Source organism: Candidatus Photodesmus anomalopis (assembly GCF_000731785.2).
Lineage (GTDB): Bacteria > Pseudomonadota > Gammaproteobacteria > Enterobacterales > Vibrionaceae > Vibrio > Vibrio anomalopis.
Genome location: NZ_JGVJ01000010.1, coordinates 346028 through 403698, shown reverse-complemented (window position 1 = coordinate 403698; position 57671 = coordinate 346028). Strand labels below are relative to the sequence as shown.

The window sequence follows — 57671 nt, the reverse complement described above, 5'->3', positions numbered from 1 at the left end:
ATTTCATCCTATTAACAACAGTTTTATCAAGAGTGGTATTTGTAGCAATAACTCCATCAATATTGTTTTTTATTAATGATTGGCAAATTTTACTAATTTCATGAGGATTAAGATCTGGTGAAATTTTAATAGTTAAAGGTACGTACTTTGCATGTTTTTTTAGTAATTCTTTCTGCTTAATCTTCAAAACAGTAAGTAGATTATTTAAAGATTCACCATATTGAAGAGAACGAAGTTTTTCTGTATTAGGAGATGATATATTAATTGTAATATAATCGGCATATTCATATACTTTTTCCATGCAAATTAAGTAATCTTTTTCTGATTTTTCGATTGGTGTGCCTTCATTTTTTCCAATATTAACTCCAAGTACAAAAGAAAATTTAGCAGATTTAATATTTTCTACAAGATGATCGACACCAAGGTTATTAAATCCCATTCTATTTATCATCCCTTGGGCCTCAATGAGTCTAAATAGACGGGGTTTATCATTGCCAAATTGTGGTCTCGGAGTAACAGTTCCTACTTCAACAAATCCAAATCCCATTGCATCCAGAGCTTCTAAACATTCTCCATTTTTATCAAATCCTGCAGCTAAACCAACAGGATTTCTAAAATTTAATCCCATACATTTAATAGGACGATGAGGTAGGCGTTGACGATAAATCCAGTCAAGTGGGGTACCACCAAAATACTTAAGGATTTGAATAATTAGATTATGTGTTTTTTCAGGATCAAAAAGAAACATTAAATCTCTAACTATACGATTCATCATATCTCCAAAACAATATATTAAAAATATGTAACATATTTATTTAATTTTTAGTACAAATTAAATTTAATAGCATTAATTCTCTTAGCGCGACGGAAAATTTAGCAAATTCATGTACCGAACCTACTTTAAATTCGTTTAAAACATTTTTCCAACGATTTAAAGAAAGTTTATTAGTTTCCAGCCATTTATCTAAAGTTCTTATTGCATCAAAATTTTCAATCTCAGATTTACATTTACAACTTAATACTTGTCGAGTTAACTGTCGTTGTTGCCAATTTAAGTCTTCACGAAATGCTGCTTTAGCTAGATCTTGCCAATTATTATCAACCGCTTGATTATTTATTTGTTTTAAAAACCAATGCAATGAAAGTTTATTGCCTAGGTAATAGTATAATTTAGCAGTTTGCTGAATATCCGTCCCTTTTTGTCTAGCAATTGTTGATATGTCAAGTACAGAATATAAACTAGATAAACGAGCGATATAATTAGCCAGTTTCTCAGAAATCCCTTTCTCTATCCAAAGTTTTGCCGTGATATTATGTTCATCAACCTCATGAGCTACAAGTATCTTGTCAAGATTTTTAGTAATTATTTGAATATCAACTTGGTATAGCGAAATTATTTCTTTTACTGATTTTTCCCCTCCTGCATGATTTCTTAATAACCAACGAGATAAACCGCGCAATGTCCTCCTTATGTAGGATATAATATCGTATTGAGTTTTAGTATTTGCAATATTATCTAACTGTCGTATTTCTTTTAATGCTAGACCTAAGTTATATATTTCTCTTGCAGCAACGTATGAATTAGTTATATCAGCAATATTTGCTCCGGTTTCTTCTTGAAGACGTGTTACAAAATTATACCCCATTTCATTAACCATCTGATTAGCAAGAACAGTTGAAATTATCTCTGAACGAAGTGGATGTTTCTTTAGACATGAAGAATATTTGTATCCTAACTTCATTGGAAAGTAAATTAATAATTTTTCGGAGTGAAATTGATCATTGATAATATTTTTATGCACTAGTTTATTCTTTAGAATCATTTTGCTATATGCAATTAAAATAGATAATTCTGGTTTTGTTAAAGACATTCCTTGTTTTGCTCGTTCTAGCAAAGTTTCATCATCAGGAATATTTTCTAAAGTTCGATCTAAATATCCCGATCTTTCCATAACATGAATAAACCTAATTTGTTCTTTTATTGATGAAATACCTTGATACTCAGTGACTGAAATTGATTCTGATTGACAATAAGCATCATTTAACACAATTTTATTTACTTCACTTTCCATAGAAGATAGAATATTGTTTCTTTGTTTTATGGTAAGATCACCATTTTGCATAAGAGAATTCAATAGAATTTTAATATTTACTTCATTATCTGAGCAAGCTACACCACTTACATTATCAACAAAATCAGTATTTACTTGACCGCCAAGAAGTGCATATTCAATTCGTCCAAGTTGAGTCATGCCCAAATTGCCACCTTCAGCAACAACTTTAGCTTTTAAGTTACAGGCATCAATACGTAACATATCATTAGAATGATCTCCTACATCTATATGTTTTTCGTTAGATGCTTTAACATACGTTCCTACTCCACCATTCCAAAGAAGATCTGCCTTCATAGATAGAATTGATTTAATCAGCTCATTAGATGACATAGAAATCTTTTTAGTACTTAACATGTTTTGCATTTCTTTTGTTAAAAAGATAGATTTAGAACACCTTGAGAAAATTCCACCACCTTTAGAAAGTATATTAGGATTATAATCTTTCCAACTAGAATTAGAAATATTGAATAAACGATTTCGTTCTTTCCAGCTAGCATTCGGTTCTGGATTAGGGTCTATAAATATATCCGTATGATTGAATGCAGCTTGTAAAAGAATATTTTTAGATAGAAGCATGCCATTACCAAACACATCGCCTCCCATATCACCTATACCTATAGCAGTAAAGTATTTAGTTTGATAATTTATACCAATTTCTCGAAAATGACGTTTAACTGATTCCCAGACCCCTTTAGCTGTGATTCCAATAGATTTATGGTCGTAACCATTAGAACCACCAGATGCAAATGCATCACCAAGCCAAAAATTGTATTGTTTTGATAAAGAATTAGCTAAATCAGAAAAACTTGAAGTTCCTTTATCAGCTGCTACTACTAAGTATGGATCATCTGAATCATAACAAACTACATTTTTTGGAGTTACTGTTTTTCCTTCAATAATGTTATCAGTAATATCTAGCAATGCTTTAATAAAACGTTTATAGCAATGTTGAGCTTCTTTAAAAATCTCATTGCTAGATAATAACATATGTTGTTTTTTACAAATAAAACCACCTTTTGCTCCAACAGGAACAATCACAGTATTTTTAACTTGTTGAGCTTTTAGTAACCCAAGTATTTCTGTACGAAAATCCTCTTGGCGATCTGACCAACGTACTCCTCCACGCGCAATTTTCCCTCCACGCAAATGTACACCTTCCATATCTGATGCATAAACAAAAATTTCAAATTCAGGAATTGGTTTTGGAATATCAGCAATTTTATTTGGTTTGATTTTTAATGACAACCAAGCTTTAGATTTATTATATTCATCTTTTTGGTAATAGTTTGTACGAAGCGTAGCAAGGATTATTTCTATATATCGCCGAATAATTCGATCATCATCTAAATTATCTATATGCCTAAGATGTTTTTTGAGATCTTTGAGAAGGTATTCTGGATTGCTATTTAATTTTGGATCAAATCTCATTATAAAAAGGTTTATTAGATTTTTGGCTACTTCAGGATAATGATTCAATGTATCTTCAATGTATTGAAGACTAAATGGAAAGCCAACTTGACGCATGTAAGAGGCGTAAGCACGTAAAATAGAAATTTCTCTTACAGATAAAGAAGCATTTAAAATTAATCTGTTAAAACCATCATTTTCTGAATTACCAGATAAAATTTCAGAAAAAGCTTGTTGAAAACGTTCTTTAGCTGAGTGGAAGTCTATAATGTTTTCGCTGTTATGTAACATTAAAAAATCTAAAATCCAATATTTTTTTCTTCCTATTTTTCTTCCTAATTTAGAAACTTCATAAGGAGACTCTCTAATTACCCTTAAATTTAAATTTTCTAGCATAGGCATTACATCAGATAAGTGAATTAGATGGTTTTGATGATATAATTTTAAACGTACTATTTTTGACTCTGCCCTTATCTCCTGTGGTCTATAAAGAAGCATTTCAAATTTATTTTTATCATTTAGTTTTTCTAAATGTTCTATATCTATTACTGCAGAACCTGGCATTACACTTTCTTTGTATGAACGAGGAAAGATTTTCATATATTTTTTAGAAAGTGATAGTCCTTTACTTTCTCCAAAATTCATTATAATAGCCTTTGATAGTCTATCATCCCAAGTGGAAGATACTTCAATTAGATTTTGTTCTATTTTTTTAATATCTAAGTTTATATTATTATTATCAACACGAATAATATAATGAGTTCTAGCTAAAGATCTTTCTGAGAAATACGTTGTAAATTCAACTTCTTTTGTAGAATTAAAATATTCTTGAAAAATACATTGCATCTGTCGACGTAGCTCTGTATTATACCGTTCCTTAGTAATATATACCATGCAACTGAAAAACCGACCAAATGGGTCTTTACGGATAAAAAGACGCAGTAAATCGCGTTCTTTCATATGTAAAACACCCATAGCTATTTCTAATAATTCGTTTTCTTTTGCTTGAAGTAGTTCATCGCGAGGATAATTTTCTAAAATATTATGTAATGCTTTATATGAATATGAAGCTTTACGGTGACCACTAGATTTAAGAATGCGAATAACTTTTTGCTTAACAAGAGGAATATTATTAATACTTTGATTATAAACAGCAGAAGTATAAAGGCCAGTAAATCGATGTTCACCTATCACTTTTCCTTTATCATTAAATTTTTTTATACCAATATAATCGGTATATGCTGGACGGTGAATTTGAGATTGTGAACTTCCTTTTGTTAAAATTAGAAAAAATGGTTGTTTAGCTTTAAGATAAGCTGAATCGGGAAAATCAGTTAATTTTACCCCTCTAATATATCGTTCATATGTAAATAGACCTAATCCTTTTTCATCAGTTGGTTTTAGTTCAGTCTCATCATCAATAGTTGCAAGATCATATTCTTTGTAACCCATAAAAGTAAAATTATCGTCACCTAACCAATGTAAAAACTGTACTACATCATCATAGTATATATCTTTAATGGGGAAAGTATTTTTTTTAATTTCAATTTCATTGATTATTTGTTTTAATTTTTTAAGCATTAACGCCCAGTCTTTTACAATTAAATTGACGTCTTTTAGTATTCTATGTAATTCATTTTTAAGTAATATGATTTTTTCATCATCATTTAGACGATTGATTTCTATATGAAATAAGGATTGAAACCGACCATATCCTTCATTTATATCAACAATGTCCCCTTTTTCATCTTTTTTAAGTTGAATTGGTCCATGAAGCATAAGGTAAGCAGATAAATCTAAACGATTTAGGGTCATTTTAATTGAATCAAATAAAAATGGAGCATCTGGCATAACCATTTCAATAATAGTATGTATAGATTGCCACCCTTGTCTGTTTACTGTCGGATTAAAGACTTTTACTGAAATTTTCTCTGTTTTATTTTCATTAATATGATTCCATAAACTAATAATAGCTCCATATAAATCATATTCATTTCGATCTATCAAATCATCTTGAGCAATATTATTAAGTAGATGCTGGGCTAATTTTATTACTAAATTTTGGGTAATAGAAGGCAATTTCGTTCTAATAATCTTATATATTTTTTTAAGTAAAGTCGGAGTTAAAGTTTTACTATACATCATAATTAAAACTCCATAATCTATGTTTGAAATTTTATTCTAAAATAGCCTAAAAGTAAGCCAAGTTTCAATGGAGATATTTATTTAGATAAGTTTATTTCAAAAAATAATAAAAATGTAAAAAAAAGAACTTTTATATTTTTAGATTAAATATTTATCTTGAAGTAAGATTTATTGTTTATCTGATTGCATAATTAGATATTCAATGCTAATCATTAGTGTTATTTTATTATTGTAGTTGCTTTATTTTTAATATTAGACTATTTCATTAATTAAACTGTCTAAGGACATCTGTTAAAAATTCTAGTCGGACATATTTCATTTAATTAAATATAGTGTTTTTGTTTCTCAATGTTCCAAACAAGTAATACTATTAGCTATTATTGGCTAATAAAACAGGTAAAAAAATATAAATCTAAGCTTTTTTTTGCTAATGGTATTGCTATTCTCGCTGCATTAGTTAGTGTCCCAATTCCTTTATTAATGCCCCTTATGGTTGATGAGGTATTATTAGAAAAACCTGGATCCGGTTTAGCTCTAATGAATCACTTGTTACCAGAGAAAATGCAAACTTCAGTTGGTTATATATTGTTAACTTTAATATTAATCATCTTAATGCGCACTTTAAGTCAAGGATTGAATATTCTTCAAGGTAAGCAGTTTACTTTTGTTTCTAAAACAATTACCTATAAAATGCGTGTTAAGATGATTGACAAGTTAGGTAAGATTAGTATTAAACAATATGAAACTCAAGGTAGTGGTGGAATTAATGCTCATTTAATTGTAGATATTGAAACAATTGATGAATTTATAGGTAGTACATTAAGTAAATTTATGATTAGTTTATTAACAGTATTAGGTACTGCACTGGTTCTATTATGGTTAGAATGGAGATTAGGATTATTTATTCTGTTAACTAATCCAATTGTTATTTATTTTTCTGGAAAATTAGGTAATAGAGTTAAACTACTTAAGCAACAGGAAAATTCTTCATTTGAAAAATTTCAGAATCGTTTAATAGAAATATTAGATAGTATTTATCAACTTAGAGCTGATAATAAAGAAAAAAAATTTTTAGAACAATTGAAAATTCAAGCAAATCAAATTTGTTTAAATTCCGATAAATATGCTTGGCAATCTGAGGCTGCTGGTAGGCTTTCATTTTTACTATTTTTACTTGGATTTGAAATATTTAGAAGTGTAGCAATGTTGATGGTTTTATTTAGCGATTTAACTATTGGTCAAGTGTTTGCTGTATTTGGTTATTTATGGTTTATGTTAGGTCCTGTACAAGAATTATTAGGTATTCAATTCTCTTGGTATAGTGCAAAAGCAGCTTTAATTCGTATAAATAAACTTCTAATATTAGAGGAAGAATATCGTCCAAAAAGTAAAATCAATCCATTTGAGTACAAAGATAGCATAGAAGTTAACATCAGTAATATTTGTTTTCATTATCATAAAGAAAATCAAATATTAAATAATTTAAGTTTAATTATTCCATCAGGTAAAAAAGTTGCCTTGGTTGGAATTAGTGGTAGCGGTAAATCTACTTTAATTCAATTATTACTTGGTATGAATTCTCAAAATTCAGGAACTATTCGATTTAATGGTAAATTAGCTAATGAAATAGGTTTTAAGCTTATTCGAGAAAATATTTCTGTTGTTTTACAACATCCAATACTTTTTAATGATTCATTGAGAAATAATGTATCATTTGGAAATCAATATGAAGATGCATTAATTTGGAATGCATTAGAAATTGCACAGATGGATGATTTTATATTAAAGCTAAGTAGTGGTTTAGATACTCAAATTGGTCGTAATGGAGTTCGGTTATCAGGAGGACAACGTCAACGTTTAGCAATAGCCCGTATGATTTTGAGTAATCCCAAGTTAGTTATTTTGGATGAAGCCACTTCAGCATTAGATACTGCAACTGAATTAGCAGTGCATAATGCATTAACTAAATTTTTAAACGGTAGAACAACTATTATAGTTGCGCATAGATTATCGGCAGTAAAAAAAGCCGATGTAATATATGTACTTGATAATGGTAGAATTACTCAAATGGGCAACCATGATGAATTAATTAAACAAAAAGGTTTATATCAAACTTTGTATGGGGAATATCTCTCTTCTAATTTTTAATGAAAATAACACTATCGTAAACATTAAATAGAAATGGTCATATTTCTTTTGTGTTTATTAAAATTTTATACATCAATATATTTAAATATATTCACTAACTTGTCAAAAATAGATAGATATTTAGATTATTTATTATTTCAATAATAGTTTTAATATATCAATTTCCTGGCATTTTAGTTCAGAATTAAATATCAATTGATTCCTTTAACTAAAGTTAATACTTTTAGTATTTAATTATAAAACTATTAAACCTATGTCATTGAAAGCTAAAGCACTAGACATAATGCCAACATGCGCTGAATTAGCAAAATCACTTCCTATTACTAATGATATTGAAAAAAGGATAACTCAATTTCGTAAACAAGCAGAAAAAATACTCACTGGCCAAGATAAAAGGCTATTAGTTATTGTTGGCCCTTGTTCAGTACATGATACTAAAGCTTCTTTTGAATATGCTAAGCAGTTATCTGTACTTCAAGAAAAATATAAAAAACAATTATTTATTATAATGCGTACGTATTTTGAAAAACCAAGAACTTTTATTGGTTGGAAAGGATTGATTACTGATCCAAATTTAGATGGATCATATGCATTAAAAGTAGGTTTATATAAAGCACGTAAATTATTATTGGATATTAATGCGCTTGGCTTAGCTACAGCTACTGAATTTCTTGATATGATTACAGGGCAATATATTGCAGATCTAATTACATGGGGTGCAGTTGGTGCTAGAACTACAGAATCTCCAAGACATCGAGAAATGGCTTCAGCATTATCTTGTCCTATTGGATTTAAAAATGGAACAAATGGTGGTATTAAAATTGCTATTGATGCAATTCGTGTATCTAATTTTTCTCATTATTTATATTTACCAGATAATAATGGGCGTATGACAGTTTATAAAACTAGTGGAAATCCATATGGACATATTATCCTACGTGGTGGGAACTCTGGTCCTAATTATGATTTCAAATCAGTAGAAAATGTTTGTATGCAACTTTCTAAATTTAATTTACCTAAACGGTTATTGATTGATTGTAGTCACGCTAATTGTGAAAAAAAACATTTTAAACAATTAGATGTAGCTAAAGATATTTGTAAACAAATAAAATTAGGTAAAGGTTATATAGCAGGAATTATGGCAGAAAGTTTTATTGAAGAAGGTAATCAATCAATAGAAGATTTAAATAACCTTATTTATGGTCAATCTATTACTGATCCTTGCCTTGGTTGGAAAGATACAACTACTTTATTAGACATGCTAATGAATGCTGTTAAAATTTATCAGATGACGTCTATAAATAAAATCAAAAAACGGAAAAAACAGAAAGGAATATTTGTCTAGTAGATACATTAGATAAAATGTAATATGTAAACAAGCATGAGGCTATCCAGTATTTTACTAGTTAATCATTTTTAGTAAACATGATAGTTTTAAATTTAACTTAAAGTGCTAGTTTTTTTAAATTATAAAGTATATCTTATACTTCTAATTTTAACATCATAGTTAACCAATTTTGTATAAAGTTAATGACATATTTGAAACTATACAAGGCGAAGGAAGCTTATCAGGTATTCCATCGGTTTTTGTTCGTCTTCAAGGTTGTACTGTAGGATGTTCTTGGTGTGATACTAAAGATACTTGGAATGTGAATTTTCAAAATCAATGTGATTTAAATGAGATTTTAAATAAAACTTATCCAAGTGAATCTTGGTGTTTATCTTCTGCTCAAGAAATTATCGATGTATATCGTAAGCGAGGTTTTTTAGCAAAGCATATAGTAATTACTGGTGGTGAACCTTGTATCTATGATTTACGGCCACTTCTTAATGGTTTTGAAATAATAGGTTGTTCCTGTCAAATAGAGACTAGTGGTACATCAGAGATTCGAGTATCAAAAAGGACATGGGTTACAGTATCACCAAAATTTTTGATGAAAAATAAACTACCAGTACTTAATAGTGCTCTATACAGAGCTGATGAAATTAAATATCCAGTTGCTGTAGAAAAAGATATAAAAAAATTAGATAAACTATTATCAAGTATCAAAATAAGCGATAAAACTATTATTTCTCTACAGCCTGTTAGCCAAAAAACACATGCAACAGAATTATGTATTAGAACATGTATTCAAAGAAATTGGCGTTTATCTATTCAAAGTCATAAATACTTGAATATAGTATAGTTTAAATAAGAATCAAATAAAAAATAATGAAGAAAGCAGTTGTTGTCTTTAGTGGTGGTCAAGATTCTACAATTTGTCTAGTAAAAGCTTTAGATGAATTTGATGAAGTTCATGCTGTTACTTTTGATTATGCTCAAAGGCATAGGAAAGAAATTAAGGTTGCCATTAATTTAGCACAATATTTTAAAGTAACTACACATAAGTTGATGGATTTAACTCTTTTAAATAAATTAACAATTAGTGCATTAACTAGAGAAGAACTTCCTGTATCTAATCAATTACAAAATAATGGATTGCCAAATTCATTTGTACCTGGTAGAAATATTTTATTTCTAACTTTAGCTGGAATTTATGCTTATCAAATCAGTGCAGATGCAGTTATTACAGGATTATGTGAAGCAGATTCATCTGGATATCCTGATTGTCGGAGTGTTTTTTTGAAGAATATGAATAAAACTTTAATTCAGGGAATGGATTATAAAGTAAATATTCTTGCACCACTTATGAGACTTAATAAAGCTGAGGTATGGGCTATGGCGGATAAGTATAATGTTCTAGATTTGATACGATATAAAACCTTGACTTGTTATAATGGAATTATTGGTATAGGTTGCGGTAATTGTTTAGCTTGCAAATTAAGAAATATCGGTTTAAACAATTACCTGAGTAATCCAAAGTCTATAATGAAATCTTATCTTAAGAAGGTAAATTCATCATAGGAGTAACTAATAACTAATATTAGCTTGAATTTTAGTATATTGATGATATGCATATGTATCATATTTTCTAGTTTTCACTAATTTAAGTTAATCATGATTACGTGTAAATCTTCGACGTTTTTGACTACTATGATTTCGGTTTATGCGGTTACTATAATTCTGTCCACTATTTCGATAACTACGAAATTCATAAAAGCCTCTAAAATCGCATAATACTGCAAAAGCTTCTTTTTGACGAATTCTTAGTTTACGTAGTTTATCTATAATTCTAGAATTCATCATTTTGGGTAATTGAACATACGTTTGATTTTGAGTTAATTTTATTGCTCCAATAGAAGTTTTTGTTAATCCTAATTCATTTGCTAATGCACCAACAATATCTTTAACTTGAATACCTTGATCACGACCTACCTGAAGTTCGTAAGTATCCCAATTTTCTGGAGTATTTAAATTACTAGATCTATTAGAATCACGATATTCTTTTTTTCGACGTAATTTATCACGTTCAATGACAGTAATCATTGGATCTGAACCAGAATAGAATAATGGACGCTTCCCCTGTTGGCGTTTAAGAAGAATCGCTGCTAGCATTTCTGTATCAATTTCTAAAGATGTTTTTAATTTTTCAATTAAAACAAGAAATTTTTTAATTATTTTATGCTCTTTCTCAGCTTTAATTTCTGCACTTAATTTAATCAGACGAATTTCTGCTATTTTATCACGTAAAGGTAATTGAATTTCTTGTATTGAAGATTTGATTACGCGCTCAATAGTTCTAAGCATACGTAACTGATTTGTACGCACTAAAAGAATCGCTTTCCCTTTACGTCCAGCACGACCAGTACGTCCAATTCGATGAATATAGGACTCAGCATCAAATGGAATATCATAATTAAATACATGAGTAATTCGATGAATATCAAGACCACGAGCAATAACATCTGTTGCAACTAGAATATCAATTACACCATGCTTAATATTTTCAACAGTACGTTCACGTTGAGATTGAGGAATATCACCATGTAAAGCAGCAACCTTAAAATCATAATTACTTAGCCAATTAGCTAACCGTTCAGTTTCTTGACGAGTACGAACGAATATTATAGATGCATCTGTCTCTTCAGTTTCAAGAAAACGAGAGATTGCTTCATCTTTTTCAATCCCTTTTACAACCCAGAATTGTTGTTCTACCTGTTCAACAATATGATTTTTTCCAGCTACATCAATATACTTAGGATTACGTAAAAAACGTTTAATAATATTTTTCAATATAGGAGGTATAGTTGCAGAAAACATAACGCGCTGTGCTGTTTCTGATGCATGCTCCATAATCCAAGTTACATCATCTACAAAACCCATGTTTAACATTTCATCAGCTTCATCTAAAATAAAAGTATGTACTTCATCTAAATGTAAGCAATTCCTCTTAATAAGATCTTGAATTCGACCAGGAGTCCCTACCACGATATTAATACCAGATCTCAGTGCACGAATTTGATCTGAAATAGAAACACCGCCATAGACTTCTAATACTTTCAGTTCATTTAGGTTTTTACCAAGATTCTTTATCTCTGCTCCTACTTGAATTGCCAATTCACGAGTTGGTGAAAGAATAACAGCTTCTGGTTTATTTTGTTTAAAATTCAATTTATTAAGCAAAGGTAAAGCAAATGCAGCTGTTTTTCCAGTGCCTGTTTGGGCTTTTCCTAATAGATCTTTACCTGTTAGTAAATGAGGAATAGCTGATGACTGAATAGGAGTGGGCCTTATAAAACCCATCTCATCTAAAGCAGAAAGGATAAAGTTATTTAAATCTAGTTCCTTGAATTGAATCACAGAATTTTGCATTGAAATCCTACTATATTGTTAACAAGAATTCCCATTTGCATCTATTCAATTCCAATACTAACTTAATATTAAGTTTACTTCTTGCTTCATCAAGTAAAGCAATAGAGTTTAAATGCAATAGAGGCTACTGGGATATTATTACTTCCGGAGGCGAATTATTCCTTAAATAGATAAAAAGATCCAGAAAAAAATTGAAATACATCACAATTATTTATTTAATTAGTTATAGAATAAGAAAATCAAAACCTTATTCTCTTAAAAAATCATTTTAGATTTAATAAAACCGGATTTGATGTTCGCTCGTAACCAAATGTCGACTCTGGACCATGGCCTGATATAAAATGTACAGTGTCACCTAGTGGCCATAGCTTTGTTTTAATTGAATTTATCAATTCATTGAGACTACTTCCTGGAAAATCTGTTCGACCAATACTGCCATTAAATAAAACATCGCCAACAAAAGCTAACTGAGATTTTTGGTTAAATAGAACGATGTGTCCAGGAGTATGTCCTGGGGTATGAAATACATCTAGAATTTGTTTTCCAAATTTTATTTGATCTTGATCCTTTAACCACTCTTTAGGTTCAAAAGATTCTATAATAGGAAGGGAAAACATTTTACTTTGTTTATCTAAAGCCTTAAACCAAAACTTGTCTTTTTTATGAGGCCCAATGATATTGATTCCACCTAATATTCTAGAAAGTGCCTGTGTTCCACCGACATGATCTAGATGACCATGAGTGAGTACCAAACAGATAACTTTAATCTTAAGTTTATTGATAAGATTAGCTAATTTTTCTTCATCGCCACCAGGATCTATCACAATACCTTCCATTGTTTCATCACACCAGACAATAGAACAGTTTTGGAAAAATGAAGTCACAGGAACTACTTGATATTTTATAGACATTCAAAACTCCAATAAGAAAGATGTAGATTCTAAGTGAGAGTATAATATATTCAAGTTATTTTAATTAATTGACATAATTATACACCACTTATAATTTTAAATTATGTTTTCCGTATGATGCTTTTGCCTTTAAATAACCTTGATTACCTGACTTAATATGTGCAGAAGTATTTATAACTTCAGTTATTTCGATATTATTTGCTTTTAGTTCTTTAACTTTTTTGGGATTATTAGTTATTAATCGAATTTTAGTTACGTTCAATGCTTTCAGCATTTGAGCAGCTTCACTGAAATCACGAAGGTCGTCACCAAATCCTAAATGATTATTAGCTTCATAAGTATTCATACCTTGACTTTGCAGTAGATAAGCATCAATTTTATTATATAATCCGATTCCTCTCCCTTCTTGACGCAAATAAAGAATAATTCCTCCATATTTGCTCATTTTATAAATGGTTTCATCTAATTGTTCACCACAGTCACAGCGAGACGAATGGAAAACATCACCAGTTAGGCACTCTGAATGCATACGTACTAATGGAATTTTGCTTTTTAAATCAGCATGCTTGAAGACAACTGCTATATGCTCTTTTTCCGTTTTTAGTCTGCTAAAAGATAAAATCTCCGCATCAATGTCACTTTTAATCCCTACTTTTAGATTAACTCTAGCTCGTACTTTCGCCATGTTTTTACTCACTTGGATTTCTGATTCAGTGATTAATAGATTACAGCACTATACTAACCATGGAGAGTGGATAGAGTATTTTTAATAATTATGCATAAAACACTTAAAGCCATTGTTATTATTATTGACGAATGAAAATTCGTATTAACAAAGTCAAATGAAATTATTTCTTCTAGCTTTAAGCTAATTTTAAAGATGATAGCTAAAGGGTTATTTACCTAACCTACTCTTCATTATCATATAAAATATGATATGTTTCTGCAAAGCAGTAGAATATATATATGATAATAAATTATGGGATAACAATCACATATATTGACATTTACTTATACTGTTCATTTAAAATGAACTCCGATATATAGAGCTATTATAGCTTATAACTACATATTTACTTATATGAAAGAATATATACTAATATAATTAACAAATTTTTTTAGAAAATAAAGTTGAAATAAAAAAAGTTTAAAAGTTTATTTATACTAGCATTCATCATCAATATTAAGATTAACGAATATTTTTTTGAAATTCAGAAATCTTTATTTTCCAAGTCTCTGGACCTTTTTGATGTATATTTTTACCACTAGCATCAATAGCTACAGTAACAGGCATATCTTTAACTTCAAATTCATAAATTGCTTCCATTCCTAAGTCCTTGAATGCAACTATTTTCGATTTTTTTATAGATTTAGATATTAAATAAGCAGCACCGCCAACAGCTATTAAGTAAACAGCTTTGTACTTTTTAATTAATTTTGTTATTTTATGATTACGCTCTGCTTTCCCGATCATGCCTATAATACCAAATTTCTCTAACATCATATTAGTAAATTTATCCATTCGAGATGAAGTAGTGGGTCCTGCAGGACCCACTACTTCATCTTTTATAGCGTTAACAGGACCCACATAATATAAAAATTTACCTTTTAAATTAATGTTTAATGGTAAGTGTTTTTTATTTTCAATAACATCTTGTAAACGTTTATGAGCAACATCACGAGCTGTAAAAATTTTACCTGATAGCAAAAGTGTTTCTCCAGATTGCCATCTTATAAGTTCTTCTTTTTTTAGTTTATTCAGATCAACTTTACGAGTATTGTTATTGATTTTCCAGGTGATTTTGGGCCAATCTGATAATTTTGGTATTTCTAAATTTGCTGGACCAGTTCCATCTAAAGTAAAATTAATATGACGAGTAGCTGCGCAATTTGGAATTAAACAAATTGGTTTGGAAGCAGCATGAGTTGGTGCAGTTTTAATTTTTACATCTATAACTGTAATTAATCCACCAAGTCCTTGTGCTCCAATTCCTAATCTATTCACTTTGTTAAAAATATTTAATCGTAAATCTTCTTCAAAATTTTTTGGGCCTTGTGTTATAAGTTCTTGGATATTAATATGTTCCATCAACGATTCTTTCGCTAACAGTGCAGATTTTTCTGCTGTCCCGCCAATTCCTATCCCTAATATTCCTGGTGGACACCATCCAGAACCCATTTTTTTTACTGAATGTTCTACCCAATTTACAATATCATCAGAAGGATTAAGCATGGCCATTTGAGTTTTATTTTCAGAACCTCCTCCTTTTGCTGAAAGAAAAATTTTCATTACATTACCAGGGATCATCTCAATATGAACGACAGCAGGAGTATTATCTTTAGTATTAATTCTCTTTCCTGCAGGATCCATTACAATAGAAGCACGTAATGGATTCTCTAGGTTTGTATAAGCCTGGTGGACGCCTTTATCAATCATCTCTTGGAAAGTTAAATTTGTTGAATTCCAACGTACTTTCATCCCAATTTTTAAGAAACAAGTAACAATTCCTGTATCTTGACAAATTGGACGATGACCTTCAGCAGACATACGTGAATTGACTAAAATTTGAGCAATAGCATCTTTCGCTGCTTGACTTTTTTCTCGATAATATGCTTTTTCTAAAGCTTTAATAAAATCTAATGGATGATAATAAGAAATATATTGAAGTGCATCAGCAACACTGCTAATTATATCTTGTTCTCTAATTATTGTCATTTTATGATGCCTTTTCTTGTAATATCAAAATAGAGTGACTTTTTTGTCAAAAATTAATAATAACCAGTTAAATAATATTCAAATTAAAAAAATTAAGTATTTTCCAAACTTATCTAAACAACTTTTTTCTAAAATTGAACACTTATCCTGGTCAATGCTACTTAGTTCTGCATCCTCTGTACATAAAAATAGTAGGTTTGATATCTTAGTTAGTCTACCTAAAGTTAAGCTAGAGACATACTCAAATATTACTACTGTTGATACTGAACTAACTTCGTATAGTACAAGTTCTGATCCATTTAAACTTATTTCTGAACTTCAAGACCTTTATCTTCCTAACGTTTCTACTGAATTTCAATTTCCTTTTATTGGTGGTATTTTAGGTTATTTTTCTTATGATTTAGGGAGAAGAATTGAAAATATTTCTAATTTTTCTGAGAAAGATATTGATTTACCAGATATGGCAGTTGGTTTTTATGAATGGGCTATCATAGTAGATCATCGATTGAAAGCAGCTTTTGTTGTAGGTCTAAATGTAGATAAATATTGGCAATGGATTAGCAATCAAGTTAAATCTTCTCAATCTAAATTTCATCTCACAGAAAAGTGGCAATCCAATATGGATAAAATAAGTTATACTAATAAATTTGATAAAATACAGGAATATATATTTAATGGAGATTGTTATCAGATTAATTTGGCTCAACGTTTTCATACAAAATGTATAGGTAGTGAATGGGAAGCCTATCAAAGATTAGAAAAATTGAACTTATCTCCTTTTTCAGCTTTTATTCGCATAAAAAAAGGTACAATCATCAGTTTATCTCCTGAAAGATTTTTAGAAGTAAACAATGGATTAATTAAAACTAATCCAATTAAAGGAACACGTCCAAGATCTAAAGATTATAACAAAGATAAAAACTATGCACTTGAATTGATAAATTCTGAAAAGGATCAAGCTGAAAATCTCATGATTGTTGATCTTCTTCGTAATGATCTTGGTCGTGTAGCAAAACCAGGGACTGTACATGTTCCTAATCTTTTTTTTATAGAAAGTTTTCCAGCAGTACATCATTTAGTCAGTACTGTTACAGCTAAATTAGATAGTAAATATTCATATATTGAACTATTGCGGTCTAGCTTCCCTGGAGGATCAGTTACTGGTGCTCCTAAAATAAGAGCAATGAATATTATAGAAGAACTAGAACCAAATAGACGACATATTTATTGCGGAAGTATTGGTTATATAAGTCGTAATCATAAGATGGATACAAATATTGCAATTAGGACATTACTTATAAAAGATAGGAAAATTTATGCATGGGCTGGTAGTGGTATAGTAGCTGATAGTAATCGTGATTCTGAATATCAAGAAACGTTAGATAAACTTAGTCAAATTTTAAAGGTACTATAAGAATATTAAGGTCACTTCTAAAAAATATTTTCTAAATCTTTTTATATATGATAAGTAGGTTTTATTAAAAATACCATTTATGCTACACTAAGCATTTCAAATAAATCCATTAATATGCTAATAGTTAGAGCCATAATCAATACTTTATATTTTCTTGTAATCTATTAAAACTAACATCAAGCATCAAATGTTTTAATTATCATTTTGGTTAGTTTATTTTAAAGTTACGTATTTAAAAAAAACAGTTAGATACTATATTTATTTACCTGAGTAAATGCAACCTGTAGTACAAGTTTCTTTAATTTCTATTTTATTTAATATAGGCAATGAGGGTTTTAGTTTCCTCCAAATCCAAATTGCAAGAACTTCGCTAGTCGGATTCTCTAACCCAGTAATCTCATTTAAGTAAAAATGATCTAACTGTTCATAAATTGGGTTAAATAATTTCTTAATATCAGAAAAATCTACTAACCAACCAGTGTTTGGATCTATATTACCTTGTATATAAAGACGAACAAGAAAAGAGTGTCCATGTAATCGACCACATTTATGACCTTTAGGCACATTAGGCAAATGGTGAGCGGCTTCAAAGGTAAAGTCTTTATATATCTCTGTTTTCATTTCAACCTCTTGAAAATTGTATCAAATTAAAAACCAGTTATATAAAAAAAGGTACTATTCATATTTTATAAAAATAAAAAGCACATTAATTTATCAAAAATATGAATTTTATTCATGGGGAGGTTCTAAATAGATGGATGCTAATCCTCCAAGAGATGTTTCCCGATATCTTTTATTTATATCTTTACCTGTTTGATACATGGTATTAATAACTTTATCTAGTGAAATTAAGCATGTATTGCTAGATTTTAAAGCTATTCTTGAAGCATTAATTGCTTTTATTGCACCCATTGCATTTCTCTCAATACAAGGTACTTGGACTAAACCACTAATAGGATCACATGTCATGCCAAGAGAGTGTTCCATTGCAATTTCAGCTGCGATACAAATTTGATTATTAGTTCCACCTCGTAAAGCAGTAAGACTTGCTGCAGCCATAGAAGATGAAACCCCAACCTCTCCTTGACAACCTACTTCTGCACCACTAATAGAAGCATTTGTTTTATATAAAATACCAATAGCACCAGATACAGCAAAAAAATCTTTTAGCTGATTGGTATCTAGTTTTTTAATAAATTTGTTGTAGTACATTAAAACAGCGGGGATAATCCCTGCTGAACCATTTGTTGGTGAAGTGACAATTTGCCCACCAGAAGCATTCTCTTCACTCACAGCAAAAGCAAAAAGATTAATCCAATCCATAATTACCATAGGATCATTATCAAATGATTCATCAGACTTTAATTTTTTAAGCAATCTTGGAGCCCTTCTAGTAACATTTAATCCACCTTCTAAAATTCCTTCTGTTTCGAAACCTCTCTTCATACATAACAGCATCACTTTCCAAAGATTTTTAACTTTTCTATCAATAGATCTCATGGTTCGAAAAGACAATTCATTGCGTAGTATCATATTTCCTAGGCTAAGACCATGCTTTTTAGCCTGAAATAACATTTCACTAGCAGATTTAAATGGAAATTCAACACTAATTAGATCTTTATTATTTTTCTTTTTTTTAAACTCCTTAGCTGTTGTTATAAAACCACCACCATTTGAATAATAAGTTTCAAAGAGTATTATTGAACCAAATAAATCATATGCAGTGATAGTCATACCATTTTCATGTAATGGTAAATTTCCAGAATGAAAAATAATATCTGATTTATATTTAAAATCAATTACACGATTTCCTAATAAAAAAAGCTTGCTATTTTTAATAACAGTTTTCATTTTATTATTTGCAATATTAATTTTTATAGTCTCTGGTTTATTTCCTAATAAACCTAGAATAACTGCTTTATCCGTATGATGTCCTTTTCCTGTTAAAGATAGTGAACCATATAGATCAACTTGAATACGATTAACTTTATTAATCATTGGAGCTATTAGATGAGTAAAATTATAACCTGCAATCATTGGACCATTAGTATGAGAACTAGAAGGGCCAATACCTATTTTATAAATATCAAAAATTGATAGCATAAATATTTCCTGTGAGTTGAATCTTTAACGGAAGTATGCACTAGTAATGTATAACTCATTGAAATTATTTTTTTAAAAAACATTTTGACTCTTATATAGTTATATCTTTTTTTACGCTATCATGTACTATTACTTATAGTAATATTTCAGGAGATTCTAATGTAATTTCTTTTAAAATACCATTACGAAACTCATTCAGAAAAATTTCACAAGCTTTATAATTATCGATATAAGCACCAGGTTTTAGTGTCCCTCGATTAATTCCAATTGCATTTATTATCTCTATACTAGATTCAGGAAGTTTTTTTATTTTATAACGTTTTTTAATTTTTTCTGGATAATACTTAAGAAGGTAACTAATAATATCAATAGCAACTTCATCATATTCTATTGCAATATTTTTTACAGCTCCAATTGCCGCTAAACGAAAGGCCACACTGCGATCTTCTATTTTAGTTAAAAAAATTCCAGGAGTATCATACAACACAATACCATTTTTTAAATTAACGCATTGTTGAGAACGAGTAATAGCTGGTTGATTACCAGTAACTGAAATAGTACGACTAGCTAATGTATTTATTATGGTTGATTTTCCTACATTTGGAATACCTATAATCATTACTTTAATATTTTTTTTAATCTTATGATTAGATGGAATAAATTTACGGCATATTTTTTTTATTTTACAGACTGATTGTAAATTAGATGCTATTGTTGATATTGCTTTTATTTCTTTTTTTTGAAAATACTGCATCCATAATTTAGTTAATTTAGGATCAGCTAGATCAGATTTATTTAATACTGTTAAATGGTGTTTATTGGTATACCATTTAGGAAAAATGGGATTTTGACTACTGAAAGGGATACGAGCATCTAAAATTTCAATAAAAATATCAATTTGTTTAACAATTTCTTCAATTTTCTTAGTAGCTTTATACATGTGTCCAGGAAACCATTGAATAGACATAAAGAAAATAATCCAAATGAAAAATAATTAACGTTAATAAAAGAAAAAAGCAGTAATTAAATTAATACTAACTAATTATTACTATTAGCAATATAGCCAACATCAAATAATCTTTGATGGCGATTACTTGTTAGGTTTTATATTTTCTACACGAGATCTTAATTTTTGTCCTGGTCGAAATGTAACTACCCTTCTTGCTGAGATCGGAATATCCTCACCAGTTTTTGGATTTCTTCCAGGACGTTCGCTTTTATTACGAAGCTCAAGATTACCAAAACCAGATAGTTTTACTTGTTCGCCATTTTCCAATGCTTTTCGAATTTCTTCAAAAAATATTTCAACTATTTCTTTAGCATCACGCTTAGTATAGCCAATTTTTTCAAATAGGTTCTCTGATAGTTCTGCTTTTGTGAGAGCCATAAAATTCACCTCAATATATTAATTATGTAGTATTTAATAAGTAGTCAATAATTTTTAAAAGCTCAAAGTGGCTGAATAAAAATTATAATGAATCTATGTATAGATTAAAGGTAATTTAACTTGATATTAGAACCTATCTAGTAAATAAAGACTGTCTTAAAAAAACTAATCACGAAGTGAAGCACCAAATTTTTTGGATATATGAATAAGGATTTTTTTAACTAGTTTAGAGATATCTTGTTCTGTTAAAGTACAGACTGTGGACTGGAACATTAATGCAATTGCTAGGCTTTTTTTCCCTTTTTTAATACCATTGCCAACATATAAATCAAATAATTTAGCATCTTTTAAAAAGGTTCCACCTAATTCAAAACATGAACGTATTATGCTATCAAAAGTTATGTTTTCATCAACAATTATCGAGATATCACGACGATTGGATGGATACTTAGATATTTCTAAGAAAGTTGGAATAATACTAGTATCAATAGTAGAACTACGTATCTCAAAAGCAAAAGTTCGACCATATAAATCTAATTCAGACTCAAGTTTTGGATGAATTGTACCAATAATTCCAACCTTCTCTTCTTCTAAAAAAATAGCAGCAGATTGACCAGGATGAAATGCTGGATGTTTTTCAGCTTTAAATTTATATGCTTTATTATTGTTAGATAACTCTAAAATAGATTCTAAGTCTCCTTTTAGGTCAAAAAAATCAACCTCTTGAACTGGTATACTCCAATGTTTTAGATTTCTAGTACCAGATATTACACAAGCAAGCATTAATTCTTGTTGAATATTATTCTCTGAAGATTTACAAGGAATAAAAGTTCGACCATATTCAAATAAACGAACATATGGTTGTTGACGTTTTTGATTATATGAAACAGCATTTAATAAACCTTGAATTAAACCAAGACGCATTGCCGACATATCTGAAGAAATAGGATAAGGTAATATAAAAGGTCTGATATCTGGGAAAAACAACTCTTGTTGTTCCGGTTTCACAAAACTATATGTAATAGCTTCATGATAACCGCGGCTTACTAAAAAAGAACGAATCTTTTTTATAACAGATTGATCTCTTTTTTTAGTATTATTTACTTCAATATTTAGTAATGGGAATTGGTTAGGCATATTATCATAACCATAAATACGAGCAATTTCCTCCACAAGATCTTGTTCTATTGTTATATCAAATCTCCAAGTTGGAACAGTAACCAACCAATCACTTTCTTCTTTTTTAACTAGGAACCCAAGATGTTTAAGAATCATTAAAACATCTAAATCAGGAATATGATATCCTAAGATTCTATCAAGTTTAAATCGGTGAAACTTAATTCTTTTTTGTTTGGGATAATTACATTTAGATTCTATAGAAACAACTGTTGAAACATCACCACCAGAAATATCAATTAAAAGTTGAGTTGCGCGTTCTATAGCTTTTAATTGCAAATTATAGTCAACACCGCGTTCAAATCGACTAGAAGCATCAGTTAGTATACCATAATGACGAGCATGACCAGAAATATAATCAGGGGAAAAAAAAGCAGATTCAAGAAGTATACTTTTAGTATGAGTATTTACAGATGAACTTTGACTACCTAAAATTCCAGCAATAGAGAGAATTTTATCTTCATCTGCAACTACAACAGTATCAATATTCAACATGATATCATTACCATCTGCACTTTTAAACCTATCATTTTTATTTGCATTACGAATAATAATTCTTCCCACAATTTTAGATAAATCAAATGCTTGAATTGGTTGTCCTTGTTCTAAAAGGACATAATTATTGATATCTAATACTAGATTAGTAGATTGCATACCACAACGGCGTAATTTTTCTCGTATCCAGAATGGTGTTTTGGCTTTGATATTTATATTCTTTATTATTCTAGAAAAGTATCGGGGACATACTTCAGGCACTTGTAATTCAATAGGTATAGTATCCTTTATATTAGGCTTGACAATTTTAAAATCAGGTTCCATGATTTTAGTCTGAGTCAGCGCAGCAATTTCACGGGCAATGCCACGAATACTAAAACAATCACCGCGATTAGGTGTTAAATTTAAATCAAAGATTACATCATGAAAATTAAGAAAGGTATAAAAGTCCGTACCAACTTGAGCTTCTTCTTCCAACTCTATAATGGAATTTTCATTTTCATTATTAATATTAATACCAAGATCAGAAAATGAACAAAGCATACCATTAGATATTTGACCACATACCTTTATTTGTCTGATCTTAACATTGCAAGGTAGCACACTACCAACTATTGCTACAGGAATTTTTATACCTGCACGACAATTGGAAGCACTACAAACAATATTTAAAAGTTCTCCTGTACCAACATTGACCTGAGTTATTTTTAATTTTTCACTATTAGGATGAGTATAACATTGCAAAATATAACCAATTTTAACTCCAGTAAACCTTCTAGATATAGAATAGATGTTATCTACCTCTAAACCAGCCATAGTAATTCTTTTGGCTAGTTCACTAGCAGAATTTGAAAAGTTTACCCATTCACATAGCCAGGATTTACTGAATTTCATTGTACATTTTTATCCTATAGATTCATTTAAATTGTTTTAAAAAACGCAAATCGTTTTCAAAAAAAGAGCGTAAATCATGTATACCATAAGCAAGCATTGCTAGACGTTCAATACCTATACCAAAGGCAAAACCAGAATATTTTTCAGAATTAATACCTACACTATGAAATACATTAGGATGAACCATTCCACAGCCTAAAATTTCTAGCCATTCACCATTTTTATTCTTTATATCAATTTCAGCTGAAGGTTCTGTAAATGGAAAATAAGAAGGCCTAAAACGCAATTCTATTTTTTCTTCTCCTTTAAAAAAGTCGTAAACGAAATCATTCAAAATACCTTTTAATTGTAAAAAATTAATATTTTCATTAACTAATATTCCTTCAAGTTGATGAAACATTGGAGTGTGAGTCTTATCATAATCATTTCTATATACTCGACCAGGAACAATATAACGAAATGGTGGTTGAGAATTTTCCATGATTCTAATTTGTGCTCCAGAAGTATGAGTACGTAACATTAAATTTTGATTGAAAAAAAAAGTATCTTGATCTGTACGTGCTGGATGCATAGGTTTTATATTTAATGCATCAAAATTATGAAAAGCATCCTCAATTTCTGGACCGCTTTCAATATCAAATCCCAGTTTAGTAAAAAAACATTCTACTCGTTCAATAGTATGAGTAACTGGATGTATGCTACCAGTATTAATCCGTTTCCCTGGTAAAGTAATATCAATTTTTTCAGAATTTAATGTACTTAAAAGTTCAATTTGTTTTAGTTCAGCCTTACGAAGGTTAAAAATTTGAATCATTTTTTCTTTTGTTTTATTAATCGTTTTAGCAATATCAGCTCGCTTTTCAGGAGGTAGAAGGGAAAGATTTTGGAAACAACAAGTGAGTTCCCCTTTTCTACCTAGATACTGAATACGTACTTTATCAAGTTCTACTAATGAATTAACACTCTTAATAGCGATGGTTGCATTAGTAATAATATCTTTTAGATATTGCATCAATTTTTATCCATCTATTTAATAGTTATAAATAAAAAATACAGTTAAATAAAATTGTTAGATATGGTAACTAAATTGAACTCTAAAGCCAAATTTAATTTATTTAAACTTAGCTAAATTACTATTGATAGCATAATTTATAAAAATTTTGTAAAGATAAAGTTGACTCATTTCAACAAATCCGTAGAATGCCCAATCAGTTAGATACATCATTAGATATATCTATTACCTTTATTTATGGCGTGTTGGCAGAGTGGTTATGCAACGGACTGCAAATCCGTTGACCCCGGTTCAATTCCGGGACACGCCTCCATTCATCAATAGATATACTTTTAATTTTAAACTTTTCTAAAAAATATGCTTACTTGGTCTATTTCTTATCTGAATATCATTAAGAAATAGAAAATAAGATTGATCAGTTGAATAATTATATTTGAAATGGTGCCCGAGGGCGGACTCGAACCGCCAAGACAACAGTCGCAGCATTTTAAGTGCTGTGTGTTTACCCATTTCACCACTCGGACATACAGAAGGATATTGTTAATAGACAAAACGAAACTTATAATAGGACAAGATAGTAACTGAGAAGGAAAACTAAATCAAACTTTATTTTTTATAACAAAATTGATTTTATAGTATTTATATACTAAGGGATATGAGTTAAACCTCCCATATACTTTTGAAGAACTGAAGGAATTGAAATAGAACCGTTTTTTGATTGATTATTTTCTAAAATAGCCACCATAGTTCTACCAACTGCTAATGCAGAGCCATTTATTGTGTGCACTAATTCTGTTTTTTGGTTTTGTTTTCTGCGAAAACGAGCCTGCATACGTCGAGCTTGAAAATCTCCCATATTTGAACAAGAAGAAACCTCACGATAGGTTTTTTGAGCTGGAACCCATACCTCTAAGTCATAAGTTTTGCAAACACCGAAACCTATATCACCAGAACATAACAAAACTTTTCGGTAAGGTAATTCAAGAAGTTGCAAAACTTTTTCTGCATGGTTAGTTAATTTTTCAAGAGCATTCATGGAATCTTCAGGTTTTGTTATTTGAACTAGTTCTACTTTATCAAATTGATGTACACGAATAAGACCACGAGTATCGCGACCATAAGAACCTGCTTCAGAACGAAAACATGGAGTAAGAGCTGTTATTTTAATTGGTAATTCTGACATATTAAGAATGCTATCACGAACAATATTTGTTATTGGTACCTCTGCCGTTGGAATTAAAAACAGCTTTTTTTGATCTTCAATATTGGGTTTTTTAATCGTAGATTGAATATGAAAAAGTTCTTCATTAAATTTTGGCAACTGACCAGTACCAAATAAAGCCTTAGAATTTACTAAATAAGGCAAATACATTTCCGTATATCCATGTTTCATAGTATGCAGATCTAGCATAAATTGGCCAATTGCACGATGCAACCGTGCAAATTGGCCTTTCATAACGATAAATCTTGTACCAGAAATTTTGTTGGCACTAGAAAAATCAAATCCTCCTCCTATTTCACCTAGATCAACGTGATCTTTTATTTCAAAATCATAAAACTTAGGTTTCCCCCAACGATAAATTTCAATATTTTCTGTTTCATTTTTACCACTTGGTACAGAATCATCTGGTAAATTTGGAATAGAGAATAGGAACTCATTGATTAAATTTTGTATTTGTTCTAATTCAAACTTTTTAAGGGTTAAATCTTTAGCTAATTTAGTGATTTTTTTTTTAATATCGATTATATCTTTTTTACAATCATTACCAGCTAACATTTTTTGAGCAATTTGCTTAGAAAGCGAATTATGAGCACACTGTAAATTTTCAACAGCAATTTGGCTAATTTTACGACGTTCTTCAAGAAGACGTATCTTTTCTATATCTAATTTAAAACCACGACGTGCCAATTTTTTTGATGTTTTTTCTAATTTATTTCGAAAAAGATTAATGTCTAGCATAGCTAAAAAATCCAATTTTATATTATGAATAAAGAATAATTAAATTTTTCTTCTTTAAAAAAATAATTACACTGCTTCATCTTTAATTTCTTTGATCATCAACCTCTACTCCTTTAGGTATTTTAAATCTAAATCGTTCAATGCTTGGATTTTTAAAAATAATATTTTTAAAATTAAAGGAACTAAACTGTCCGTCTTCTTCAAGAATACTAAAGGTTTTTAGTATCCCTTTATTATTAAGTTCAATTTGAAACTTTTCCTGGCTAGAGTTCATTGAAATTTTTGTTAAAGTAAAACAATCACCTTTTTGAGTTATATTATAATTATTCCAGTTAACTAATTGAGTATCTATTAAAACAAGAAAAGGAGTTTGTTCTATTACTTGCTTTTGCCATAAAAGAGTTATTTGCGTAATAGAAGGATCATAATACCATACAATAGTACCATCAGATACTAGGAGGTTTTCATTAGGAAATTTAGTTTCCCAACGAAATAAGTTTGGGCGAGCGATTTCTATACTTCCTTCTGCTTCTATTATAAGGTCACCATCTGAACTAATAACTTTTTGAAAAAAATCACCAGAAAATCCATCGATAATAGCTAAACGCTTATTCAACTCATTTACACTATTAGCAAAAATAGGAAAATTTATGAATAATAGAAGAATATATATGCTTTTCATTAAAGAATCACTTAAGTATGAAATACTTCAAAAGCTATTATATATACTATATGATAGTTAATAAAATTTAAATAAGTTAAAAATAAAAAAAACAAACGAATATTAACCTTAGTTATTGTGGATAATAATTTATTTTTATCAACATAACAATCAATAAACAAGCAAAGAATTTATCAATGAATAAAACAAATTCAATCTATATAATATTAAAAATCAATTTCTTGCAAATAATATACGGATTATGAATATCGGTTTAGTCATTACTCTTATAGCTGTTTTATTAATTCTAGTTTTTAGTTATAACATAATTGTTCAATATAAATTACAAATAGATAAAGAAAGACAGAAGAAGTCTAATCGTTACGTAGCAATTATTGAAGCGACTAAAGAATTACTACAAAATACGTATAGTCTACCATTTAGTAAAGAATTAGTTATTTGTTTGAATAAGCGAATTTTTTATTCATTAAAAAACATGCTTGAATTAACTCCTAAAAATAAAAATTTAAATCAATATATTATAAATCTACAAAAAGAAATTAATCATATAGAGCATAACTATAAAAGTTCTAAAATCACTTCTTTCAAGATTCCTGATGATGAAAAACAGGTTATTACTATACTAAAATTAGTAAAACGACTTCGCGATATTATCCGAAGCGAAAATAATAAAGGTTATTTGCAGACTAAAATTTATATTTCTGAAAATGCAAAACTTGAATTACTTCAGACTCGTATTAGTATTGAAAGTCTTATTAAACGAATAAATAGTAGTATTAACCGAAAACAAATAGAAACGGCCATACACCTAATCAACACAGGCATCTCTTCTCTAAATTCTAAAAATGATGTATATTCAAATCAGGTTCGTATAAGATTACAAGATATTTTTTCTAAATTAGATAGTAAACGTCAAGAAAAAAATAGTAAGGAAACAGTGAAACACCTCAACAGAAAAGAACGAGAAAATGAACTGAATATTTTATTTGGAAAAAAGAAAAAATGGTAGTTTTCAAAAAAAAGATTTTTTATTTATGCACGCCTTTTTAAGAAGTAATTTCATAATTTATTTTAGCCAATATTTTTTCTGGTTGTTTCGATTTAGTAATAGGCCGTCCTATTACTAAATAATCTGAACCTGATTTAACCGCTTCTATAGGTGTTTTTATCCGTTTTTGATCATCTAAATTGGTATTTTTAAGTCGTATAGCAGGTGTTATTAATTTAAATTGTTTACCTAAATTAGATTTTACTATAAAAGCTTCTTGAGCTGAACATACCACACCATCTAGCCCTGAATTTTTAGCTAATTTAGATAATCGCATTACTTGAAATTTTGGAGTAATATCAAGACCAATACTAGCTAAATCATTTTGTTCCATACTAGTTAGAACAGTTACACCTATAAGCAACGGACGATTTTTACCATATGGTTTTAATATTTCACGAGATTTCGTCATCATACGTTCACCACCAGAAGAATGTACATTTACCATCCAAACTCCAAGTTCAGCTGCTGCTTTAACAGATTCAGCGCATGTGCTTGGGATATCATGAAACTTTAGATCTAAAAAAACTGAAAAATTACGTTTATGTAACTTACGAACAAAATCAGGTCCAAATAGTGTGAACATTTTTTTTCCAACTTTTAATCGGCATAAAAAAGGATCTATTTTATCAACAAAGGTTAATGCATCTGTTTCATTATCATAATCTAGTGCAACAATAACTTTTGGATCAGATATTTTCTTTTTCCTAATATTTATTGTACTCAAATCTATTCTCCATCTAATCCACGAATATGCTTAATGCTTCCCCACTCCTTACAAGAAGGACAATGCCAATATATTGAGTGAGTAGAAAAACCACATTTTCTACAACAATAACTTGGTTTAAGTTTTAATTGTTCAGATACTAATTTTTGTAAAGTGCTCAAACTAGATTTTGTTCGACCTTCTGATAAATTCAATAAATGATAATCCATTAATCGATAAAAACCTTTCATAGTAGGATTTTTTTTTAATTGATAAGTTAATAATTCTCGAGCCGCATCAATACCTTCATGCTGAGCAACTAATTGAGCTAACATTAATGTACAAGAAACACCTGCTTTTTTTATAATACATTGACGTAAAAATTCAACTAATTTTTTTTCTTTTCCTAAATGAAAATAACAATCAGCTAATACGGGAAGTACATGTACAATAAAATCTATATCTTGTTTTAAAACCATCTCCATATAGTGTACTGTTTTATAATAATCTTCTATCTCTAAAAATAAATTTCCTAATGAGATACTAGCTCTTACGCAATTAGGATCTTCAGAAAGGGCTAATTTAAAATAACGAATTGCTTTAGCTATTTCTCCTTTAGATTTTTCTTGCATAGCTAATTCACACAAAAAATGAGCTATTCTAACACAAAATTTTGATTTTCCAAGCTTTACAAGTAATCTAGCATAGCAGATTGCTTTACTCCACTCATGAGTTTGTTGATATATTAAAACCAGTTGTTGTAAACTGGTTTCTTCATATTCATATGATTTTGTTTCTAATAATTGTTCAAATATTTTTTCAGCTCTATCTAAAAAACCTGATGTCATGTAATCCTTAGCTAATTGTTGCAGTGCTACATTTTTTTGATAAATAGTTAATTTTGAATGTGAAATTAAGTTTTGGTGTATTCGAATTGCTCTGTCGACTTCACCGCGAGAGCGAAATAAGTTTCCTAGTGCTAAATGCGTATCAATTGTTTCATCATTAACATGAAGTAAATTAATAAAATGATCTACTGCTTTATCTGATTTATCAGACAATAGTAAATTTAAACCGGTAACGTATTGACGAGAAATTTGATTTGAATAATTTTGACGATCTTGTTGAGTATTTCTATTTCCAATATACCATCCATAAAAAGCTGCAATAGGGAGTAATAAAAAAAGTATTTCAATCATCAAATTTTTATCCTTATAATTATATTATAATGATTCATGAATAACTTTTCTCATTTGTTTTTTTTTAGCTTTTTCATTAGCTTTCTAAGTTTTAATTGAGTTTGCAAATGTAAACATCCCCAAATTAACCAAGAAAATAAAAAACCTAATACAAAGACAATACTCATAAGAATAGATAAATAAAAATCTCTTTTAGCAAAAAAATAATTAAAAGTAACTATAGTTTGATTTTGAGAACCTAATGCAAGTGCTAGAAAAAACAAAAAAAACATTAATAGAATTTTTATAAATTTCATAATTACTAGCCTATATAATAAAATGTTTACTAAGCAGTAGTAAAAAACAAGTTCAGAGAAAAAATACAAATACTAGATGAAACCACTGACGAAAAAGCGGCATATTGTATGCCGCTTTTTTTTGCTTTTTTTTACTTCCGATTATTTAACCTAAATTTACTCGATCGCGTAACTCCAATTTACTCGATCGCGTAACTCCTTTCCTGCTTTGAAATAAGGTACATATTTCCCTTTTAATTTCACTTTATCGCCAGTTTTTGGATTACGACCAATACGAGGTTCTCTATAATGTAACGAGAAACTTCCAAAACCACGAATCTCAATTCTTCCTCCGTGCTCTAACGTCGATGCCATATATTCTAAAATATCTTTTACAGAATCTTCAATTTCTTTTAAAGATAAATGAGATTGCTTGATACATAGTCTTTCAATTAGCTCGGATTTTGTCATAACTAATCCTTATTAAGTAATCACTCTAAATAGCGTTCTTCTTATTTAAAATTGATAATTACTCTTCTACTCTTCTTGTTTAGCAGCTTTGAACGCGTCTGCCATCACATTTCTAGGAAATTCATATTTTTCAGTTTTATTTAATGTAGCCATTGCTTCTTGTTCTTCTTCTTCATCCTTAGCTTTAATAGAAAGATTAACCAATCGATTTTTACGATCAATACCTATACATTTAGCTTCAATTTTATCACCAACGTTTAATATTAAGGAGATATCTTCAATACGGTCACGAGAAACCTCAGAAGAACGCATATATCCTTCAACACCGAGTATTAACTCAACTGTAGCACCTTTACTATTGACTGAAGTGACAGTACCACTAACTAAAGTCCCTTTTTTATTCTCAGAAACATAAGTATTAAATGGATCACTTTCCATTTGTTTAATCCCTAGAGAAATCCGTTCACGTTCAGCATCTACTGCCAAAACTACTGCAGATATCTCTTCACCTTTTTTATAATTACGTACGGATTCTTCACCTGACATAATCCATGAGATATCTGATAAATGAACTAAACCATCAATCCCACCATTAAGACCTATAAAAATACCAAAATCGGTAATCGATTTAATTTTTCCAGTAACTTTATCACCTTTAGCTTGTTGTTCAGAAAATAATTGCCATGGATTAAGTTTGCATTGTTTTAATCCTAATGAAATACGACGACGATCTTCATCAATTTCCAAAACCATTACTTCTACTTCATCACCTACGTTAACTACTTTAGATGGATGAATGTTCTTATTAGTCCAGTCCATCTCTGAAACATGAACTAATCCTTCAACACCTTCTTCTATTTCAACAAAACATCCATAATCCGTTAAATTTGTAACACGACCAATAAGCTTATGATTTTCTGGATAACGTTTTGAAATAGCTAACCAAGGGTCTTCTCCAAGTTGTTTTAGCCCTAAAGAAACTCTAGTGCGTTCACGATCAAATTTCAGAACTTTTACTAGTATTTCATCTCCTATATTAACCACTTCAGATGGATGTTTAACACGTTTCCATGCCATATCAGTAATATGCAACAGTCCGTCAACACCTCCAAGATCAACAAATACACCATAATCCGTTAAATTTTTAACTATCCCTTTAACTTGAATCCCTTCTTGTAAACTTGCCAAAAATTCATCTCGCTCCACACTATGTTCAGATTCAATAACGGCACGTCGAGAAACAACTATATTATTTCGTTTTTGATCTAATTTAATAACTTTAAATTCTAATTCTTTATTTTCAAGATGTGAAGTATCTCGAATTGGACGCACATCAACAAGAGAACCTGGAAGAAACGCTCGAATACTTCCTAGCTCAACGGTAAACCCCCCTTTAACTTTACCATTTATAATACCCAAAATAGTTTCGGATTTCTCATAAGCTTTCTCTAAAAGAATCCAAGCTTCATGACGCTTAGCCTTCTCTCTAGAAAGTTGGGTTTCTCCAAAACCATCTTCAACGGCATCTAAAGCTACATCGATTACGCTGCCTACTTTAATTTCTAGTTCACCTGAGGAATTTTTAAATTCCTCTTCAGAAATAGCAGATTCAGATTTAAGACCAGCATCAACAAGAACAAAACCATTTTCAATAGCTACTACAGTACCTTTTACAATACTACCCTGTTGAAATTCAGTTTCACTTAGAAACTCTTCAAATAATTGAGAAAAAGATTCATTCATTTATTTATATCTTTAATAAATTGAACATCCAAGTGCATCCAGCACATGGGGTTATTAATCTTGCCAGTCTATAACATCCATGAGACCAACGTATAACATATATAGAATGCCAATTAAATAAAATTTAATTGGATATATTGTAATGATTTCTTCAATACTTCTTGCATACTCATAGCAGTGGAATCCAAACAAAAAGCTCCTTCAGCAGGATATAAAGGTGCTATAAGACGATTACGATCTCGATGATCCCGGTCACGAAGTTCATTTAAAAGACCGCTAAATTTAACATTCAATCCATGACTTTGCAACTGCCTAAATCGCCTTTTTGCTCGTTCTTCAAGGGTTGCATCTAGAAAAATTTTAACTTTTGCTGATGGAAAAACTACTGTACCCATATCGCGACCATCAGCTACAAGCCCCTTCCCTTTTACAAATAAACGCTGCCTTTTTAATAATGCTTCACGAATTTTTGGTAATATTGATATTTTTGAGGCTGCTAATCCTATTTCTTCTTTTCTTAGTTCCTTAGATATATCTTCACCTTCTAAGATTGTTTTAAGAAAATTATTTTTCAAAACAAACTGAACATCTAGACAGCTTGCTAAAGGAATAAGTGCTTTTTCAGTTTTTAATCCATGACGAATAGCCGCAATAGCCAGCGCACGATAAATTGCACCAGAATCTAGTAAATCAAAACCTAGCTGTTTAGACAATGAAAGACATAAAGTACCTTTCCCTACTCCGCTAGGTCCATCAACCGTAATGACTGGTGTTTTAAAAGACATCTATAACTCCAATTTTTTAAAAATGGGGAAATAAAATTTGGAAAAATATTTTCAAATAAAAGTGTACATAGGGATATAAATTTAACTATAATGCTCATCAAAATATTTAATATTGGTATTACTTCTTAAAATATGTAGCAAAGTATATAATTCTTGAACTGAATTGAATTCAATAAGCTGGTTTACAATAGTTTGATTAGATTTAGTATTAAAAGTGTTTTCTACACTATCTAAAGCAATAATGACTACATTTCCTGTAGCATCTTGAGCATAAGTATACACCGAATTTTGATGAACAGGTTTTTTCATGGAAAAAATTGTATTTGCAAATTCTGAAGTACGATTGACTTTTTTAACTTCACTAAATTTTAAACTTTCCTTTTCTAAAATAACATCTTCATCCGTATTTTTTAAAGAATCAACAAGTTTTTTTGCAAATATAGATGCTTTTTGTTTGGCTTGAATTTCAGAAAGTTTCATTATAATTTGATCACTAACTTGATCTAAGAGTAATGGAACCTTATTTTTAAAATCTTCAACTCGAATAACTAATATATGTTCTGGATTTATTTCAATAACTTCAGAATTTAAACCCTCCTGTTTAATTTCTGGTTTTGAAATAACCTCTAGAACTATAGGTTTTTTTAAAATTTCAGGGTATTTATTCTCAGAAATAAAATCTGTAGTATACACTGGCTGATTGATTGATTGAGCTACTTCATTCAAAGAATAAGGAAATTCAAAAGCTAAATTTTCTAGTTGATGTTTAAGTTCATAAAAAGTATTAATTGCCTTTTGAGATTTTAATTCTTCTTTAACTTGATCAGAAACTTTTGAATAAGGTTTAGTAAAACTAGCTTTTACATCATCAAGTCTTATAATATGATAGCCAGTTTTAGATTGTATTAAACTAGAAATGTCTCCTATTGATTTTAAAGAAAAAACTGCTCTTTCAATCTCAGGATCTATTGTGTTACGTTGAATCCATTCTACATTAAATGTAGAAGACTCTTTGGGTGTTTTTTTTGCTATATTGGAAAAATTAGCACCTAAATTTAACTCTTCTAAAATTGAATATGCTATTTCTTGATTATTATCAGGAATAAAAATATGACTTATTTTACGACTTTCTTCAGCAAAAAAAAGATTTATATTATCAAAATAATATTGTTTTGCTTCATAATCTGTAACTACAACATTCTTTTTTAATGATTCTAGAGATAATTCGATATAGGATAATTTTAATTTTTCAGGTTGACTATAAAATTCAGCATTTTCACTGTAGTATTGAAAAATTTCTTCTTCACTTAATGAAATATTATTTAGAAATTTTTCCATTCCTATTTCAATTATACGTACATTACGAATTTGGTTAATAAGTTTATTTTGTGCATTTATTTCACCAGGTAGTAAAAAATTACTCTCTTGTATGGCTGGAATTAATTGATTCTGAATCAGATAATCAATTCGTAAAGACTGTTCAAAATTTTCTACTGAAAAACCAGAGCGAAAAAGAGAACTCTTATAGAATTCAATATCAAATTTACCATCATATTGAAATTGTGGCATAGAAAGAATGAGTTCGCGAAGCTGAGAATCAGTTACCTGTAAACCCAAAGATTTTGAATATTTTTCAAGTAAAACTCTATTAACCATACGTTCCAAAATTGATTTACGAAAAGATTTAAGGTAGTCCAGGTCGGACAAAGTCTTATAAAAACGTTGACCAAGTTCAGAACGCATAGTATCAAGTTCATTCTGATATCTTTTCTCTAGATCTGAGAAAGTAATTTTTACATCATCCACTTTTGCCACAACGTTTCTATTAATACTAATTAGATAATTTCCAATACTAGCAAATAAAAAGGAAGTAATCACTAAACCGATAACTATCTTAATAATAATCCTACTAAAAGGTAAGTCTGACCAATTTAGCATACTTTAATTCCAGCAGTTATAATTCCTACCTTTAAATAGTTGCCTAATAATACAGTTACTTTTACTTTTTTGATAAATACCTCTAGAATAAAAAACAAATTTTTATAATGTCTAGTATAAATAGCAACCTGCTCTACTGATTGAGCTTTATTTACCATAACTATTTTTTCATTTAATTGAAATATATTATTTTTAAAATTAAAATAATCAGTTTAAAATCTGGAATAAGTTTCGTTCTCTCTAAATTTCAACTCAAAAAGAAAATGGATCTTGTTCGAGTGCAACTTTTAATACCTCATCGATTGATTTCATTGGAAGAATTGTAAGCTCAGAAGTTATATTATCTGGGATTTCTTCCAAATCACGTTCATTATCTTTTGGAATTAAAACATTAGTAATACCACCACGCCGAGCTGCTAAAAGCTTTTCTTTTAAACCACCAATAGGTAAAATTTTTCCACGCAAAGTAATTTCACCTGTCATAGCTACTTTCGCTTTCACTGGGTTATTTGTTAGACTAGAGACGAGAGCAGTACATACTGCAATTCCTGCACTAGGTCCATCTTTTGGTGTCGCTCCTTCTGGAACATGAACATGAATATCATGTTTCTCATAGAAGTTATTTTTAATGCCTAATTTATTTGCTCGGGCACGAACTACAGTTATAGCTGCTTGAATGGATTCCTGCATTACATCACCAAGGGAACCTGTCTGAGTTAATTTTCCTTTTCCAGACATAACCTCTGTTTCGATAGTCAACAAATCACCACCAATTTGTGTCCAAGCTAATCCTGTAACTTGACCAACACGGCTGCTATTATCAATCTTACCAAAATCATAACGCCAAACGCCTAAGTAATTTTTTAGGTTATCTATATTAACTAATACAACAGAGTTTGATTTTCCATTAATTAAAATGCTTTTAACTACTTTGCGGCAAATTTTAGAAATTTCTCTCTCTAAAGCACGCACACCAGCTTCACGGGTATAGTAGCGAATAATACCAATAATTGCAGAATCTTCAATTTTAATTTCATGAGATTTTAAAGCATTACGTTGAATTTGTTTATCAATTAAATGTCGCTTAGCAATATTTAATTTTTCGTCTTCAGTATAACCAGATAAACGAATTACTTCCATACGATCTAATAATGGACTTGGTAAATCCATTGAGTTAGATGTAGCTACAAACATCACGTCTGATAGATCATAATCAACTTCTAAATAATGATCATTAAATGCATTGTTTTGTTCTGGATCTAATACTTCTAAAAGAGCTGATGAGGGATCACCTCTCATATCAGAAGAGATTTTATCAATTTCATCTAAAAGAAATAATGGATTTTTAACTCCAACTTTAGACATTTTTTGAATTAATTTACCGGGAAGAGAACCAATATACGTACGTCTATGACCTCTGATTTCTGCCTCATCACGCATACCACCTAAGGCCATACGTGTGTATTTACGACCGGTTGCAGTAGCAATTGATCGACCTAAAGAGGTTTTACCGACACCTGGAGGGCCGACAAGACAAAGAATTGGTCCTTTTAATTTATTAATACGATTTTGTACTGCAAGATATTCAAGAATACGTTCTTTTACTCGTTCAAGACCGTAATGATCTTCATTAAGAATTTCCTCAGCTTTAGCTAGATTTTTTTTAACTTTTGAACGTTTTTTCCAAGGAACAGTAACCATCCAATCAATATAGCTACGAACAACTGTTGCTTCAGCTGACATAGGAGACATCATTTTAAGTTTTTGTAATTCTTGGTGTGTCTTTTCATGGGCTTCTTTAGACATTTTTGCTTTTTCTATTCTTTGCTTCAGAGTTTCAAATTCATCTGGTGCATCATCCATTTCACCAAGCTCTCTCTGAATTGCTTTCATTTGTTCATTTAAATAATATTCTCGTTGTGATTTCTCCATTTGCTTCTTAACGCGTCCACGGATCCGGTTTTCCATCTGAAGCATATCTATCTCTGATTCCATTTGTTGCATTAAAAATTCTAAACGTTTTGTTACATCAAGAATTTCAAGAACTTGTTGTTTATCTACAAGCTTAAGTGGCATATATGCTGCGATAGTATCAGCTAAGCGTGCACCTTCATCAATTCCATTTAAAGATGTTAAAACTTCTGGAGGAATTTTTTTATTTAGCTTAATAAAAACTTCAAATTGATTAATCGCACTACGAATAACTACTTCTTGTTCTTTATCATCCTCAAGTTCAGTAGTTTGAAGTAGCTCTATTGAGGCTAAGAAAAAATCATTTTCTTTAAACTGTTTAATCTTAGCTCTTTGTTGACCCTCAACTAAAACTTTTACTGTACCATCCGGCAATTTTAATAGTTGTAAAATTGTGGCTACCGTTCCTACATCAAATAAATCATCTTGAGTCGGTTTATCGGTTTCAGCTGTTTTTTGAGCTACAAGGAGAGCTTGTTTGTTCTTATCCATCGCTGCTTCTAAGCAACTAATAGAAGTCTCACGAGCAACAAATAATGGGATAACCATATGAGGATAAACCACCAAATCACGCAAAGGCAGTACAGGGATCTCGATACGCTCGGAACATTCCAAGTTCATATATTTTTCTTCTCTTTAATTGATATTTAATAAAAAAGGAGGAATTTAAAACCTCCTTTTTTTGAGACTTATTCGGCAGTTGCTGTTTGGTGAGCTGAATGGCTATAAATCAATATAGGTTCAGCCTCACCATTTACAACTGTATCATCAATGATAACTTTACTAACATCTGTTACCGATGGCAATTGATACATTGTTTCTAGTAAAATATTTTCTAGAATTGAGCGCAAACCACGGGCTCCTATTTTACGAGACATTGCTTTTCTAGCAATAGCTCGCAATGCATTTTTACGAAATTCAAGCACTACATCTTCAAATTTAAGAAGTGCAGAATATTGCTTGATAAGTGCATTCTTCGGCTCGCATAAAATTTGAATTAGAGCATTTTCATTTAATTCCGTCAATGTTGTTGTTACTGGAAGTCTTCCAACAAATTCTGGAATAAGACCGTATTTAACTAAATCTTCAGGCTGCACTTGTGCAAATAATTCATCAACTGTTTTTACCATTTCATCTTTTGAGCGAGATTCAGGTCCAAATCCAATATTTGAACCAGTTATAACACGTTTTTCAATAATTTTATGCAATCCAGCAAATGCACCTGCGCAAATAAATAATATTTTAGACGTGTTAACTCGAAGAAACTCTTGCTGAGGATGTTTTCGACCTCCCTGTGGTGGTACTGAAGCTACTGTTCCTTCAATAAGCTTTAAAAGTGCTTGTTGAACACCTTCTCCTGATACATCACGAGTAATTGAAAGATTTTCAGCCTTACGAGAGATTTTATCAATTTCATCAATATATACAATACCAAGCTCTGCTTTTGATACATCATAATCACATTTTTGCAATAGTTTTTGAATAATATTTTCAACATCCTCTCCAACATAACCGGCCTCTGTTAATGTTGTTGCATCTGCTATAGCAAAAGGAACATCTAAAAAACGAGCTAATGTTTCCGCAAGCAAGGTTTTCCCACTTCCTGTAGGACCAATAAGTAGGATATTACTTTTCCCTAATTCTATTCCATCTGGGATGATTTCAGAATTTTGTAAACGCTTATAATGGTTATAAACTGCAACGGAGAGCACTTTTTTAGCATAACTTTGACCAATAACATAATCATTGAGATATCCGCAAATCTCTTCAGGAGTAGGTAAAGCTTTAGGTTGTTTTTTATTAGTTAAAACTTCTTTAATTTCTTCAGAAATAATTTCATTACAAAGTTCAACACACTCATCACAGATGTAAACTGAAGGCCCTGCTATTAACTTACGAACTTCATTCTGGTTTTTTTTACAGAAAGAACAATATAGCAGCTTCTTGCTATTGCCATTTTTGTTATTATCTGTCATTCGCTAAACTCTCCTGGTTTTGTTTTATAGTGTATTAATATTGAAAAATATAAGTGTCAACAAGCAATATAAAAAAGAAGAATGTAACTTGAAAAAGCCTATAAGTAAAATAACTCAAAATCTATTTTTAAATACAAATCATTTATATTTATAAAAACGATATACTATTAACAATAAGATTTATTAACTAAAGAACAATCCTTTTCTGTTAAAGAGTAATATCCTTTTTACCTATTCATTATCTGATTAAAAGATATATTTTTATTCAATACAGTTGCTTTAGTTAGGATAAATTCAATAACTTGCTCTTCAAGAGCAAGATTATGTATATTAGCCATGATCTGTTCATTATTTTTGTAGTGATTAATAATTTTTAATGGATTTTCATAGGCTATTGATAGTTCTTCCATCAAGGTCTGCACTTTTTGTTTATCAACTTTAAGCTCTTCAGATTTTATTACTTCAGAAAGAATAAGAGCACTAATTACTCGACGTTTTGCTTTATTTTCCAAAAATTTAATTGGTAATTTATCTACTGATACTGTATTATTTTCATTGGAATTGCCAGATATGAGATGATGACGAAGAAAAGACACTTCCTTATCAACAAGAACTTTAGGTAGCATATTGAGTTCATTAGTAGCCATCAAACCATCAACAATTTGTTCTTTAATAGACTCTTTAATTGCTTGTTTCAGTTCGCGTTTCATATTTTTATACACTTCAATTTTTAAAGCTTCTAAACCTCCATTTAGGATACCAAACTTAGAAAAAAATGCACTGTTCATTTCTGGAAGTTTACATGCTTCTACTTTTTTTATTTTAATCTGAAATTTAGCTTTTTCACATTTAAGATTTGAGTCTTCTAAAAAATGCTCTGCAGGAAGACTAGTTTCAATATTAAATGTCATTCCTGCTTTTTTACCAATTATATTTTCTCCTAAATTAGGAATTCTATGATCTATACCTATTTCAACTGAAAAATTCTTAATTTTATTATCTTCAATCTCTTGATTGTCAATAAATCTTATACAATCAATGATTGCTCGATTACCTTTTTCAGCAACAGTGTTAATTTCAACCCAATCAGCCTGCTGCCTGCGCAAAGTATAAATCATTTCTTCAATATCTGAATCTTGAATTTTAACTATAGGTTTCTCAATAAGAATACTATTTAATTTTTTAAGATCAATTTTTGGGCAAATCTCAAAGGTAGCCATAAATACTAATGGTACACCTTTTTTATCTGTTATAGGAAAAAATATAGGTGAACTAACAGGATTCATTTTTTCTTTTATTACAGCTTCTAGAAAATAATGTTGCATAGCTTTATCAATTACATCTTGACGTATTGCTTTTCCATATATTCTATCAACTAACTTAATTGGAACCTTTCCTTGACGAAATCCATTAAAATGGCGTTTTTTGGTAATATCGTGTAATTTAGCTATGACTGCATTTTCAATATCAGAACTTGGAACAGTAATATTTAGACGACGCTTTAAAGCTCCTAGAATTTCTGTGGTAACTTGCATTATTTTAGAACCTCAAAAATAGTTCAGTAATTCAATTATATTATCTATTTTAACATGTTATGCGTAATCCTACGTATTCTACTTAAAAAGTAATACAATTAAATTTGAATTATTTGATAATATATTAAACGTTCCAAGTAGAACTTTTCTTTTTAATGATGATCTTAAATTAACGCATAATTAATTAAACAAGATCAAAATTGTTTTACTTCTTGGTGAGTATTTTAAGCAAGCTTTAAAAGCTTTTTTATAAAGCCTTAAAAATAAGATTTACAATTACTGGAACCGTGTTTGAAATAGGAATTCCTCCAACAGTCTCAGCTAATTTATTTAGATTATCAATAGGGATAGAAAAATCATCAGAATTAATAATTATATGATTTGTAGAGGAAACACTGAGATAATCTTTTGATTTAATAATTAATAAAGGTATCTGCATTTTTTTAGTATTGCCTAGTAATGTAATATTAGCAGGAATGGTCATTTTAATAGGCATAAAATCAATTTCTGATAAATTAACTTTTCCTGATACTTCAATATTAGGATATTTATTCGATTGAAAAAATAATTCATTTAACCTTTTATCTCGAATTGGATTTAAGCTATCGATTCCTAATGGAGAAATATTCACCTGAAATACACCTTCTTCATTAATCGAACCTGTTAGTGTAGTAATAGTAGCTGGTTCAACAATATATTGCTTTTTTATTGAGGCATAGCTAATAGTAGATATAGAATTATCAAGCTGATATTTAGAGAAAGTAGGTTTAGACAAGAATAAAAACATGATTACTGTTATATATGTATATATTTTTTTCATTAAAAAACCTTAAATTAATTTAGAACAACATAATACTCTAAAAATCTAGTTCACTGAGATAATAGAATTTATATATCTACATACATTATAAATTCTTACCTATTTAAGAGGATAGAATCTTTAATTAGCTTAGTTCATTCATATCTATAATATGCTAGAATGGAATAAATTTAAATAATAAATAAGCTAGTTATAACTAAAATTTTCAGGTGTTTTATTTCACTAATAAAAACTAATAAATTTCCTATTAATAAGTAAATCAAATTTAAGGAAAATCATGCTAATTACTAATAGTACTAAACTAATTTAGTACCTTTAATATCAATTAGACCTTATTAAAATTCGAAGATAAAAAAATCTATAATCTATCTTTTAGATAGACTAAAATACTTCATGCTTCACAATCAATTATTCTATAGGGTTATTTTTTATCATAAGTATAATTAATATTAAATATGTATTTTGCATTATTTTGATATATAAGCAACTAAATCTAACACCTTATTTGAATACCCAATTTCGTTATCATACCAAGATATAATCTTAAAAAAGTTATCAGTCAAAGATATTCCAGCTTTAGCATCAAAAACTGAAGTTCGCATCTCACCAAGAAAATCTTGAGATACAACTGAATCCTCTGTATAACCTAAAATACCTTTTAGTGTAGTTTCAGATGCTTGTTTCATTACTTCACAGATAGATTCATAAGATGTAGATTTTTCTAAATTAACTGTTAGATCAACTACAGATACATTAGCTGTAGGTACACGGAAAGACATACCAGTTAATTTTCCATATAATTCTGGAAGAACGAGGCCAACAGCTCGAGCTGCACCAGTTGAAGATGGAATAATATTTTGATAGGCACCACGTCCACCACGCCAATCTTTAATTAAACAACCATCAACAGTTTTTTGAGTTGCAGTAGTCGCGTGGACAGTAGTCATTAGACCAGATTCTATACCAAAATTATCATTTAAAACTTTAGCAATAGGTGCTAAACAATTTGTAGTACAAGAAGCATTAGAAACAATATCCTGATTAGAATAGCTAAACTCATTAACGCCCATGACAAACATTGGAGTCGAATCTTTAGAGGGGCCTGTAAGCACAACTTTTTTTGCGCCAGAAATAATATGATCCCGTGCTGTGTCATCGCTTAAAAAAAGACCTGTTGCTTCGACTACAACATCAACATTAATAGCATTCCATTTTATTTTTTTGGGATTGGATTCGGAAGTGACACGAATGGACTTACCATTAATAATAAGCTCATCATCTTTAATCTCTACAGTCCCATTAAAACGACCATGAGTAGAATCATACTTTAATATGTATGCTATGTACTCTAAATCAATCAAATCATTAATACCAACAATTTCGATATCATTACGATTTTGTGCTGCACGAAACACAAAACGACCAATACGACCAAATCCATTAATACCTACTTTAATTGTCATTTACTATTTCTCCAATAACTAATGATAAACTCCAATTTCCACAACTGTACCAATATTTTATAACTAAAACACCAAATTATACTTTATTCATTTATTAATGAAGTGTTCTTATCTAAAATCAACGGGATAAAAATATCCTATCTAAAGATTTATGTCAATTTTTAGATAGGATATGCTTTTAATAGGGATTGACTGTAATATTTAATGCAGTTTAGATTTAATAAATTCTAAATAAGAAAGTTATTAATTATTATTAATCCATTCATCCATATCTGTTTTCAAATTATCAGATTTAGTACCAAACACAGCTTGAACACCACCAGAAACTACAACTACACCTTTAGCACCTAGTTTTTTCAATTTTTCTTTATCAACGATGTCTGTATCTACTACAGAGACACGCAACCGAGTGATACAGGCATCTAGTGAAATAATATTAGCTTTTCCACCAAATACCGATACTAATTTACCTCCAATATCTGAAGTCGATGGTAAATTTACATTATTAAATTCCTCACTATTTTCACGACCCATAGTTTTAATATCTAACTTTTTAATTAATATACGAAAGATGCAGTAATAGACTACTGCATAAACTAAACCAATACCAATTATTAGCAGGATATTTCTTGAGTTACCAGATAATAATAGAAAATCTATTAAACCATGCGAGAATGAAATTCCATGTACTATTCCTAGAACATTAGTAACAACGTATGCAGAACCAGCTAGTAAAGAGTGAATAGCATAAAGCATAGGCGAAACAAACAAGAATAAAAATTCAATTGGTTCGGTAATTCCTGTTAAAAAAGATGTTAAAGCTAATGAAATCATAACACCAAAAACTTTTAAATAATTCTGAGGGTTAGCAGAATGAGCAATCGCTAGTGCTGCCGCTGGTAAACCGAACATCTTAAAAAGATATCCACCAGCTAATTGACCAAAACCATCTCCTGTAATACGAGATGTTTCGTCAGCGACTAAGTAACAAGTAAGGACACCTTTTTGAATTTCACCAATAGCATTAGTGCATCTTCCGACTTCGAAAAAAAATGGAGCATTCCAAACATGGTGCAAGCCAAATGGAATTAAAGCACGTTCTATGATACCATAAAGGCCGAAGGCTAGCGCAGGATTCTGATAAGCCGCCCAATTAGAAAAATAACCAATTGCTTCACGAATTGGAGGCCATATTATGGATAATAAAATTCCTAATGCAATTGCTAAAAAACCAGTAATAATAGGTACAGCTCGTTTCCCGGAAAAAAAACCAAGATATTCTGGAAGTCTAACTTTAAAAAAACGATTAAAAACCCAAGCTGCAATAGCACCAACTAAAATACCACCTAATATCCCAGTATCCATTTTTTCCATATGCATCAAGGAAACTGTAACAACGTCTAATGTTGCTTTCATAATTCCATAACCAACAGCAGCAGCAAGACCTGATACACCATCATTGTTCGTGAAACCGAGAGCTATTCCAATGGAAAACAATAATGGAAGTTGATGGAATACAGAAGCACCAGCCTTTTCCATAATAATAGAAACCATATCTGGAACAAAAGAAAGGTTAGCAGTTCCTATTCCTAAAAGAATACCTGCAACAGGTAAAACTGACACTGGCAACATCAATGATTTGCCAACTTTTTGTAAATTAGCAAAAGAATTCTTAAACATGCTTTTATGCTCCTGATAACACCATTGTCGTTGATAAGAATATAAAACAATTCATGTAATCAACGAAGAAATACATATTAGAAACGGATTCTAATCTTTTAAAGCTATCAATATATATTGATATTTATCAAATTTGCTAGTTGCTAATCAAACTAAATTGCAAAGTAACTATATAGATCACAGTTACTAAGAAAAGAATCAGTTAGACAGAAAAGCATTAAGTAGATATTTCATTAGTTAAATTTATTAACCAATTTGTTATTAATAATTCCTTATTTAAAACTGGATGTAACCGTATTTCTTTTCTTAATAAATTAAGCTTAGCTGTTTGTGTATAAAGGTCATTATAATTAAGTAATCTGCTTAACTGGATAGCACCTGGAATAGTATATTCATCAATTAATCCAAAGTGGGATTTTTGTGCATCGGTAAATAAGTACCATAACCATGCTAAATATTTATTAGGGTCTTTTAATAAACACTTAGTTAAATTTATTAATTCTTCTAGATCATTTTTCATTGCTGAAATTAGTTTCTGTTCAATCATTAAATAGGTTTCTAACTCATTAGTTTGAATAAAAGTTAAAATATCTATTGGAGCATAATTATTTAAGTGCAAAGTATAACCAGGAATGTCTTCTTTTGTTTTAGATTTTAGCCAGTTTAGAAGCACCATATGTTCAGGGATGCTAACGTTCCAACATTGACAACGACTTTTAATAGTTGGTAGTAATAAATTAGGTTTAAAAGAAACTAGAAGAAAAATACAATTTGATGGTGATGTTTCTAAAGTTTTAAGCAAAGCATTCGAAGCTGATTCATTCATAGCTTCAGCAGGCATAACTACAATTAAACGAAAACCAGAAAACTGAGAAGTTTCACAAGCAATTTTATTACAAAATCGAATTTGATTGATGCTAATTCCTCCTCCATTTATTTCTGGAGAAATCAAATGAAAATCAGGATGATTACCAGATTCCACTAATTTACAACTATGGCAAAAACCACAATAATCACCGAGATAGTTAGAACACATTAAGACTTGAGTTAAATGCTTAATTAACTGTTCACTGCCTAAACCATGAACACTATTAAGGAGAACAACATTAGGGAATTGAGCTGTTTCTAAACTTAACTTCCAATAATGCCAAATATCTTTTAACCATGGATAAAGATTTTCCATTTATTACCTTATGTTCAACCATGTATTTAAAATATTTCTAATATCATTAGCTACTTGAACCATATTTTGCTCAGCATCAATTATAACAGTATTGCAATCTTCATTTGCTAACTTTAAATAGCATTCACGAGTTCGATTAAAAAAATCAATATCCATTTTCTCAATTCTATCAACTTTTCCAAAGTCACGAGAGTACACTCGCTCAAGACCAATTTTTGGATCAAGATCTAAGTAAAATGTTAAATCAGGTATTAAATCAACTAATATAGTTTCCTTTAACATAGAAAGAATGTTTGATGAAATGTTTCGACCAGCACCTTGATAAGTTTGTGATGACATATCATGACGATCACTTACAACCCAAATTCCTTTTGAAAGAGCCGGCTTGATAATATGTTCTACTGATTGCACTCTAGCAGCATACAGTAATAATAATTCAGTCATATTTTGCAGAGATTCATTTTTCGGCTCTTCTTTAATAAGCAAACGAATCTTTTCTGCTAAATTTGTTCCTCCAGGTTCTCTGGTACTTTTTACTTTTAAAATGCCAGCATTAGTAAGAGTTGTGGAAATAATCTTCACGGCTGTGCTTTTTCCAGAACCTTCAAGTCCTTCTACAACAATAAATTTTGCTTTTTTCATTATTTTAAATATATCTAATTTTTTAAATATTGTTTTACTGCTCTATTATGATTCAATAAATTTTTTGAAAAAATATGCTCCCCCTCACCATTAGATACAAAATATAAGTATTCAGTTTGTTCAGGATTTAAAGCTGCTTCTATAGAAGACTTTCCAGTCATTGCTATTGGAGTAGGTGGTAATCCATGAATTAGATAAGTATTATAGGGTGTTAAAATATATAGGTCCTCCTTGCTAAGATTACCATTATATTTATTAGCAATACCATAAATAACACTTGGATCTGTTTGCAACCGCATTCCTTTATTCAATCGATTAAAAAAAACTGATGCAATGCGTCTCTTCTCAGAATATAACGCTGTCTCTTTTTCAATAATAGATGCTAAGATTAGGGCTTCATAAGGTGTGTTCAAGATTAAATTAGGACTTCTATCTAACCATTTAGAATTAATAAATTGATTTAATTGACTATGTGCCCTTTTTAAGATTTCAATATCTGAAGTACCTGCTGTATAATAATAAGTTTCAGCAAGAAAAAGTCCTTCTAATTTTTTTCGTTGTATCCCTAATATATTCGCTATTTCTATCTCATCTAAATTAGAGATAGTATCTTTCAGATATGGAGAAGAAAACAATGTTACCCTCCAATCATCAAAGCGAGTGCCTTCAATAAAGGTAATTGAAAACTGATATTCATTACCATCAACCAAATGTTGTAAAACCTTTTTTAATGTCATGCTTGGTTTTAGCTGGAATGTGCCTGCTTTTATATCTGAAAATTCCGGATGAAATCTAGGTAATAATCTTGAAATAAAATTAAAAGAAATCCAATTATTTTCAGTTAATAAGATTAAAGTATTATTTAAATTAGTTCCAGATTTTATTGTAATAATTTCTGGAACTTTAATTTGCAAAGGTTGTTGTAAATAAACATTAATCTGATTGCCAATATAAAAAAAAATACCAGCAATGGAAACTATAAAAAAAACTAACAATACTATTATTTTTTTTAACAAGGATTTAATCTCTCTTGAAAATATCTTGTTACCTTTCCAATATTATAATGCTTAGAAATAATTTTAATAACAGGAACAACTCCTAAAATTGAATTAGTTATAAAGATCTCTTCTGCATCATCAAGACATTGAAACTGAAAATTATCTATTATTAATTTTAAATTTTTTGAAGAAGAAAATTGAATTACTAACTGTCTAGTTATACCATTCACTCCTGCATTTTCAAGACTAGGAGTATAGATTATGTTATTTTTTACCCAAAATAAATTTGCAATTGTAGTTTCAATGAGATTTTTCTTAATATCTAAGACTATGGCATCAAATAATCCAAGGCGATTAATTTCTAATTTTAGTAATACTTGTTCAAGACGATTATTATGCTTATAACCAGCAAGTAAAGGATTAATCCCTAAATTCTGATTGCAAACGCCTAATTCTAAACCATAACGAATTAATCTTTTATAATGGTTAGGAACTAAGAAATGACTAATAGTGATATTTGGTGATTCAATCCCTTGGCTATTATAACCGAAATGTCCTTTTCCACGAGTAATATGAAGTTTTAATCCTGATTTTCTATTTTTTAGACGAGCTTCCATTAACCATTTATAAACTTTTTCCCAATTTGGAAGGGCAATATTTAGAAAGTGTAAACACTCTTCCATTCTTTTTACATGCATATCCCAATGCTGAATCTTTCCTTCAAAAACAAGCATAGTTGTAAAACATCCATCACCGTACTGAAATGAACGATCCATTACTGAAATGCTACTACTTAGTTTTCCATTTACCCAATGCATTTGTGCATCCAAACTAACGAAACTCGAAATTAAATTTTCTTAAAGATTAGGCAACCATTGGTGCCTCCAAAACCAAATGAGTTGCAAGCAGCATACTCAATATTTACTTTTCGACAAGTATTTGGGATGAGGTCGATAGATAAATTTTTTTCAGGATTATCTAAATTAATTGTAGGTGGGACAATCTGGTCAACTAATGACATAACAGTAATAATTGATTCAACTGAACCCGCAGCACCTAGTAAGTGACCTGTCATCGATTTTGTAGAAGAAACAAGAACTTGTTGATATCCAACTTTACCAAGAGCTCGTTTAATCCCTTTAATTTCTGCAATATCACCAGCCAGTGTAGATGTGGCATGTGCATTTATATAACCGATTTGTTCTCCAATAATTCCAGCATCATGCATAGCTGCTTCTATGGCTAAAGCCCCTCCAGAACCATCCTTGCTAGGAGCAGTCATGTGATAAGCATCACCAGACATACCAAAACCAACAAGTTCACAATATATGTGAGCACCACGTTCCATAGCATGTTCATAATCTTCCAGCACTATCAAACCAGCACCATCTCCAAGAACAAAACCATCACGACTTTTATCCCAAGGACGAGAAGCTTTTTGAGGCTCATCATTACGGGTAGATAACGCCTTTGCAGCGGAAAAAGCTCCTATTCCTAATGGAGTTGAAGCTTTTTCCGCTCCACCAGATAACATAATATCCGCATCACCATAAGCAATAATTCGAGCAGCATGACCAATATTATGAAGGCCGGTAGCACATGCCGTTGAGATAGAAATATTAGGACCACGCAAACCATACATGATAGAGATATAGCCTGAAATCATATTGATAATTGTTGAAGGAACAAAAAACGGACTAATTCTACGAGGTCCTTTTTCTTTAAGAGATTCATAGCCAGCTTCAATCAAACCAAGACCACCAATACCAGATCCGATAGCGACACCTATACGAGAAGAATTTTTTTTAGTAATAATAAGACCAGAATCATTTAAGGCTTGAATACTAGCAACGATACCGTACTGAATAAACAAATCCATCTTTCTCAATTCTTTTTTAGAAAGATAATCTTCACAGTTAAAGTTTTTAACTAAACCTGCAAAACGAGTCGAAAAATTTTTTGTATCAAAATGTTCTATATTTACAATACCACTTTGTCCAATTTTTAGCGCTTTCCAAGAAGATTCTACATTATTCCCTACTGGTGATAGCATACCCATTCCAGTAACAACTACACGACGCTTAAACACGATCTTACTCTCCGAAACTGAAATGATTTTAAAGCTAGGGGCTTATAGATATGTCGAAAACTCAGGCGGCCAGCAGAAGGCCACCTGGGAGAGATATTACTGAGTATTAGTTACATAATCAACTGCTGTTTGAATAGTAGTAATCTTCTCAGCTTCTTCATCTGGAATCTCAATATCAAATTCTTCTTCTAAGGCCATTACTAATTCAACAGTATCTAATGAATCAGCACCTAAATCATCGACAAAAGAAGCTTCATTTTTAACTTCAGCTTCATCCACACCCAGCTGTTCAATAATAATTTTCTTCACTCGTTCTTCGATATTGCTCATTTTTTTTTTTCCTTATTAGAGTATAGATTTCGCATAATATAATAATCTAATAGTCTAAGAACTGTTTCTTTTGAGTCCCTGACTAAACAAAGCATTTAGATGATTTTATAAGATATGTATGTCAAACCATGCACATCCCACCATTAACATTCAAAGTTTCACCAGTAATATAAGAACTTTCTGAAGAAGCTAAAAAGACAACTACAGATGCAATTTCAATAGGTTTCCCAAAGCGTCTAACAGGAATACTAGATAATATTTTATCACGATGTGCAGAGTTCATTGATTTTGTCATATCTGTGTCAATGAAACCAGGAGCTACTGCATTGACAGTAATTCCTCGAGAGGCAACTTCTTTTGCTAAAGATTTAGTAAAACCAATTATACCAGACTTTGCTGCAGAATAATTTGATTGACCTACATTACCTATAGTACCAACAATAGAACCAACATTAATAATTCTCCCATTGCGTTTTTTAATCATATTAGGTAATACCGCTTTTGAAAGATTAAATACAGAAGTTAAATTAGTTTCTATCACATGCGCCCATTCATGACTTTTCATACGTATTAAAAGATTATCTCTAGTAATACCTGCATTATTAACTAAGATATCAACTAAACCAAATTCACTATTAATCGAATGAATCAATTTTTTAATTGAATTCATATCAGTTACATCTAAAATAAAACCTTTTCCTTTATTTGAAAAATGATTGCTAATATTAATAGCACCAATTTCAGTTGTAGCTGTACCAATAACAGTTGCACCAGAATTAATAAAACTTTCAGCAATGGCATGTCCTATACCACGAGTAGCACCTGTAACTAAAACAACCTTACCTTCTAGATTCTTCATTGAATGTACCTATATCCTTTATTAATCAATTAGAGATTTAGCAAATTTTAAAGAAGCAATATCGTTAATAATTGCTATTTTCGGTTTAGGTATCTTAACAATCTTTTTTGTGAAACCACTCAATACCTTATTTCCTGGAGCAATTTCTAGAAATGTATGGACTCCTTCTCGAATTATTAATTGAATAATCTCAGACCAACGAACTGGACTATACAATTGACGGATTAGTGCTGATTTAATTTTGCTAGAATCAAATTCAGTGAGCACATCGACATTGTTTATAACTGGAATAGTAGGAGATTGAAAATTAATCTTTTCAAGATTTAAAGCAAGTTTGTCAGCTGCAGATTTCATCAACATACAATGAGAAGGTACAGATACAGAGAGCATTACAGTACGTTTAGCTCCAGCTTTTTTGCATAGAATTTCTGCACGTTCTACAGAATTCTTATGACCAGAAATGACAATTTGATCAGGAGAATTAAAGTTTGCAGGAGAAACTATTTCATCGTTTTTTTGTGCTTCTTTGCAAATTTTTTGAATAAAGTTCTCATTAAGACCTATAATTGCACACATTGCACCAATATTTTTTCCTGACATAGCTTCTTGCATTAAATAGCCACGTAATTTAACAAGCTTAACAGCCTCATTAAAATTAATAACATTAGCACATACTAGAGCAGAATATTCACCTAGGCTGTGACCAGCTAGACTTGAAGGTTGTTTATGATAGAAATTTTTTCTCCATACACGCCAAATAGAAACAGAAGCGGTCAATAACGCAGGTTGAGTGAAAGATGTTTGGTTAAGAGTTTCCTTTGGACCGTTTTGAATTAAATTCCAAAGATTATAATTAAGTGCATCAGCTGCCTCATCAAAAGTCTCTCTTACGAGATCATACTCTTTAGCTAGGTTCGAAAGCATCCCGATTTTTTGTGAACCTTGCCCAGAAAATAGAACAGAATACTTGCTCATTATTAATATTACCTACAATTTTTAAAACTTGACTAAAGCTGAACCCCAAGTGAATCCAGCACCAAATGCTTCAAGCAACAGTATCTGACCACGCTTTATACGTCCATCTCTAACAGCTTCATCAAGTGCAGTGGGTATTGTTGCTGCAGATGTATTTCCATGTCTATCTAAAGTAAGGACTACTTGCTCTAATGACATTGAAAGTTTTTTAGCTGTTGCTAAAATAATTCGATAATTGGCCTGATGTGGAATTAACCAATCTAATTCAGATTTATGTATAGAATTAGCAGCTAAGGTATCTTGAACTAACTTCGATAAATAAGTCACTGCTACTCTAAACACTTCACTACCTTCCATATGCAACCACTCACTTGAAGTGGTAGTGTGTGCAGGAACCTTCAGACTTAATAAGTTTTCAAATTTTCCATCTGAATATAAATGTGTCGATAAAATACCTGGCTCTTCGCTTGCAGAAATAATAACTGCACCGGCAGCATCACCGAATAAAATAACAGTTGAACGATCAGCAGGATTACAACTCTTAGATAATGCGTCTGCACCAATAACTAGGATAGTTTTATACATTCCAGATTTAATATGTTGATCAGCAACAGATAAACCATATATAAACCCAGAACAAGCAGCTGATAAATCAAAAGCTGGACAAACTTGAATACCTAATTTATTTTGAACTTGGCAAGCTGATGATGGAAATCTATGGCTACCAGTAGTAGTTGCAACAATAATTAAATCAATATCACTTTTATCAATACCTGACATAGATATGGCCTTTTCTGCAGCTAGGAAGGCCATATCAGATACAGTTTCATTCTCTGCTGAAATACGACGTTCCTTAATACCCGTCCTAGAGAAAATCCATTCATCGCTTGTATCTACCATTTTTTCTAAATCAGCATTTGTTCGAACTTTGGATGGAAGATAGCAACCAGTACCTAAAATTTTACTATACATGAAGACTAATAATGCCTCTCACATAAAACTGATTTTAAACGATCAGTAATATGAGTAGACACTTTTTGTCTAACCTCATATACTGCTTCAGTAATGGCATTAACTATTGCTAATACATTAGCACCTCCATGACTTTTTATGACTACACCATTCAATCCTAGTAAGCTGGCACCATTATACTGATCGGGATTTAAAGTTTGTAATTCAGCAAATAAACCAGAAAATATTTTTTTTGCAATCCAAGTCCTCAATGATGATCCAACTAGAGTTAACTTTAACTTATCCATAAATAGTTGAGCAGTCCCTTCACATACTTTAAGACAAATATTACCCAAAAATCCATCACACACTATTACGTCTGCAGCATCATACAATAACTGGTTACCTTCTATATAACCAATAAAATTTACTAATTTATTTTGATATAACATCTTAGCAGCATGTTTGACAAGATGGTTCCCTTTTATCTTCTCTGATCCAATATTTAAAAGTGCTACTCTTGGTAATCGACCTAAATGTTGTTCAGCCAAAATACTACCCATTAAGGCAAATTGAAAAATAGAATCTGGGCTACTAGATACATTAGCACCTAAATCAAGCATCCAGGTTTTATTTCCCAGTGCAGTTGGCAATGTAGAAATTAAAGCTGGTTGTTCAAGTCCAGGTAACAATTTTAATTTAAAACGAGAAATAGCCACCAAAGCACCGGTATTACCGGCACTAATGCAAGCATTAGCAAAATCATTAGCAACTAAATCGACAGCCATAGCCATAGAGCTTTCAGAACCATGACGCAATGCTAAAGAAGGTTTTTCTGAGTCAGAAATAACCTTGTCGCTATGTTTAATACTCAATCTCGGATACGTTCCACAACCAACAAGAAGAGACAATTTAGAGGTGATAGCAGTCTGATCACCTGTTAATATCACCTTGAGTTCAGGAAAAAGTAGCAATGACCGTAGGGCAGCTGGTACCGTAACCTGAGGACCAAAATCTCCACCCATTGCATCGAGTGCAACAATTATATTTTGCAAAAAATATAATTACTTATTAATAACCTTTTTACCACGATAATAACCTTCAGATGTGACATTATGACGTAAGTGAAGCTCCTCTGATGTTGCATCTAAAGAAAATGTAGGCTCAACAAGAGCGTCATGAGAACGACGCATTCCACGTTTAGATCGCGTTTTGCGGTTTTTTTGTACTGCCATAATCTGATCACCCTTTATTATATTTATTAAGCTTATAAAAAGAAAAGATGTCTTTTTAAAGTAACTTTTATATGTTAACTAGAAAGAAGCACCTAAATCTGAAGAGACTACTAGACTATTTACATCTAATATCTTAAAAATAAGGAAACAAATGCTATCTTTCAAAATTAATTTAGTCAAAGAAAAAATATTCTGGTTAAGAATTTGATTATCCTACTTATTAATATTAATAATAAAATAAAGTATATCAATCCAATTTCTCTAATTATTTTAGTTTTATCAATATTTAATTTTTACTCCATAACTTTCGAGAATAGATTAAATAGATTAAAAAACTATTGTTCAGAATTTTTGTCAATTTTTTCAATTTTATAAAGTTAATGGTACTATAGATCTTTGTAGGGTCAACTTTTTTTAATATAAGAAAGACATATTTATTTTTTTACTTCAAATTGACAAGTTTTATTTTCCAATAAAATCTAAGTGTACATATTTTTTCATAATTTAAACTTACTATTTTTTATTCTCATATTCATATATTTCATAAATACTTACAGAATTAAAAAGTGCTTTTTTAAAAATTTCTTAAAGTTCATTAACACAGTTATGCACAATTTTTGTGGATAATTAAGCTTACAAATAGTATTTTATATTACAATATATAAAAACTGGGTTAATGTAGAAAAGTAAAATATTTAAACATTTTATTTAGAGTTAAATCAATGAAAGTCCTATATTTTAGGTTGTATTATTTAAGCAAGGAAGGATAATACAGTACCTGTAATTTCTGATTGTATGATTATGACCGGATATTTTTTATTGTTCTTAAGTACTGTTCTGGTAAATAACTTTGTATTATCAAAGTTTTTAGGATTGTGTCCTTTTATGGGAATCTCTAGAAAATTAGAGACTGCTGTTGGTATGGGACTTGCCACTACATTTGTTCTAACATTATCATCAATGTGTGCATATCTAGTTGAAAGATATCTTTTAGTACCGCTTGATATTAGATACTTACGCACTATGAGCTTTATTCTGGTTATCGCAGTACTTGTTCAATTTACTGAAATTCTACTTCAAAAAATAAGTCCAACTCTTTATCGATTACTAGGAATATTTCTTCCACTAATTACTACTAATTGTGCTGTATTGGGAGTTGCGTTACTAAATGTCAATTCAAATCATAATTTTACCGAATCTATTATTTATGGATTTTCTGCTTCTATTGGATTCTCTTTAGCATTAATACTATTCTCTTCAATGCGTGAAAGAATTTCCTATTCAGATGTTCCTTTACCATTTAAAGGTGCTTCTATTGCAATGATTACAGCTGGATTAATGTCAGCAATTTTTATGGGGTTTACTGGATTAGTGTGATTGATTAATAATGAATTTAACTTTACTAGCTATAATTTCTATTGTGGTTCTCTCTGCTATATTTGGTGCTATTCTAGGTTTTGCTTCCAAATATTTTCAAGGAGAACCTATTCCTATTATTGAACAAATTGAAAATATTTTACCGCAAACTCAATGTGCTCAATGTGGTTATCCTGGATGTAAACCATATGCAGAAGCAATTATTAATGGAGAAGAAATTGATAAATGCGTTCCAGGAGGGGATATTGCTATTAGTAGGCTTTCAGAACTCATGGGCATCGAAATAAAAGAAGGAGTAAAAAATTTTGGAGAAGTGCCTAAAACGGTAGCATTTATACATGAAGATATGTGTATTGGCTGTACCAAATGTTTAAAAGCTTGTCCAGTAGATGCAATTGTTGGTGGCATTAAAACAGTACATACAGTGATAAAAAATGAATGTACTGGATGCAATCTTTGTGTTTCTCCATGTCCAACTGATTGCATAGAAATGCTTCCAATAGAAATAACTACAGCAACTTGGAAATGGAAATTTGATAGTATTCCAATTGTGAATGTTAGCAGTTCTATTTCTTCAAAATCTAAAATAATATAGAGAATTAGAAATTGTCATGTCATCATTAATACAGAAGATAAAATCTGGTAAATTATGGGATTTTCCTGGTGGAATTTCTTTCCCCAAAAATAAAGCTCATCCTAGAAAAAAAACTTTAATGTATGCTAAAATACCCAAAGAGATAGTGTTACCTATAAGGTCATATACTAGTCTGCCTAATACCATAATTCCAAAAATAGGAGAACATGTTCTTAAAGGAGAACCCTTAATAAAATGTTATAATAATCGTGCTTCTTACATTCCTATTCATTCAACAACATCTGGTATGATTGTAGCTATTGAGCCACGTATTATTGCTCATCCTTCTGGATTAACTGAACAATGTATTATTATTGAACCTGATGGAAACGATGAATGGTATCCTCTCCAACCTTTAGAGGATTTTTCTCTAAAATCACCAATTAAATTGATCGAACGTATTAAGCAAGCTGGAATTATTGGAATGGGAGGTGCAGGATTTCCAACTTCAACGAAAGTTTATTCTTCACTTAAAAAAATCAATATTTTAATTATTAATGCAGCAGAATGTGAACCTTACATTACTGCAGATGATTCATTAATACAAAATCATATTAATGAGATAATTCAAGGCATTGAAGTTATTGACTATATTCTTAAACCAAAACTGATAGTGATTGCTATCGAAGATGATAAACCAGAGGCGATTAATTCTCTAATTCAAGCTACTAAAAACAAAGAAATAATTATTCGAGTTATTCCTACTAAATACCCTTCTGGTGGAGAAAAACAATTAATTAAAATTCTCACTAATATGGAAGTTCCAAGTGGTAAAATACCAATCGATATTGGGATCCTAGTACAAAATATTAGCTCTATTTATGCTATTAAAAGGGCTATTTGTGATGGTGAACCATTAATTGCTCGTGTTGTAACACTAGCGGGGAAAATATTTAAAGAAACTTTAAATATATGGACATTAATTGGAACTCCAATTGAGGCACTTTTAAATGAATTTTCTTCTAGAACTAATAAACAATTTGAACATTTAATATTAGGTGGATCAATGATGGGATTTAGTATACCAAATACAAGCATTCCAATAACAAAAACAACAAATTGTATTTTTATACCAAAAAGTAATGAAGTAGTTTCTCCTTTACATGAAATGCCTTGTATTCGTTGTGGTTATTGTTCAAATGTATGCCCTGCTTCCTTATTGCCACAACAACTTCAATGGTATGCTAAGGCAAAACAGTTTGAAAAATGCAAGGAATTTAACTTAACAGACTGTATTGAATGTGGTGCATGTGCTTATGTTTGTCCAAGTAAAATTCCATTAGTTCAATATTATCGTCAAGCTAAATCAGAAATTTATACTTGTGAAATTGAAATGAAATCTGCTCAACGTGCTAAAAAACGTTTTGAATCGAAAAATACTCGAATGAAACTAGAAAAGCAAGAGAAAGAAAAACATCTCAAAAAACTAAGAGAAAAACATAAGAAACAACTTGTTAGTAATAAACATGCT

At 30.3% G+C, this 57671-nt stretch carries 48 protein-coding genes and 2 tRNA genes (2 of these 50 running past the window's edge); 10 read left to right on the top strand and 40 right to left on the bottom strand.

Features of this window, described 5'->3' with window-relative positions; genetic code table 11:
* Together pyrD and CF66_RS02410 are read right to left on the bottom strand one after the other, a co-directional pair.
* Positions 1-775 carry the 5' portion of a quinone-dependent dihydroorotate dehydrogenase gene (gene pyrD, locus CF66_RS02415; protein ID WP_034411426.1) on the bottom strand. The gene continues 236 nt to the left of window position 1, outside the view, so only the first 775 of its 1011 coding nucleotides appear in the window; its start codon is at positions 773-775; the stop codon falls past the left edge of the window.
* A 40-nt stretch (positions 776-815) separates the two neighbouring features.
* Positions 816-5666, bottom strand: a complete 4851-nt coding sequence (locus tag CF66_RS02410) for an NAD-glutamate dehydrogenase (RefSeq protein ID WP_034411425.1) — start codon at positions 5664-5666, stop codon at positions 816-818.
* Between the two features lie 348 nt (positions 5667-6014).
* Between CF66_RS02410 and CF66_RS02405 the strand changes: the two genes are divergently transcribed.
* The 4 genes from CF66_RS02405 (at position 6015) to queC (ending at position 10719) form a co-directional block, all read left to right on the top strand.
* Positions 6015-7814 carry an ABC transporter ATP-binding protein gene (locus tag CF66_RS02405; RefSeq protein WP_034411424.1) on the top strand — a complete coding sequence of 600 codons (1800 nt, stop codon included), beginning with the start codon at positions 6015-6017 and terminating at the stop codon, positions 7812-7814.
* A gap of 253 nt (positions 7815-8067) precedes the next feature.
* Positions 8068-9159, top strand: a complete 1092-nt coding sequence (locus CF66_RS02400; protein ID WP_081846844.1) for a 3-deoxy-7-phosphoheptulonate synthase — start codon at positions 8068-8070, stop codon at positions 9157-9159.
* A 172-nt stretch (positions 9160-9331) separates the two neighbouring features.
* The gene (gene queE, locus CF66_RS02395; RefSeq protein ID WP_016503409.1) at positions 9332-10000 is read left to right on the top strand and encodes a 7-carboxy-7-deazaguanine synthase QueE; all 669 of its coding nucleotides are present in this window, start codon (positions 9332-9334) and stop codon (positions 9998-10000) included.
* Positions 10001-10026: 26 nt separating this feature from the next.
* A complete protein-coding gene (gene queC, locus CF66_RS02390; RefSeq protein WP_016503410.1) occupies positions 10027-10719 on the top strand; it encodes a 7-cyano-7-deazaguanine synthase QueC in 693 nt (230 codons plus the stop codon).
* 87 nt (positions 10720-10806) lie between these two features.
* Here queC and CF66_RS02385 read toward each other — a convergent pair whose 3' ends face one another.
* From CF66_RS02385 to CF66_RS02370, 4 genes are all read right to left on the bottom strand, one after another.
* Positions 10807-12567 (bottom strand): DEAD/DEAH box helicase, encoded by a 1761-nt coding sequence (locus CF66_RS02385; protein WP_016503411.1) that lies wholly within the window; start codon positions 12565-12567, stop codon positions 10807-10809.
* 263 nt (positions 12568-12830) lie between these two features.
* Entirely contained in the window at positions 12831-13478 is a 648-nt protein-coding gene (locus CF66_RS02380) for an MBL fold metallo-hydrolase (RefSeq protein ID WP_016503412.1), read from the bottom strand.
* 88 nt (positions 13479-13566) lie between these two features.
* On the bottom strand, positions 13567-14163 hold the full coding sequence (locus tag CF66_RS02375) for a GTP cyclohydrolase II (RefSeq protein WP_016503413.1): 597 nt from the start codon (positions 14161-14163) through the stop codon (positions 13567-13569).
* Positions 14164-14667: 504 nt separating this feature from the next.
* On the bottom strand, positions 14668-16194 hold the full coding sequence (locus CF66_RS02370; protein ID WP_016503414.1) for a fumarate hydratase: 1527 nt from the start codon (positions 16192-16194) through the stop codon (positions 14668-14670).
* A gap of 52 nt (positions 16195-16246) precedes the next feature.
* On the opposite strand from CF66_RS02370, the gene pabB reads away from it, so the two are divergent.
* Positions 16247-17608 (top strand): aminodeoxychorismate synthase component I, encoded by a 1362-nt coding sequence (pabB, locus tag CF66_RS02365; protein WP_034411514.1) that lies wholly within the window; start codon positions 16247-16249, stop codon positions 17606-17608.
* A 258-nt stretch (positions 17609-17866) separates the two neighbouring features.
* On the opposite strand, the gene queD is transcribed toward pabB, so the two are convergent.
* The 6 genes from queD to pheS all read right to left on the bottom strand — a co-directional run bounded on the left by queD (position 17867) and on the right by pheS (position 24675).
* Positions 17867-18229, bottom strand: a complete 363-nt coding sequence (gene queD, locus CF66_RS02360) for a 6-carboxytetrahydropterin synthase QueD (RefSeq protein ID WP_016503416.1) — start codon at positions 18227-18229, stop codon at positions 17867-17869.
* Between the two features lie 108 nt (positions 18230-18337).
* A complete protein-coding gene (locus CF66_RS02355; protein WP_016503417.1) occupies positions 18338-19711 on the bottom strand; it encodes an L-serine ammonia-lyase in 1374 nt (457 codons plus the stop codon).
* Between the two features lie 133 nt (positions 19712-19844).
* Positions 19845-20678: a ribosome biogenesis GTPase YlqF gene (gene ylqF / locus CF66_RS02350; RefSeq protein ID WP_016503418.1), complete on the bottom strand. Its 834-nt coding sequence runs from the start codon at positions 20676-20678 to the stop codon at positions 19845-19847.
* A gap of 123 nt (positions 20679-20801) precedes the next feature.
* Positions 20802-21098: an integration host factor subunit alpha gene (ihfA, locus tag CF66_RS02345; RefSeq protein WP_034411423.1), complete on the bottom strand. Its 297-nt coding sequence runs from the start codon at positions 21096-21098 to the stop codon at positions 20802-20804.
* A 165-nt stretch (positions 21099-21263) separates the two neighbouring features.
* Positions 21264-23663: a phenylalanine--tRNA ligase subunit beta gene (gene pheT / locus CF66_RS02340; RefSeq protein ID WP_034411422.1), complete on the bottom strand. Its 2400-nt coding sequence runs from the start codon at positions 23661-23663 to the stop codon at positions 21264-21266.
* 22 nt (positions 23664-23685) lie between these two features.
* The gene (pheS, locus tag CF66_RS02335; protein WP_016503421.1) at positions 23686-24675 is read right to left on the bottom strand and encodes a phenylalanine--tRNA ligase subunit alpha; all 990 of its coding nucleotides are present in this window, start codon (positions 24673-24675) and stop codon (positions 23686-23688) included.
* 239 nt (positions 24676-24914) lie between these two features.
* Between pheS and CF66_RS02330 the strand changes: the two genes are divergently transcribed.
* Positions 24915-24988 (top strand) — tRNA-Cys (locus tag CF66_RS02330).
* A 126-nt stretch (positions 24989-25114) separates the two neighbouring features.
* Here CF66_RS02330 and CF66_RS02325 read toward each other — a convergent pair.
* The 3 genes from CF66_RS02325 to lolA form a co-directional block, all read right to left on the bottom strand.
* Positions 25115-25199: transfer RNA gene (locus CF66_RS02325), tRNA-Leu, on the bottom strand.
* A gap of 122 nt (positions 25200-25321) precedes the next feature.
* Positions 25322-26635, bottom strand: a complete 1314-nt coding sequence (serS, locus tag CF66_RS02320) for a serine--tRNA ligase (RefSeq protein ID WP_016503422.1) — start codon at positions 26633-26635, stop codon at positions 25322-25324.
* 82 nt (positions 26636-26717) lie between these two features.
* Complete coding sequence (lolA, locus tag CF66_RS02315; RefSeq protein WP_016503423.1) at positions 26718-27317, bottom strand: outer membrane lipoprotein periplasmic chaperone LolA; 600 nt, start codon at positions 27315-27317, stop codon at positions 26718-26720.
* Between the two features lie 241 nt (positions 27318-27558).
* Here lolA and CF66_RS02310 point away from each other — a divergent pair, with 241 nt between their 5' ends.
* Positions 27559-28326 carry a hypothetical protein gene (locus CF66_RS02310; protein ID WP_016503424.1) on the top strand — a complete coding sequence of 256 codons (768 nt, stop codon included), beginning with the start codon at positions 27559-27561 and terminating at the stop codon, positions 28324-28326.
* Between the two features lie 37 nt (positions 28327-28363).
* Here CF66_RS02310 and pyrF read toward each other — a convergent pair whose 3' ends face one another.
* From pyrF to rpmF, 25 genes are all read right to left on the bottom strand, one after another.
* Positions 28364-29062, bottom strand: coding sequence for an orotidine-5'-phosphate decarboxylase (pyrF, locus tag CF66_RS02305; protein ID WP_034411512.1), 699 nt, complete (start codon positions 29060-29062; stop codon positions 28364-28366).
* Between the two features lie 32 nt (positions 29063-29094).
* On the bottom strand, positions 29095-30270 hold the full coding sequence (gene lapB / locus CF66_RS02300; protein WP_016503426.1) for a lipopolysaccharide assembly protein LapB: 1176 nt from the start codon (positions 30268-30270) through the stop codon (positions 29095-29097).
* Between the two features lie 50 nt (positions 30271-30320).
* On the bottom strand, positions 30321-30566 hold the full coding sequence (locus CF66_RS02295; protein ID WP_034411420.1) for a lipopolysaccharide assembly protein LapA domain-containing protein: 246 nt from the start codon (positions 30564-30566) through the stop codon (positions 30321-30323).
* Positions 30567-30722: 156 nt separating this feature from the next.
* A complete protein-coding gene (gene ihfB / locus CF66_RS02290; protein ID WP_016503427.1) occupies positions 30723-31016 on the bottom strand; it encodes an integration host factor subunit beta in 294 nt (97 codons plus the stop codon).
* Positions 31017-31082: 66 nt separating this feature from the next.
* Positions 31083-32759, bottom strand: coding sequence for a 30S ribosomal protein S1 (gene rpsA / locus CF66_RS02285; RefSeq protein WP_016503428.1), 1677 nt, complete (start codon positions 32757-32759; stop codon positions 31083-31085).
* A 113-nt stretch (positions 32760-32872) separates the two neighbouring features.
* Complete coding sequence (gene cmk, locus CF66_RS02280) at positions 32873-33544, bottom strand: (d)CMP kinase (protein ID WP_016503429.1); 672 nt, start codon at positions 33542-33544, stop codon at positions 32873-32875.
* Positions 33545-33625: 81 nt separating this feature from the next.
* A complete protein-coding gene (locus CF66_RS02275; RefSeq protein ID WP_034411418.1) occupies positions 33626-35482 on the bottom strand; it encodes a SurA N-terminal domain-containing protein in 1857 nt (618 codons plus the stop codon).
* Positions 35476-35640 (bottom strand): hypothetical protein, encoded by a 165-nt coding sequence (locus tag CF66_RS02270; RefSeq protein ID WP_155993919.1) that lies wholly within the window; start codon positions 35638-35640, stop codon positions 35476-35478. The genes CF66_RS02275 and CF66_RS02270 overlap by 7 nt, the downstream gene beginning before the upstream one ends.
* Before the next feature lie 94 nt (positions 35641-35734).
* Positions 35735-38074, bottom strand: a complete 2340-nt coding sequence (gene lon, locus CF66_RS02265) for an endopeptidase La (RefSeq protein WP_016503431.1) — start codon at positions 38072-38074, stop codon at positions 35735-35737.
* A 68-nt stretch (positions 38075-38142) separates the two neighbouring features.
* Positions 38143-39429, bottom strand: coding sequence for an ATP-dependent Clp protease ATP-binding subunit ClpX (gene clpX, locus CF66_RS02260; RefSeq protein WP_016503432.1), 1287 nt, complete (start codon positions 39427-39429; stop codon positions 38143-38145).
* A 227-nt stretch (positions 39430-39656) separates the two neighbouring features.
* Positions 39657-40964 carry a trigger factor gene (gene tig / locus CF66_RS02255; RefSeq protein WP_016503433.1) on the bottom strand — a complete coding sequence of 436 codons (1308 nt, stop codon included), beginning with the start codon at positions 40962-40964 and terminating at the stop codon, positions 39657-39659.
* 247 nt (positions 40965-41211) lie between these two features.
* Positions 41212-41784 (bottom strand): YceI family protein, encoded by a 573-nt coding sequence (locus CF66_RS02250; RefSeq protein WP_016503434.1) that lies wholly within the window; start codon positions 41782-41784, stop codon positions 41212-41214.
* Positions 41785-42251: 467 nt separating this feature from the next.
* Positions 42252-43247 carry a type I glyceraldehyde-3-phosphate dehydrogenase gene (gap, locus tag CF66_RS02245; protein WP_016503435.1) on the bottom strand — a complete coding sequence of 332 codons (996 nt, stop codon included), beginning with the start codon at positions 43245-43247 and terminating at the stop codon, positions 42252-42254.
* Between the two features lie 243 nt (positions 43248-43490).
* Positions 43491-44927: a PTS glucose transporter subunit IIBC gene (gene ptsG, locus CF66_RS02240; protein ID WP_016503436.1), complete on the bottom strand. Its 1437-nt coding sequence runs from the start codon at positions 44925-44927 to the stop codon at positions 43491-43493.
* A gap of 217 nt (positions 44928-45144) precedes the next feature.
* Positions 45145-46110 carry a DNA polymerase III subunit delta' C-terminal domain-containing protein gene (locus CF66_RS02235; RefSeq protein WP_016503437.1) on the bottom strand — a complete coding sequence of 322 codons (966 nt, stop codon included), beginning with the start codon at positions 46108-46110 and terminating at the stop codon, positions 45145-45147.
* 3 nt (positions 46111-46113) lie between these two features.
* On the bottom strand, positions 46114-46752 hold the full coding sequence (gene tmk / locus CF66_RS02230; protein WP_016503438.1) for a dTMP kinase: 639 nt from the start codon (positions 46750-46752) through the stop codon (positions 46114-46116).
* Positions 46753-46766: 14 nt separating this feature from the next.
* Positions 46767-47768 carry an endolytic transglycosylase MltG gene (mltG, locus tag CF66_RS02225; RefSeq protein WP_016503439.1) on the bottom strand — a complete coding sequence of 334 codons (1002 nt, stop codon included), beginning with the start codon at positions 47766-47768 and terminating at the stop codon, positions 46767-46769.
* Positions 47762-48568 (bottom strand): aminodeoxychorismate lyase, encoded by an 807-nt coding sequence (gene pabC / locus CF66_RS02220; RefSeq protein WP_016503440.1) that lies wholly within the window; start codon positions 48566-48568, stop codon positions 47762-47764. Before pabC ends, mltG begins: the two co-directional genes overlap by 7 nt.
* 29 nt (positions 48569-48597) lie before the next feature.
* On the bottom strand, positions 48598-49839 hold the full coding sequence (fabF, locus tag CF66_RS02215; RefSeq protein ID WP_034411416.1) for a beta-ketoacyl-ACP synthase II: 1242 nt from the start codon (positions 49837-49839) through the stop codon (positions 48598-48600).
* Positions 49840-49935: 96 nt separating this feature from the next.
* Complete coding sequence (gene acpP / locus CF66_RS02210) at positions 49936-50169, bottom strand: acyl carrier protein (protein ID WP_016503442.1); 234 nt, start codon at positions 50167-50169, stop codon at positions 49936-49938.
* 121 nt (positions 50170-50290) lie between these two features.
* The gene (gene fabG, locus CF66_RS02205) at positions 50291-51028 is read right to left on the bottom strand and encodes a 3-oxoacyl-ACP reductase FabG (protein ID WP_016503443.1); all 738 of its coding nucleotides are present in this window, start codon (positions 51026-51028) and stop codon (positions 50291-50293) included.
* Positions 51029-51049: 21 nt separating this feature from the next.
* Positions 51050-52003 carry an ACP S-malonyltransferase gene (gene fabD, locus CF66_RS02200; protein ID WP_016503444.1) on the bottom strand — a complete coding sequence of 318 codons (954 nt, stop codon included), beginning with the start codon at positions 52001-52003 and terminating at the stop codon, positions 51050-51052.
* 21 nt (positions 52004-52024) lie between these two features.
* Complete coding sequence (locus tag CF66_RS02195; protein WP_034411413.1) at positions 52025-52975, bottom strand: beta-ketoacyl-ACP synthase III; 951 nt, start codon at positions 52973-52975, stop codon at positions 52025-52027.
* Positions 52976-52980: 5 nt separating this feature from the next.
* A complete protein-coding gene (gene plsX / locus CF66_RS02190; protein WP_016503446.1) occupies positions 52981-54009 on the bottom strand; it encodes a phosphate acyltransferase PlsX in 1029 nt (342 codons plus the stop codon).
* Between the two features lie 9 nt (positions 54010-54018).
* Positions 54019-54189, bottom strand: a complete 171-nt coding sequence (rpmF, locus tag CF66_RS02185; RefSeq protein WP_034411412.1) for a 50S ribosomal protein L32 — start codon at positions 54187-54189, stop codon at positions 54019-54021.
* A gap of 801 nt (positions 54190-54990) precedes the next feature.
* On the opposite strand from rpmF, the gene rsxA reads away from it, so the two are divergent.
* The 3 genes in view from rsxA to rsxC are tightly spaced (at most 16 nt apart) and all read left to right on the top strand, a layout consistent with a single transcriptional unit that may run on beyond the window.
* Positions 54991-55566 carry an electron transport complex subunit RsxA gene (rsxA, locus tag CF66_RS02180; protein WP_016503448.1) on the top strand — a complete coding sequence of 192 codons (576 nt, stop codon included), beginning with the start codon at positions 54991-54993 and terminating at the stop codon, positions 55564-55566.
* Between the two features lie 10 nt (positions 55567-55576).
* Entirely contained in the window at positions 55577-56161 is a 585-nt protein-coding gene (gene rsxB, locus CF66_RS02175; RefSeq protein ID WP_016503449.1) for an electron transport complex subunit RsxB, read from the top strand.
* A gap of 16 nt (positions 56162-56177) precedes the next feature.
* Positions 56178-57671, top strand: the 5' portion of a protein-coding gene (rsxC, locus tag CF66_RS02170; protein WP_052541663.1) for an electron transport complex subunit RsxC. Its footprint extends 102 nt past the window's final position; 1494 of the gene's 1596 nt are visible here — the first part of the coding sequence; it begins with the start codon at positions 56178-56180; the stop codon falls past the right edge of the window.

Excerpts from the sequence above, each read along its gene's own strand:
- ihfA (WP_034411423.1), bottom strand. The coding sequence starts at position 21,098 with ATGGCTCTCACAAAAGCAGAACTATCAGAGAACCTATTTGAAAAAATT.
- CF66_RS02375 (WP_016503413.1), bottom strand. The coding sequence starts at position 14,163 with ATGGCGAAAGTACGAGCTAGAGTTAATCTAAAAGTAGGGATTAAAAGT.
- rsxB (WP_016503449.1), top strand. The coding sequence starts at position 55,577 with ATGAATTTAACTTTACTAGCTATAATTTCTATTGTGGTTCTCTCTGCT.
- queC (WP_016503410.1), top strand. The coding sequence starts at position 10,027 with ATGAAGAAAGCAGTTGTTGTCTTTAGTGGTGGTCAAGATTCTACAATT.
- rpsA (WP_016503428.1), bottom strand. The coding sequence starts at position 32,759 with ATGAATGAATCTTTTTCTCAATTATTTGAAGAGTTTCTAAGTGAAACT.
- fabG (WP_016503443.1), bottom strand. The coding sequence starts at position 51,028 with ATGAAGAATCTAGAAGGTAAGGTTGTTTTAGTTACAGGTGCTACTCGT.
- cmk (WP_016503429.1), bottom strand. The coding sequence starts at position 33,544 with ATGTCTTTTAAAACACCAGTCATTACGGTTGATGGACCTAGCGGAGTA.
- CF66_RS02355 (WP_016503417.1), bottom strand. The coding sequence starts at position 19,711 with ATGCTATCAATTTTTGATATTTATAAAATAGGTATTGGCCCTTCTAGT.
- tig (WP_016503433.1), bottom strand. The coding sequence starts at position 40,964 with ATGCAAGTTACCACAGAAATTCTAGGAGCTTTAAAGCGTCGTCTAAAT.
- CF66_RS02410 (WP_034411425.1), bottom strand. The coding sequence starts at position 5,666 with ATGATGTATAGTAAAACTTTAACTCCGACTTTACTTAAAAAAATATAT.
- pheT (WP_034411422.1), bottom strand. The coding sequence starts at position 23,663 with ATGAAATTCAGTAAATCCTGGCTATGTGAATGGGTAAACTTTTCAAAT.
- queD (WP_016503416.1), bottom strand. The coding sequence starts at position 18,229 with ATGAAAACAGAGATATATAAAGACTTTACCTTTGAAGCCGCTCACCAT.
- ihfB (WP_016503427.1), bottom strand. The coding sequence starts at position 31,016 with ATGACAAAATCCGAGCTAATTGAAAGACTATGTATCAAGCAATCTCAT.
- CF66_RS02295 (WP_034411420.1), bottom strand. The coding sequence starts at position 30,566 with ATGAAATTTATAAAAATTCTATTAATGTTTTTTTTGTTTTTTCTAGCA.
- CF66_RS02270 (WP_155993919.1), bottom strand. The coding sequence starts at position 35,640 with ATGGTAAATAAAGCTCAATCAGTAGAGCAGGTTGCTATTTATACTAGA.
- CF66_RS02250 (WP_016503434.1), bottom strand. The coding sequence starts at position 41,784 with ATGAAAAAAATATATACATATATAACAGTAATCATGTTTTTATTCTTG.
- lapB (WP_016503426.1), bottom strand. The coding sequence starts at position 30,270 with ATGATTGAAATACTTTTTTTATTACTCCCTATTGCAGCTTTTTATGGA.
- CF66_RS02235 (WP_016503437.1), bottom strand. The coding sequence starts at position 46,110 with ATGGAAAATCTTTATCCATGGTTAAAAGATATTTGGCATTATTGGAAG.
- rpmF (WP_034411412.1), bottom strand. The coding sequence starts at position 54,189 with ATGGCAGTACAAAAAAACCGCAAAACGCGATCTAAACGTGGAATGCGT.
- serS (WP_016503422.1), bottom strand. The coding sequence starts at position 26,635 with ATGCTAGACATTAATCTTTTTCGAAATAAATTAGAAAAAACATCAAAA.
- CF66_RS02275 (WP_034411418.1), bottom strand. The coding sequence starts at position 35,482 with ATGCTAAATTGGTCAGACTTACCTTTTAGTAGGATTATTATTAAGATA.
- ptsG (WP_016503436.1), bottom strand. The coding sequence starts at position 44,927 with ATGTTTAAGAATTCTTTTGCTAATTTACAAAAAGTTGGCAAATCATTG.
- pabC (WP_016503440.1), bottom strand. The coding sequence starts at position 48,568 with ATGCATTGGGTAAATGGAAAACTAAGTAGTAGCATTTCAGTAATGGAT.
- lolA (WP_016503423.1), bottom strand. The coding sequence starts at position 27,317 with ATGAAAAGCATATATATTCTTCTATTATTCATAAATTTTCCTATTTTT.
- acpP (WP_016503442.1), bottom strand. The coding sequence starts at position 50,169 with ATGAGCAATATCGAAGAACGAGTGAAGAAAATTATTATTGAACAGCTG.
- CF66_RS02405 (WP_034411424.1), top strand. The coding sequence starts at position 6,015 with ATGTTCCAAACAAGTAATACTATTAGCTATTATTGGCTAATAAAACAG.
- tmk (WP_016503438.1), bottom strand. The coding sequence starts at position 46,752 with ATGAAAAAAGCAAAATTTATTGTTGTAGAAGGACTTGAAGGTTCTGGA.
- CF66_RS02370 (WP_016503414.1), bottom strand. The coding sequence starts at position 16,194 with ATGACAATAATTAGAGAACAAGATATAATTAGCAGTGTTGCTGATGCA.
- CF66_RS02310 (WP_016503424.1), top strand. The coding sequence starts at position 27,559 with ATGAATATCGGTTTAGTCATTACTCTTATAGCTGTTTTATTAATTCTA.
- lon (WP_016503431.1), bottom strand. The coding sequence starts at position 38,074 with ATGAACTTGGAATGTTCCGAGCGTATCGAGATCCCTGTACTGCCTTTG.
- CF66_RS02400 (WP_081846844.1), top strand. The coding sequence starts at position 8,068 with ATGTCATTGAAAGCTAAAGCACTAGACATAATGCCAACATGCGCTGAA.
- clpX (WP_016503432.1), bottom strand. The coding sequence starts at position 39,429 with ATGACAGATAATAACAAAAATGGCAATAGCAAGAAGCTGCTATATTGT.
- rsxA (WP_016503448.1), top strand. The coding sequence starts at position 54,991 with ATGACCGGATATTTTTTATTGTTCTTAAGTACTGTTCTGGTAAATAAC.
- pheS (WP_016503421.1), bottom strand. The coding sequence starts at position 24,675 with ATGCAATATCTAAAAGATATTATTACTAATGCAACCATCGCTATTAAG.
- CF66_RS02195 (WP_034411413.1), bottom strand. The coding sequence starts at position 52,975 with ATGTATAGTAAAATTTTAGGTACTGGTTGCTATCTTCCATCCAAAGTT.
- gap (WP_016503435.1), bottom strand. The coding sequence starts at position 43,247 with ATGACAATTAAAGTAGGTATTAATGGATTTGGTCGTATTGGTCGTTTT.
- fabD (WP_016503444.1), bottom strand. The coding sequence starts at position 52,003 with ATGAGCAAGTATTCTGTTCTATTTTCTGGGCAAGGTTCACAAAAAATC.
- ylqF (WP_016503418.1), bottom strand. The coding sequence starts at position 20,678 with ATGTCTATTCAATGGTTTCCTGGACACATGTATAAAGCTACTAAGAAA.
- CF66_RS02380 (WP_016503412.1), bottom strand. The coding sequence starts at position 13,478 with ATGTCTATAAAATATCAAGTAGTTCCTGTGACTTCATTTTTCCAAAAC.
- CF66_RS02385 (WP_016503411.1), bottom strand. The coding sequence starts at position 12,567 with ATGCAAAATTCTGTGATTCAATTCAAGGAACTAGATTTAAATAACTTT.